At 73.1% G+C, this 56,798-nt stretch carries 49 protein-coding genes and 2 pseudogenes; 19 read left to right on the top strand and 32 right to left on the bottom strand.

Translation table 11 applies throughout. The features are described from left to right. The first annotated feature begins 86 nt into the window (after positions 1-86). Positions 87-1,214 (top strand): aminopeptidase P family protein, encoded by a 1,128-nt coding sequence (locus tag HCJ93_RS09275; protein WP_167992923.1) that lies wholly within the window; start codon positions 87-89, stop codon positions 1,212-1,214. Between the two features lie 61 nt (positions 1,215-1,275). Then, positions 1,276-2,250, top strand: coding sequence for an aminoglycoside phosphotransferase family protein (locus tag HCJ93_RS09270; protein ID WP_167992921.1), 975 nt, complete (start codon positions 1,276-1,278; stop codon positions 2,248-2,250). 64 nt (positions 2,251-2,314) lie between these two features. On the opposite strand, the gene HCJ93_RS09265 is transcribed toward HCJ93_RS09270, so the two are convergent. Then, complete coding sequence (locus HCJ93_RS09265) at positions 2,315-3,079, bottom strand: sugar isomerase domain-containing protein (RefSeq protein WP_167992920.1); 765 nt, start codon at positions 3,077-3,079, stop codon at positions 2,315-2,317. A gap of 91 nt (positions 3,080-3,170) precedes the next feature. Further along, positions 3,171-4,223 (bottom strand): N-acetylglucosamine kinase, encoded by a 1,053-nt coding sequence (locus tag HCJ93_RS09260; RefSeq protein WP_309141353.1) that lies wholly within the window; start codon positions 4,221-4,223, stop codon positions 3,171-3,173. A 149-nt stretch (positions 4,224-4,372) separates the two neighbouring features. On the opposite strand from HCJ93_RS09260, the gene HCJ93_RS09255 reads away from it, so the two are divergent. Both HCJ93_RS09255 and HCJ93_RS09250 read left to right on the top strand, forming a co-directional pair. Continuing rightward, complete coding sequence (locus HCJ93_RS09255; RefSeq protein WP_309141352.1) at positions 4,373-5,251, top strand: MurR/RpiR family transcriptional regulator; 879 nt, start codon at positions 4,373-4,375, stop codon at positions 5,249-5,251. A gap of 88 nt (positions 5,252-5,339) precedes the next feature. After that, positions 5,340-5,882: an MOSC domain-containing protein gene (locus HCJ93_RS09250; protein ID WP_206317155.1), complete on the top strand. Its 543-nt coding sequence runs from the start codon at positions 5,340-5,342 to the stop codon at positions 5,880-5,882. A gap of 82 nt (positions 5,883-5,964) precedes the next feature. On the opposite strand, the gene treZ is transcribed toward HCJ93_RS09250, so the two are convergent. Next, complete coding sequence (gene treZ / locus HCJ93_RS09245; protein WP_167992915.1) at positions 5,965-7,710, bottom strand: malto-oligosyltrehalose trehalohydrolase; 1,746 nt, start codon at positions 7,708-7,710, stop codon at positions 5,965-5,967. Between the two features lie 172 nt (positions 7,711-7,882). On the opposite strand from treZ, the gene HCJ93_RS09240 reads away from it, so the two are divergent. From HCJ93_RS09240 to HCJ93_RS09230, 3 genes are all read left to right on the top strand, one after another. Next, positions 7,883-8,434, top strand: a complete 552-nt coding sequence (locus HCJ93_RS09240; protein WP_167992913.1) for an FHA domain-containing protein — start codon at positions 7,883-7,885, stop codon at positions 8,432-8,434. A 168-nt stretch (positions 8,435-8,602) separates the two neighbouring features. Further along, on the top strand, positions 8,603-9,955 hold the full coding sequence (locus HCJ93_RS09235; RefSeq protein ID WP_167993119.1) for a M14 family zinc carboxypeptidase: 1,353 nt from the start codon (positions 8,603-8,605) through the stop codon (positions 9,953-9,955). After that, complete coding sequence (locus HCJ93_RS09230; RefSeq protein ID WP_240967516.1) at positions 9,952-10,386, top strand: SSI family serine proteinase inhibitor; 435 nt, start codon at positions 9,952-9,954, stop codon at positions 10,384-10,386. The genes HCJ93_RS09235 and HCJ93_RS09230 overlap by 4 nt, the downstream gene beginning before the upstream one ends. A 57-nt stretch (positions 10,387-10,443) precedes the next feature. On the opposite strand, the gene HCJ93_RS09225 is transcribed toward HCJ93_RS09230, so the two are convergent. The 3 genes from HCJ93_RS09225 to glgX all read right to left on the bottom strand — a co-directional run bounded on the left by HCJ93_RS09225 (position 10,444) and on the right by glgX (position 16,421). Next, positions 10,444-11,694, bottom strand: a complete 1,251-nt coding sequence (locus HCJ93_RS09225; RefSeq protein ID WP_167992910.1) for a M14 family zinc carboxypeptidase — start codon at positions 11,692-11,694, stop codon at positions 10,444-10,446. Between the two features lie 115 nt (positions 11,695-11,809). Beyond that, entirely contained in the window at positions 11,810-14,203 is a 2,394-nt protein-coding gene (gene treY / locus HCJ93_RS09220) for a malto-oligosyltrehalose synthase (protein WP_167992908.1), read from the bottom strand. A 64-nt stretch (positions 14,204-14,267) separates the two neighbouring features. Continuing rightward, the gene (gene glgX / locus HCJ93_RS09215) at positions 14,268-16,421 is read right to left on the bottom strand and encodes a glycogen debranching protein GlgX (RefSeq protein ID WP_167992906.1); all 2,154 of its coding nucleotides are present in this window, start codon (positions 16,419-16,421) and stop codon (positions 14,268-14,270) included. Between the two features lie 687 nt (positions 16,422-17,108). Between glgX and HCJ93_RS09210 the strand changes: the two genes are divergently transcribed. Then, positions 17,109-18,353 carry a DUF5919 domain-containing protein gene (locus HCJ93_RS09210; RefSeq protein ID WP_167993117.1) on the top strand — a complete coding sequence of 415 codons (1,245 nt, stop codon included), beginning with the start codon at positions 17,109-17,111 and terminating at the stop codon, positions 18,351-18,353. Between the two features lie 105 nt (positions 18,354-18,458). Further along, positions 18,459-19,181 carry a 3'-5' exonuclease gene (locus HCJ93_RS09205; protein ID WP_167992904.1) on the top strand — a complete coding sequence of 241 codons (723 nt, stop codon included), beginning with the start codon at positions 18,459-18,461 and terminating at the stop codon, positions 19,179-19,181. A 10-nt stretch (positions 19,182-19,191) separates the two neighbouring features. Here HCJ93_RS09205 and HCJ93_RS09200 read toward each other — a convergent pair whose 3' ends face one another. After that, positions 19,192-20,055 (bottom strand): phosphotransferase enzyme family protein, encoded by an 864-nt coding sequence (locus HCJ93_RS09200; RefSeq protein WP_167992902.1) that lies wholly within the window; start codon positions 20,053-20,055, stop codon positions 19,192-19,194. 196 nt (positions 20,056-20,251) lie between these two features. Here HCJ93_RS09200 and HCJ93_RS09195 point away from each other — a divergent pair, with 196 nt between their 5' ends. Beyond that, on the top strand, positions 20,252-21,445 hold the full coding sequence (locus HCJ93_RS09195; RefSeq protein ID WP_167992900.1) for a glycosyltransferase: 1,194 nt from the start codon (positions 20,252-20,254) through the stop codon (positions 21,443-21,445). Positions 21,446-21,567: 122 nt separating this feature from the next. Here the strand turns inward: HCJ93_RS09195 and HCJ93_RS09190 are convergent, their stop codons facing one another. Next, on the bottom strand, positions 21,568-23,814 hold the full coding sequence (locus tag HCJ93_RS09190; protein ID WP_167992898.1) for an MMPL family transporter: 2,247 nt from the start codon (positions 23,812-23,814) through the stop codon (positions 21,568-21,570). 377 nt (positions 23,815-24,191) lie between these two features. Here HCJ93_RS09190 and HCJ93_RS09185 point away from each other — a divergent pair, with 377 nt between their 5' ends. The 3 genes and pseudogenes from HCJ93_RS09185 to HCJ93_RS09175 all read left to right on the top strand — a co-directional run. Further along, positions 24,192-24,740 (top strand): DUF1697 domain-containing protein, encoded by a 549-nt coding sequence (locus tag HCJ93_RS09185; RefSeq protein WP_167992896.1) that lies wholly within the window; start codon positions 24,192-24,194, stop codon positions 24,738-24,740. A 109-nt stretch (positions 24,741-24,849) separates the two neighbouring features. Continuing rightward, a complete protein-coding gene (locus tag HCJ93_RS09180) occupies positions 24,850-25,176 on the top strand; it encodes a nuclear transport factor 2 family protein (protein WP_206317165.1) in 327 nt (108 codons plus the stop codon). A 107-nt stretch (positions 25,177-25,283) separates the two neighbouring features. Continuing rightward, positions 25,284-25,472, top strand: a pseudogene (locus HCJ93_RS09175) (mycothiol-dependent nitroreductase Rv2466c family protein); the annotation flags it as partial. A 36-nt stretch (positions 25,473-25,508) separates the two neighbouring features. Here HCJ93_RS09175 and HCJ93_RS09170 read toward each other — a convergent pair. The 18 genes from HCJ93_RS09170 to HCJ93_RS09090 form a co-directional block, all read right to left on the bottom strand. Then, positions 25,509-26,306: a hypothetical protein gene (locus HCJ93_RS09170; RefSeq protein WP_167992892.1), complete on the bottom strand. Its 798-nt coding sequence runs from the start codon at positions 26,304-26,306 to the stop codon at positions 25,509-25,511. Then, complete coding sequence (locus tag HCJ93_RS09165; protein ID WP_167992890.1) at positions 26,303-30,244, bottom strand: AAA family ATPase; 3,942 nt, start codon at positions 30,242-30,244, stop codon at positions 26,303-26,305. Before HCJ93_RS09165 ends, HCJ93_RS09170 begins: the two co-directional genes overlap by 4 nt. 141 nt (positions 30,245-30,385) lie before the next feature. Next, positions 30,386-31,126 carry a sirohydrochlorin chelatase gene (locus tag HCJ93_RS09160; RefSeq protein WP_167992888.1) on the bottom strand — a complete coding sequence of 247 codons (741 nt, stop codon included), beginning with the start codon at positions 31,124-31,126 and terminating at the stop codon, positions 30,386-30,388. After that, positions 31,126-32,040, bottom strand: a complete 915-nt coding sequence (locus tag HCJ93_RS09155) for an ABC transporter permease (protein WP_167992886.1) — start codon at positions 32,038-32,040, stop codon at positions 31,126-31,128. The genes HCJ93_RS09160 and HCJ93_RS09155 overlap by 1 nt, the downstream gene beginning before the upstream one ends. Further along, entirely contained in the window at positions 32,027-32,818 is a 792-nt protein-coding gene (locus HCJ93_RS09150) for an ABC transporter ATP-binding protein (RefSeq protein ID WP_167992885.1), read from the bottom strand. Before HCJ93_RS09150 ends, HCJ93_RS09155 begins: the two co-directional genes overlap by 14 nt. Before the next feature lie 5 nt (positions 32,819-32,823). Next, a complete protein-coding gene (locus tag HCJ93_RS09145) occupies positions 32,824-33,957 on the bottom strand; it encodes an ABC transporter substrate-binding protein (protein WP_167992876.1) in 1,134 nt (377 codons plus the stop codon). A 118-nt stretch (positions 33,958-34,075) separates the two neighbouring features. Next, complete coding sequence (locus HCJ93_RS09140; protein WP_167992869.1) at positions 34,076-34,204, bottom strand: hypothetical protein; 129 nt, start codon at positions 34,202-34,204, stop codon at positions 34,076-34,078. Continuing rightward, positions 34,192-35,526: a sulfate adenylyltransferase subunit 1 gene (locus HCJ93_RS09135; RefSeq protein WP_167992867.1), complete on the bottom strand. Its 1,335-nt coding sequence runs from the start codon at positions 35,524-35,526 to the stop codon at positions 34,192-34,194. Before HCJ93_RS09135 ends, HCJ93_RS09140 begins: the two co-directional genes overlap by 13 nt. 2 nt (positions 35,527-35,528) lie before the next feature. Next, a complete protein-coding gene (gene cysD, locus HCJ93_RS09130) occupies positions 35,529-36,467 on the bottom strand; it encodes a sulfate adenylyltransferase subunit CysD (RefSeq protein ID WP_167992865.1) in 939 nt (312 codons plus the stop codon). Further along, positions 36,464-37,000, bottom strand: coding sequence for an adenylyl-sulfate kinase (gene cysC / locus HCJ93_RS09125; RefSeq protein ID WP_373563571.1), 537 nt, complete (start codon positions 36,998-37,000; stop codon positions 36,464-36,466). The genes cysD and cysC overlap by 4 nt, the downstream gene beginning before the upstream one ends. Positions 37,001-37,033: 33 nt before the next feature. Beyond that, positions 37,034-37,744 carry a phosphoadenylyl-sulfate reductase gene (locus tag HCJ93_RS09120; RefSeq protein ID WP_167992856.1) on the bottom strand — a complete coding sequence of 237 codons (711 nt, stop codon included), beginning with the start codon at positions 37,742-37,744 and terminating at the stop codon, positions 37,034-37,036. After that, on the bottom strand, positions 37,741-37,929 hold the full coding sequence (locus tag HCJ93_RS09115; RefSeq protein WP_167992854.1) for a hypothetical protein: 189 nt from the start codon (positions 37,927-37,929) through the stop codon (positions 37,741-37,743). The genes HCJ93_RS09120 and HCJ93_RS09115 overlap by 4 nt, the downstream gene beginning before the upstream one ends. After that, positions 37,926-39,641, bottom strand: coding sequence for a nitrite/sulfite reductase (locus tag HCJ93_RS09110; protein WP_167992853.1), 1,716 nt, complete (start codon positions 39,639-39,641; stop codon positions 37,926-37,928). Before HCJ93_RS09110 ends, HCJ93_RS09115 begins: the two co-directional genes overlap by 4 nt. Before the next feature lie 129 nt (positions 39,642-39,770). Then, a complete protein-coding gene (locus HCJ93_RS30115) occupies positions 39,771-39,854 on the bottom strand; it encodes a putative leader peptide (protein ID WP_310887545.1) in 84 nt (27 codons plus the stop codon). 127 nt (positions 39,855-39,981) lie between these two features. Further along, positions 39,982-40,554, bottom strand: coding sequence for a GNAT family N-acetyltransferase (locus HCJ93_RS09105; protein WP_167992851.1), 573 nt, complete (start codon positions 40,552-40,554; stop codon positions 39,982-39,984). Positions 40,555-40,614: 60 nt separating this feature from the next. Then, positions 40,615-41,883 (bottom strand): hypothetical protein, encoded by a 1,269-nt coding sequence (locus HCJ93_RS09100; protein WP_167992848.1) that lies wholly within the window; start codon positions 41,881-41,883, stop codon positions 40,615-40,617. A 185-nt stretch (positions 41,884-42,068) separates the two neighbouring features. Further along, positions 42,069-43,343 (bottom strand): GAF domain-containing protein, encoded by a 1,275-nt coding sequence (locus tag HCJ93_RS09095; protein WP_167993115.1) that lies wholly within the window; start codon positions 43,341-43,343, stop codon positions 42,069-42,071. A 447-nt stretch (positions 43,344-43,790) separates the two neighbouring features. After that, complete coding sequence (locus tag HCJ93_RS09090; RefSeq protein ID WP_167992846.1) at positions 43,791-45,425, bottom strand: acyl-CoA dehydrogenase family protein; 1,635 nt, start codon at positions 45,423-45,425, stop codon at positions 43,791-43,793. Between the two features lie 82 nt (positions 45,426-45,507). Here HCJ93_RS09090 and HCJ93_RS09085 point away from each other — a divergent pair, with 82 nt between their 5' ends. Beyond that, positions 45,508-46,686 (top strand): YihY/virulence factor BrkB family protein, encoded by a 1,179-nt coding sequence (locus HCJ93_RS09085; protein ID WP_167992845.1) that lies wholly within the window; start codon positions 45,508-45,510, stop codon positions 46,684-46,686. A 51-nt stretch (positions 46,687-46,737) separates the two neighbouring features. Here the strand turns inward: HCJ93_RS09085 and HCJ93_RS09080 are convergent, their stop codons facing one another. Continuing rightward, a complete protein-coding gene (locus HCJ93_RS09080) occupies positions 46,738-47,586 on the bottom strand; it encodes an NmrA family NAD(P)-binding protein (protein ID WP_167992843.1) in 849 nt (282 codons plus the stop codon). A gap of 114 nt (positions 47,587-47,700) precedes the next feature. Between HCJ93_RS09080 and HCJ93_RS09075 the strand changes: the two genes are divergently transcribed. From HCJ93_RS09075 to HCJ93_RS09065, 3 genes are all read left to right on the top strand, one after another. Further along, on the top strand, positions 47,701-48,663 hold the full coding sequence (locus tag HCJ93_RS09075) for an AraC family transcriptional regulator (RefSeq protein WP_167992841.1): 963 nt from the start codon (positions 47,701-47,703) through the stop codon (positions 48,661-48,663). Positions 48,664-48,733: 70 nt separating this feature from the next. Beyond that, complete coding sequence (locus HCJ93_RS09070; protein ID WP_167993113.1) at positions 48,734-49,576, top strand: endonuclease/exonuclease/phosphatase family protein; 843 nt, start codon at positions 48,734-48,736, stop codon at positions 49,574-49,576. Between the two features lie 9 nt (positions 49,577-49,585). After that, on the top strand, positions 49,586-50,275 hold the full coding sequence (locus HCJ93_RS09065) for a helix-turn-helix transcriptional regulator (protein ID WP_167992840.1): 690 nt from the start codon (positions 49,586-49,588) through the stop codon (positions 50,273-50,275). Between the two features lie 24 nt (positions 50,276-50,299). Here HCJ93_RS09065 and HCJ93_RS09060 read toward each other — a convergent pair whose 3' ends face one another. From HCJ93_RS09060 to HCJ93_RS09045, 4 genes are all read right to left on the bottom strand, one after another. Continuing rightward, a complete protein-coding gene (locus tag HCJ93_RS09060; protein WP_167992838.1) occupies positions 50,300-50,695 on the bottom strand; it encodes a VOC family protein in 396 nt (131 codons plus the stop codon). Between the two features lie 265 nt (positions 50,696-50,960). Next, positions 50,961-52,379, bottom strand: a complete 1,419-nt coding sequence (locus HCJ93_RS09055) for an FAD-dependent oxidoreductase (protein WP_167992837.1) — start codon at positions 52,377-52,379, stop codon at positions 50,961-50,963. Continuing rightward, on the bottom strand, positions 52,372-53,562 hold the full coding sequence (locus HCJ93_RS09050; RefSeq protein WP_167992835.1) for an MAB_1171c family putative transporter: 1,191 nt from the start codon (positions 53,560-53,562) through the stop codon (positions 52,372-52,374). Before HCJ93_RS09050 ends, HCJ93_RS09055 begins: the two co-directional genes overlap by 8 nt. A gap of 71 nt (positions 53,563-53,633) precedes the next feature. Then, positions 53,634-54,239 (bottom strand): toxin-antitoxin system, toxin component, encoded by a 606-nt coding sequence (locus tag HCJ93_RS09045; protein ID WP_167992833.1) that lies wholly within the window; start codon positions 54,237-54,239, stop codon positions 53,634-53,636. 102 nt (positions 54,240-54,341) lie between these two features. On the opposite strand from HCJ93_RS09045, the gene HCJ93_RS09040 reads away from it, so the two are divergent. Continuing rightward, positions 54,342-54,548: a hypothetical protein gene (locus tag HCJ93_RS09040; RefSeq protein WP_167992832.1), complete on the top strand. Its 207-nt coding sequence runs from the start codon at positions 54,342-54,344 to the stop codon at positions 54,546-54,548. 74 nt (positions 54,549-54,622) lie between these two features. Further along, entirely contained in the window at positions 54,623-56,170 is a 1,548-nt protein-coding gene (locus tag HCJ93_RS09035; protein ID WP_167992830.1) for a carboxylesterase/lipase family protein, read from the top strand. A gap of 43 nt (positions 56,171-56,213) precedes the next feature. Here the strand turns inward: HCJ93_RS09035 and HCJ93_RS09030 are convergent. Beyond that, a pseudogene (locus HCJ93_RS09030) lies at positions 56,214-56,791 on the bottom strand (dihydrofolate reductase family protein). Positions 56,792-56,798: the final 7 nt, after the last annotated feature.

Here is a 56,798-nt window from a genome sequence, read left to right as displayed (position 1 = left end):
GGCCAACCCGTCGAACCGGGTCGCGTCGCCCCCGCCCGCCGGGCAGGATGCTGCCCGTAGCCCTCTGTCGCCCTGGGAGGCCCCGGATGACCGGCACCGCACCCGCGCCCTTCACCGCCGACGACTACACGGCCCGCATGGAGCGCGCCGCGCGGGCGGCCGCCGACGCGGGACTGGCCGGACTGCTCGTCACCCCGGGTCCCGACCTGGTGTGGCTCACCGGTTACGCCCCCACCGCCGAGACCGAGCGGCTGACCCTGCTGGTCCTGGCCCCCGGGCAGGACCCCGTCCTGGTCGTCCCCACCCTGGAGGCGCCGGACGCCGCCCGCGCACCCGCCGCACCGGCCCTGACCCTGCGCGACTGGACCGACGGCAAGGACCCCTACGCCGTCACCGCCGCCCTGCTCGACGCCCACGGCCGCTACGGCATCAGCGACAACGCCTGGGCCATGCATCTGCTGGGGCTGCAGTCCGCCCTGCCGGACACCTCCTACGCCTGTCTCACCCAGGCCCTGCCGATGCTGCGCGCCGTCAAGGACGCCGCCGAGCTCGAACTGCTGTCCGCGGCCGGTGCCGCCGCCGACGCGGCGTTCGAGGAGATCCGCGGTGTGCGCTTCTCGGGCCGCCGGGAGGCGGACGTCGCCGCCGACCTCGCCGCACTGCTGCGCCGGTTCGGGCACTCCCAGGTCGACTTCACGATCGTCGCCTCCGGCCCCAACGGTGCCAACCCGCACCACGAGATCGGCGACCGGGTCATCGAGCAGGGCGACATGGTCGTCCTGGACTTCGGCGGCCTGAAGGAGGGCTACGGCTCCGACACCTCCCGCACCGTGCACGTCGGCGAACCCACCGTGGAGGAACGCCGGGTGCACGACATCGTGCGCGAGGCGCAGGAGGCGGGCTTCCGAGCGGTGCGGCCCGGCGCCGCCTGCCAGGACGTCGACCGCGCCGCCCGCGCCGTGATCGCCGACGCCGGGTACGGCGAGTACTTCATCCACCGCACCGGACACGGCATCGGCGTCACCACCCACGAGCCGCCGTACATGATCGAAGGCGAGGAGCAGCCCCTCGTGCCCGGCATGTGCTTCTCCGTGGAACCCGGCATCTACCTGCCCGGCCGGTTCGGTGTCCGCATCGAGGACATCGTGACGGTGACCGAGGACGGCGGCCGTCGCCTGAACGACACCACCCACGAGATGGTCATAGTGGAGTAGGGCGATGACCACGACCCCGTCCGAGCACCTCCCGACTCCCGGAACGACAACGGCGCGATCGATGACCCAGGCACCGACACCCACCGCGGACACCGTCAGAGAGCTGGTCCGCACCCTGCTGCAGGACAGCCGGGCGGCCCGGACCCGCCGGGGCGGCCCCCGCGGCGCCGCCCTCCCCGAGGACCCCGAGGTGCGGCCCGCCGGCGGCGGCGCGGAGGCCACCACCTGGTGGGTCGGCAACCGTCATGTGCTGCGCCTCGCCCCCGACCGGGAGGCCGCCGTCCGGCTGCGCCGCGAGATGCGGCTGCGGGACCTGGTGCGCCCCCACGTCAAGATCGCGTTGCCGGTGAGCGTGGCGCACGGCGAGTGGGCCCCGCAGCTGGTCTGCACCCTGGACACCAGGGTGCCCGGCGGCTCCGGCGAGGAGCACGACGTCTCCGCCGTCGGCGAGACCGATCTGGCCGGACTCCTCTCCGGCCTGCGGGAGGTACCGCTGCGGCAGGCCGACGCCCTCGGCGTGCCGCGGATCGCACCGCGCTCCCTCGAGGTGCTGCGCCGCGCCGCCGTCCAGGCCGCCGGACGGCTCGACGAGGCCGACGAGTTCGACTCCGCCCGCCTCGACCAGCTCACCCCGCCCGCCGCCGCCCAGCTCGCCCCCCAGCCCGGCGGGGTGGTCCTCGTCCACCACGCTCTGGCCGACGACCATCTCGTGGTCAGCGCCGACGGCCGGGTGCGCGGTGTGCTCGGCTGGGGCGCGGCCGTGCTCGGCGACCCGGCCGAGGACATCGCGGGCCTCGCCCGCGCCGTGGGCGCCCCCGCCGCCGTACGCGCGGCCACGCTCGCCGGCTATGGCGCCCGCCCCTGCCTGCGCGGCCTCTGGCTGGCCCGCTGCGACGCCGTCCTGCACCTCGCCGGGGGCGTCACCGGCAGCGACCCCACCCCCCTGCCCCTGCTGCGCACCCGCCTGCACCGCGCCTGGGAGCCCATCCTCCTGGAACGCGTCACCGACCTCCGCAAGGAGGACGAGGCGCTCTAGGAGGCGCTCAGGTCGTCCCGGCTGCGGGCGGGTCCAGGTCCGTCAGCGGACCAGTCTCCGTCCGTCAGAAGCCACCCCGGTGGAGCCGGCCCTCGTAGCGGGCCTCCAGGGCGGCGTTGCGTTCGTAGCCGCCCGGCAGGTTGGCGGAGATGTAGACGGGGACGTCGTGTCCCTCGGCCATCAGCAGGGCCACGCTCTCGGCCACCACCATCTGCACCAGCGTGGTGGACACGATGGTGGACACGCCGCACAGGGCGCCTCCGTCCGGGAGCGGCAGCAGGGCGTCACCCGCGGGCGCGCCGTTGTCGAGGACCACGTCGGCCAGGTCGGCGAGCCGGCGCCCGCTGGCGTGCAGCGCGGGCACCGAGCGGGTGTGTTCCAGGGAGGTGAGGGCCACCAGCCAGTGGCCCTTGCCGGTCACCAACCCCGCCATGTCGACGACGGAGTTGTTGACCCCCGAGTTCGAGATGATCACGAACAGGTCCTGGGGGCGCGGGGTGCTCAGCTCGTAGAGGCGGGCGGCGAGCCCCGGCCTGCGCTCCAGCAGCGGGTCCGCGAGCACGGCGCGGTCCTCGCCGCCGCGGAGCACCAGGTCGGCCAGGCCGATACGGTTGGTGGGGATCAGACCGCCGGCGCGCCCGCAGATCTCCAGTGCGGTGGCCTGCGAGTGACCGGTGCCGAAGGCGTGGATCACCCCGTCCGCCGCCACGCAGTCCGCGAACAGCCGGGCCGCCGACGCCACCGCCGCCTTGTTCGCCTCGATCGCGGCGTCCAGCGAGGCACGCGCCCGGTCGGCGAAGACGCTCGCGCTGATCTGCGGGTCGGTCATGGGGTCACCCTCGCTGTTCGACGTGATCGGTTGACGGATGCCGTGATCGGTTGGCCAATTCATGAAATGGGGCAGAGCCTGAAACGATGAATCAGTGCTCGCGGTGCGTCAAGAGGGCGGCCAGTGCCACGGCCCCGGCACCGCCGTCCGGGACCGACTCGATCCGCAGGCCGGCCGGAGCCAGGCATGCGGCCAGCCGGCCCGCCAACGGGCCGCCCGGTGCGAGCAGGCCGCCGGTGGTGACCAGGAGTTCGCCGGGGCGGGGATCCAGCGCGGCCACCTTCCCGGCGAGTTCGCCGGCCGCGCGGTCGAGGAGGGAGCGGGCGGCCGGGTCCCCGGCGGCCGCCGCGTCGGTCACCAGGGGGCACAGTCCGGCCAGGGCCGCCGGAGGTCTGGAGTAGGTCCAGTCGGCGACGGCGTCCCGCAGCCGGATGAGCGCGAGGGGGGAGGGCCGGACGTCCAGGGGATGTCCCGGCGCCACCTGCGCCAGTACGCGCTGCACCAGCGGGCCTCGCGGGCCGCGCCCGTCCAGGGCCCGGACGGCGGCTCGCAGGGCCTCGCGGCCCAGCCAGAAGCCGCTGCCCTCGTCGCCGGTCAGCCAGCCGTGCCCGTCCACCAGGCGCACGGCGCGCCGCCCCGCCACCCGCGCCGCGGTCGAGCCGGTCCCGGCGATCAGGACCAGCCCGTCCGCGGGCGCCCCGGGGCCCGAGGCGAACGCGACCTCGCAGTCGCCGTACACCTCCACGGCGGCGGCCTCGATTCCCAGGACCGACAGCGCTTCGGCCAGGCAGGCGGTCGCGTTGTCCCGGCCGCGTCCCGGGCCGCCGCCCGCGAAGCCTCCCGCGACCGCCGTCACCCGGGAGCGCCGTCCCTCCGGCACGGCCGCGCCGATGGCCTCGCTCAGGTGCCGCACCAGGTCCGCCGGGCGCACGCCGAGCGCGTTCCCGGGACCGCCGGTGCCGGTGCCGATCACCCGGCCCGCCGGGTCGGCGCACTGCGCACGGGTGCGCGTTCCCCCGGCGTCGACACCGAGCAGCAGCGGCGCGGACCGGGCCGGCCGCCCGGTCCGTCCCGACCGTTCCGCTTCCTCGGGCCGCTCGGGCCGTTCCGGCTGCTCTGGTCGTTTGGCTGATTCAGCGGGCACACTGCATGGTGGTTGATAGAATCGCGGCCTGGCAAGAGGGCACAGCAAGGGCGCGCCGGCCGGCGTCACCCGCCGGCACCCGACCACCCCTGTCGAAGTCCACCGGGCCGTCCTGCCGCACCCCACCCGACGAATCGAGCGAGCCCGCCGTGATCACCGCGCTGATCCAGTCCGAACTGCCCCGGCTGACCGCCTCGCTGCGCAAGGTCGCCGAGCACGTCCTCGCCGACCCGGGGGCGCTCGCCCACACCTCGGCCGCCGACCTCGGCCGCCGCACCGGCACCTCCCAGGCCACCGTCACCCGCTTCTGCCAGGCCCTCGGCCTGGACTCCTACCAGGCGCTGCTGCTCGAACTCGCCAAGGAGCAGGGGCAGCTCACCCGGGAGCCCGCGGACCGGGACCGGCCCCTGGGGCCCGGCATCGGGCCCGACGACGACCTGGACCACGTCATCGAGGTCATCGCCCAGGCGGACCTGCGGGCGCTGCGCGCCACCGTCGAGCGCCTGGACCGCGAGGCGCTGGACCGGGCGGCGCACGCCCTGGCGAAGGCCCGCCGGATCGACTTCTACGGCGTGGGCGCCTCCGGAGTGCTGGCCCGGGAGGCGGAGGCCCGGCTCTTCGGCATCGGCTGCCCGGCCCGGGGCTGGACGGAGGTGCACGCCGCGGAGACCTCGGCGTCCCTGCTCACACCCGCCGACGTGGCCGTGGCGCTGTCCCACTCGGGCGGCACCCGTGAGGTGCTCGGCCCTCTGCGCCTGGCCGCCGAGCGCGGCGCGACGACCGTCGCCATCACCTCCGACCCCCGCTCGCCCGCCGCCCGGGCCGCGTCCATCCACCTCGTCTCCACCTCCGGCGAGACGAGCTTCCGGCACGGCGGATTCGGCGCCCGTCACTCCGTACTGCTGATCATCGACTGCCTCTACGCCCGCGTGGCCCAGCTCTCCTACGACCGCGCCACCGCCTCGATCGCCCTCACCGCCCACATCTCCGCCGGCCACGCCGCCCGCCGCTCGCGCCGCCGCACCTGAACCGGCCGGTCGCGAAGGGACCGCACCTGAACCGGCCGGTCGCGTAGGGTGATGGAAGATCCCGGACGCCGAGGAGGGGGCTCGTACCATGCGTGGGACAGTGACCGCGGTGAGCAGCAACGGGGAGTACTCGTTCACCAAGCCCACCCGGGAGAGCATCACCCTGCTCGCCGGACTCGGCGTGGAGGGCGATGTGCACGAGGGGACGACGGTCAAGCACCGCTCCCGCGTCGCGCAGGACCCCACCCGGCCGAACCTGCGTCAGGTCCACCTCATCCACGAGGAACTCTTCGAGGAAGTGGCCCGCGCCGGCTTCGAGGTGCGGCCCGGCGACCTCGGCGAGAACATCACCACCCGCGGCCTCGACCTGCTCGGCCTGCCGACCGGCACCCTGCTGCACATCGGCGCGGAGGCGGTCGTGGAGGTCACCGGGCTGCGCAACCCCTGTGTGCAGATCGACGCCTTCCAGGAGGGTCTGCTCAAGCAGGTCGTCGGCCGGGACGAGGACGGCAACCTGGTCCGCAAGGCCGGGATCATGAGCGTGGTGCGGCGCGGCGGAGTGGTCCGCCCCGGCGACACGATCACCGTGAAGCTCCCGGCCGAGCCGCACCGGCCCCTGGAACGGGTCTGACCCGGGCAGAGCCGGGTCCTGCCCGAGGCCGCGGCCCGGCTCGGTCCTGGAGCGTCACCACTGATGCGTCACTCCTGACGCGTCACTCCTGGAGCAGCACCACCGCCGACTCCCCGGGCAGGTGCAGCACACCGTCCGCACCCGGCGCCCCGACCGGCTCCCAGGCCGCGAGGATCCGGGCGCTCGGGGCGCCGAGCGGAATGGCGGCCGGGGTGGGGGAGAGGTTGACCGCGACGCGGATGTCGCCGCGGCGGAACGCCAGCCAGCGGTCCTCCTCGTCGTAGGCGACCTTGGTGTCCGCCAGGTCCGGGTCGGTCAGGTCGGGCTGCTCGTGGCGCAGCGCGATCAGCCGCCGGTACCACTCCAGCATCCGGGCGTGCGGCTCGCGTTCCGGTTCCGACCAGTCGAGGCAGGAACGCTCCCGGGTCGCCGGGTCCTGCGGGTCGGGCACGTCCTCCTCGGCCCAGCCGTGCGCCGCGAACTCCCGCCGTCTGCCGTCCCGTACCGCCTTGGCGAGCCCGGGATCGGTGTGGTCGGTGAAGAACTGCCAGGGCGTGCTCGCCGCCCACTCCTCACCCATGAACAGCATCGGCGTGAACGGCGCGGTCAGCACCAGCGCCGCCGCGCACGCCAGCAGACCGGGGGAGGCCAGCGCCGAGAGCCGCTCGCCCTGGGCGCGGTTGCCGACCTGGTCGTGGGTCTGGCTGTAGCCGAGCAGCCGGTGCCCGGCCACCCGCGTGCGGTCCAGCGGCCGGCCGTGACTGCGGCCGCGGAAGGTGGAGTACGTCCCGTCGTGGAAGAAGCCTCCGGTGAGCGTCTTGGCCAGGGCGGCCAGCGGGGCGCGGGCGAAGTCCGCGTAGTAGCCCTGCGACTCGCCGGTCACCGCGGCGTGCAGGGCGTGGTGGAAGTCGTCGTTCCACTGCGCCTGCATGCCGAACCCGCCCTCCTCGCGGGGCGTGATCACGCGCGGGTCGTTCAGATCCGACTCGGCGATCAGGAACAGCGGCCGGCCGGTGTCGGCCGCCAGCGCGTCCACCGCCTCCGACAGCTCCTGCAGGAAATGCCGGGCGCGGGTGTCCACCAGTGCGTGCACCGCGTCAAGGCGCAGCCCGTCGATCCGGTAGTCGCGCAGCCAGGCCAGCGCGCTCTGCACCAGATACGCCCGCACCTCGTCCGAACCGGGCGCGTCCAGGTTCACCGCCGATCCCCACGGCGTCTGATGCGTGTCCGTGAAGTACGGCCCGAACTGCGGCAGATGGTTGCCGGATGGACCCAGATGGTTGTGCACCACGTCCAGGACCACCCCGAGCCCCTTGGCGTGCGCCGCGTCGACGAACCGTTTCAGTCCCTCGGGACCGCCGTACGGCTCGTGCACCGCCCACAGCGACACCCCTTCGTACCCCCAGCCGTGCCGGCCGGGGAAGGGGCACACCGGCATCAGCTCGACATGGGTGACGCCCAGGCGGGCCAGATGGTCCAGCCGCCCGGCCGCCGCGTCGAACGTCCCCTCACGGGTGAAGGTGCCCACATGCAGCTCGTACAGCACCGCCCCCGGCAGCGGACGCCCGGACCACTCGGTGCGCCAGGCGTAGCGGTCGTGGTCCACCACCGCGCTCAGCCCGTCCGGCCCGTCCGGCTGCCTGCGCGACCTCGGATCGGGCAGCACCGGGCCGCCGTCCAGCGAGAAGCCGTACCGGGAGCCCTCCCGCGCCTCCGCCTGCACCCGCCACCACCCCTCGCGCTGCGGGTCGCGCTCCATCTCGCGCGTGACACCGTCGCACTCGAGCGTCACTCGGCCGGCCTGTGGTGCCCACACCTCGAACTGCACGGACGGTTCCCCTTCGTCTGCTCACCGTGACACAGCCCGTCCATCCTGCGGCATGAGAGATCAATCCGCTTGTGAATGTTCCCTTTTGCGGCGGGTCTCGCCGGGCACCTCCCCGCGCGCCCGTTTCCAGGTTTCCTGGACAGTCCGGCCGCCCTGACCGACAATCACCAGCGTGACGTCGTCCTTCGAGTTCCACACCTACCCCGCGCGGCTGTCCGACGCGGAGCGCGACAAGGCGCTGAAGGTGCTGCGGGACGGCGTCGCCATGGGCCGGCTCTCCCACGACACGTTCATCCGCCGCATGGAACTGGCGCTCGCCGCACGCCGGCCGGAGGAGCTCGCCGCGCTCACCGCCGACCTGCCCGCCGAGAACCGCCTGTCCCGGCTGATATTCGGCACCGTCGAAGCCGTCTCCGGGTTCACCGTGCGGCTGCGCAGGGCCTGGCAGGCCGAGCGGCTGCCCAAGCTGCTGCTGCCGCATCCGGCGAGCGGCCACCCGCTGCGCATCGGCCGCGACCCCGCCAACGGGCTGCGCCTCAACCACGAGACGGTCTCCCGGGTCCACGCCGAACTGCGCCACCAGGGCGGCATGTGGGTGCTGCGGGACCTCGGCTCCACCAACGGCACCACGGTCAACGGGCGCAGGGTCATCGGCGCGGCCGTCGTCCGCGAGGGCGACCAGGTCGGCTTCGGGCGGGTCACCTACCGGCTCGCGGCGAACTGAACGCCGTACGGCCGGCGACGGTCCGCCCTCCGCCTCCTGAGAGGATCCGCTCGGGATCCGCTCGCCCTTTGTCCTCCGCGGTGTTGACGCGGCGCGGGAGTTCGTGACTGACTGTACGTACGCCTGCACGCCGGGTGAAACGACGGCAGCACTTCCTGGAGGTGTGCCCTGCCGCCCCTCCTGCGCTATCCGACCGTCGACGAGCTGGGCGCGCGGGCCGCCGCCCTCGTCGCGCGCCATCCCCGCACCGCCCGCCTCCGCCGTGTCGGCGTCTCCCGCGCGGGCACTCCGCTGTGGCTGCTGAGCATCGGCCACGGCAGCCGGCAGATCCTCGTGGTCGCCGGACCGCACGCCAACGAACCCGTCGGCGGTGCCACCGTGCTGCGGCTGGCCGAACGCACCCTGGCCGACCCGAGGCTCACCGAGACCGCCGACGCCACCTGGAACCTGCTGCTCTGCCTCGACCCCGACGGGCTGCGCCGCAACGAGCGCTGGCTCACCGGCCCGTACGCCCTCGGCCACTACTTCCGCCACTTCTTCCGGCCCGGCTTCCTGGAGCAGCCCGAATGGCTGCCGGACGGGGCCGCCGCGGCGGCGCTGCCCGAGACCCGCACCCTGCTCGCCCTCCAGGACGACCTCCGGCCGGTGCTGCAGTGCTCCCTGCACGGCGTCGACGTCGGCGGCGGCTTCGTCGAGCTGACCCGCGACCTGCCCGGCCTCGGCGGGCGCGTCGCCGCCATCTCCGCGCGCCTCGGCATCCCCCGCGAACTCGGCGCCTACGACGCCCTGTACTGGCCGGGACTCGGCCCCGCCGTCTACCGCATCCCGTCCCCGCGCCCCGGCGATCTGGCCGCCGCCATCACCGAGGCGGCCGTGGAGTCGACCTGGTTCCATCCGCACCGCCACGGCACCGTCACGGCCGTCGTCGAGGCACCCATGTGGGGGGTGACGGCCGTCTCCGACGGCTCCCCGCACGCCGACGCGCCCGCCGTGCTGCGGGCCGTCAGCCGCACCCTGCGCGAGGACACCGTGCTGCTCGCCGGGCTGCTGGCCCGGATCCGCCCGCACCTGGCCGCCGTGCCCGAGACGGCCCGGCTGCTCGCCCCGGTCGGCGACTACCTCCTGGTCTGCCCCGGTCTCGCCGACGCCTGGGACCCGGACCACGGCGGCACCGCGGCCCGCCCGCTGCCGCCCATGACCACCGCGCGCCTCGCCGCCCTGCGCATCGCCGGCCAGCGCCTGGCGCTGCGCACGGCCGGGCTGCTGCATCAGCTCGTGACGGGCACCGGCCGCGACCCCGCCGGGGTGCTGCCGGAGCTGGACCGCCTCATCGACGCCCGCTGCGCCGACTACCGCGACATGTGGGCGCCCCGCTGGATCCCCGTCGCACGCCAGTCCGAGTACCAGGCGCGGGTCGTTCTCGCCGCATGCGAACTGGCCCTGCGTCACCCACGCGTACGCTCCCGTTCGGGTGAGCCGGGATGGGGTACGGGCAGCGCCGTGCCGATGCACCGGGAATGAGGTACTTCACGACGACGCTGCGCGCCGCCCTGCCGGCCCTGACCGTCCTGCTCGCCTGCACGGCCCCCGCACAGGCCGCCGACGCCCCGCCGGGCGGCGCCGGGACCGGCGGCACCGGCAGCAGCAGGCTCCAGCTCACGGTCACCCCGCAGCACTCCCGCACGGCCGTCCCGCACACCGCGCTCCTGCGCTGCGACCCGCCCGCCGGTCACGCCCGCGCCGCCGAGGCCTGCGCCGACCTCGCCGCGGCGGACGGCCGCATCGACCGCATCCCCGCGAAGGACACCTACTGCCCCATGGTCTACGCCCCGGTCACCGCCCGCGCCGTCGGCGAATGGCGAGGCCGCACCGTCGACTACGAGGAGACCTTCCCGAACCGCTGCACCCTGCAGGCCAGAACGGGGGCGGTCTTCGCCCTGGACGGGCAGTAGGGCATCCCGGCGCCCCCGGTGCCGGAGGCCGTCCCGCCCCCGTACGCCGGTCCTTCGTCACGCCGCCCGTTCGCGGGCGTGCAGGGCCGTGGCCACCACCGTGCGGGCCAGGTGTTCGACCTGGTGCTCCACGGGGACCCAGCGGGCGCGGAAGCGGGCCGCGAAGGCGGCGCTCCAGGCGGCGACCAGCCGGTCCAGGCGGGCCGCAGCGTTCCGGTCGGTGTCGCGGAGGGCACGGTGCAGCATCGCCGCGGCCCGCAACGGCACCCGGCGTGCGAAGGCGTCGACGCTGCCGATGTAGGCCCGGGTGCCGTCGGCGGGCGGACGGTGTGTCAGATCACCGGCCAGTCCCGGCACCAGGTCGAGGCCCCACAGGGCGGCGCGCGCCAGAGGGCCCACGGCCGCCTCGGGGCGGGGCCGCACGTCCTCGACCACCCGCAGCACCTCGCCGGCGTCCCGCAGCAGCCGTCGGGCGAGATGCCGCAGCGCCATGCCCGGCGCCGGATGGGGCGCCGCGTCGTCCACCACGCCACCCGCCCACATCGGGACCTCCACCACCGCGGTCATCCCGCCGTACCGGTGCGCGTGGTACCAGGTGCTGTGCCGGGCGTCGTCCGGCAGGCTCGGGTAGGCGGGTCCGGTGCCGAGCTCCGGCAGCACATGCACGCCGGGGCCCGAGGCGGGCCAGCCCGCCGCGTCGGAGGCGCTGGTCTCGACGGGGATGTGCAGCTCCGCCGCGGACTTGCCGAACGGCTCCGCGAGACCCGGCACGTCCCGGGTCAACTGCACCCAGCTGCCGCCCAGATCGGTGCCGTGCAGCGAGACCTGCAGGTAGGGCCGGAGCTCGTCGATGACGCCGGTGAGCGCCCGCGTCTCGGGCGGCAGGCGGTCCGGCGGAAGCAGGGAGGGCGCCCACTCCGGCTGCTCCGGGCCCGCGGGGCGGAAGAAGCCCAGGTGGTACTCGTAGAGGCTGCGCGGGGCGGGGCTGCGGTGCAGGCTCGCCCCGTCGGGGTCGGCGCACAGCAGGAAGTGCCAGGACATGCCGTCCCGCAGCTCCGGTTGCCGCAGCACCCGCCGGGCCAGCACCAGCAGGGTGCCCCCGCCGGCCGGCTCGTTGGCGTGCGCACCGGCGACCACCAGCACCGCCCGCCGGGCGTGCCCCAGGGACAGCAGATGCAGCGGCCGGCCCGCGCGGGAGACGCCCACCTGCCGCAGCACGCACAGTTCGGGCCGTTGACCGGCCAGAGTGCGGGCGGAGCCCACCAGTTCGGCCACCGTCGGATAGCGCAGCTCCCGCAGCGGACTCACCCCCGTCCCGACGACGCGACGCCGTTGTGCGCAGTACCCCACGGCCACGAGGCGCTGTCAAGGGCGCACCAGGAGTCACCCCGAACACCTCACCCGCCCCCGGAAGCGGGGGCACTCACTCCCCGGTGCGCTCGAGCAGCGCCACCGGCAGCGGGGCGAACAGGTCCTCCGCACGCACCTGCGACTCGAAGACGCGGCCGGTGCCGAGCACGTCCGTCCAGCGGCCCGGCGGCAGGGTGAGCCGGGTGTCCCGCCAGCCGCCCGCCCGATCCAGGCGCAGGGACAGCCGGGTCACCGCCGTGAGCGCCCGGCCCGAGCGGACGAACGCCACGCAGTGGGACGCGGCGGGCCCTTCGGCCGGCAGCGGCTGGTACGTCGCCGTCTCCCCGAACACCTCCGGGAGCCGGGCCCGCAGCCGCAGGGCCGCCCGGGTGACCGCCGCCTTGCTGCCGGGGCCGCCGTCGCCGTCCTCCCCGGTGCCGTCGAAGCGCACCGGCCGCCGGTTGTCCGGGTCCACCAGCGCCCGGTACTCGTGCTCCGTGCCCTGGTAGACGTCCGGCACGCCCGGCATCGTCAGATGCAGCAGCGCCGTGCCCAGCACATTGGCGCGGATGTGCGGTTCCAGCGCGGCCCGCAGCCGCGCCACCCGCTCACCCGGTCCGCCGCACGGGCCGGCCGCCACGAACCGGGCCACCGTCTCCTCGTAGGACGGGTCCTGCTCGGTCCAGCTGGTGTGCAGACCCGCCTCGCGCACATGCTTCGACAGGGCCCCCTGCACCCGCTCCTCCTCCGCCGGGCCCAGCCCGAACACCGTCTGCCAGGCCGCCCACGCCAGCTGCGCGTCCGGCACCCCCTCGCCCGTGCGGGTCACCTCCGTCAGCAGGTCGGCCCAGCGCTCCGGGCACTCGGTGAGGACGTGCAGGGCGGCCCGCACATCGGCGCTGCGCTTGGTGTCGTGCGTGGAGACCACCGTGCCGGTGGCCGGCCAGTCGCGCTGCAGCCGGGAGCAGTACTGGTGGAACCGCTCCGGCGGCACCGCCGGGCTGCCCGGCTCGCCGCCGACCTCGTTCGCCGAGAGCAGCGGCACGAAGCGGTAGAACGCCGTGTCCTCCACCGACTTGGCCCGCAGCGCCGAGGAGGTCTGCGCGAACCGGGCCCGGAACTCCTGGTGCTGCGGCCCGTCGCCGTACCGGCCGAGCACCAGGTCCCGTACCACGTCCACCGCCTCCGCCTCCTCCGGGACGGTGAAGGCCCGCCGGGCCTCGGCCGCGGCCTCCTCGGTCACCACGCGGGAGGCGTCCACGGAGGCGTAGGGCCGGTACACCTCGAGCCGGACCAGCAGCTCCACCAGCGCGGTGCGCAGCGCCCAGGGCGCGCGGTCGCGCAGGGCGGGCTCCGGGGAGGTCGCGCACAGCCGGCTCGCCACCCGGGTCAGCCGGTCGGTCTCCGCCGCCAGCTCGTGGTTGAGCACCTTGTACGCGGCCCGCCGCACCGTGGCGTCCCAGTCGCCGCCCCGGTCCGCCGGGGGCGCCGCGAACCTGCGGTACTGGCCCAGCAGGTCCCCGAACCCGGCCGGGTCCACGAACAGGCCGTCGATGTGCCGCAGGGCGTCGTAGCCGGTGGTGCCCGCGACCGGCCAGGAGGCGGGCAGCGCCTCCCCGTCGGCGAGGATCTTCTCCACCACCGTCCACCGGCCGCCCGTCGCCTCGTGCAGCCGCCGCAGATAGCCGTCCGGGTCGGCCAGCCCGTCCGGGTGGTCGATCCGCAGGCCGTCGAGGACCCCCTCGTGCAACAGCCGCAGAATCGTCGCGTGGGTGGCCTCGAAGACCTCCGGGTCCTCCACCCGCACCCCGATCAGCTCGGAGATGCTGAAGAACCGCCGGTAGTTCAGCTCCGTGCGGGCCAGCCGCCACCAGCCGAGCCGGTACCACTGGGCGTCCAGCAGCGCGGGCAGCTCAAGGCCGGCGGTGCCCTCCCGCAGCGGGAACTCGTGGTCGTAGTAGCGCAGCACCTCGCCGTCGGCCTTGATCCGGTCCAGCTCCGCGCCCAGCGGCCCGCCGAGCACCGGCAGCAGTACCCGGCCGTCCTGCGCCTCCCAGTCGATGTCGAACCACCGCGCGTACGGCGAGGACGGGCCCTTGCCGAGCACCTCCCACAGCGCCCGGTTGTGGCGGGGCGCCATCGCCATGTGGTTGGGCACGATGTCGGCGATCAGCCCGAGGCCGTGCTCCCGTGCGGTGGCGGCCAGCGCCCGCAGTCCCTCCTCGCCCCCCAGCTCCTCGCGCACCCGGGCGTGGTCCACCACGTCGTAGCCGTGCGCCGAGCCGGGCACGGCCTCCAGGACGGGCGACAGATGCAGATGCGACACGCCGAGCGAGGCCACGTACGGCACGGCGGCCGCCGCGGCCCCGAAGGGGAAGCCGGGCTGGAGCTGCAGCCGGTAGGTGGCCGTGGGCACCGGTGCTCCGGGGCGCACGAGAGTCCGATCGACAGTCCGCTCAGTGGTCATGCACAGCTACGTACCCGCCCTGCCGCGGTTTCCTGTCGGTTTCCCGTCATCACCCGCCACCGGACTACACCGGCCGCTGCAGCACCGTCAGGCTGCGGTCGGTCAGCGTCAGCCGGTCCCCGGCGTTCACCTTGGGGCCGGTGCCCGGCGGGACCCCGTCCGCGCGGGCGGTGTCGACCACCACCTGCCACTGCCGGCCGTGGTCGACGGGCACCACGAAGTCCAGCGGCTTGGGGGAGGCGTTGAACATCAGCAGGAAGGAGTCGTCCGTGATGCGCTCCCCGCGCGGACCCGGCTCGGAGATCGCGTTGCCGTTGAGGAACACCGTCAGCGCCGACGCCTGCGCCGACTCCCAGTCCCGCTGGGTCATCTCCGAGCCCTCGGGAGTGAACCAGGCGATGTCCGACAGCTCGTCGTGGGTGCCCTCCACCGGCCGGCCGTGGAAGAAGCGGCGCCTGCGGAACACCGGGTGGTCCTTGCGCAGCCACACCATCGCCCGGGTGAACCTCAGCATCTGCCGGCGCAGGTCCTCCGTGGCCCCGGCGTCCCCGTCGACGTCCTGGCCTCCGTCCTCCGGCCAGTCCACCCAGGCCAGCTCGTTGTCCTGGCAGTAGGCGTTGTTGTTGCCGTGCTGGGTGCGGGCCAGCTCGTCGCCGTGGCTGAGCATGGGCACGCCCTGGGAGAGCATCAGGGTGGCGATGAAGTTGCGCATCTGCCGGGCCCGCAGCCGCAGCACCTCCGGGTCGTCGGTCTCGCCCTCCACCCCGCAGTTCCAGGACCGGTTGTGGCTCTCGCCGTCCCGGTTGTCCTCGCCGTTGGCCTCGTTGTGCTTCTCGTTGTACGAGACCAGGTCGCGCAGCGTGAAGCCGTCGTGGCAGGTCACGAAGTTGATCGAGGCGAGCGGGCGGCGTCCGTCGTCCTGGTAGAGGTCGGAGGAGCCGGTCAGCCGGGAGGCGAACTCGGCGAGCGTGCGCGGTTCGCCCCGCCACAGGTCGCGCACGGTGTCCCGGTACTTGCCGTTCCACTCGGTCCACAGCGGCGGGAAGTTGCCCACCTGGTAGCCGCCCTCGCCGACGTCCCAGGGCTCGGCGATCAGCTTCACCTGGGAGACGACCGGGTCCTGCTGGACCAGGTCGAAGAACGACGACAGCCGGTCCACCTCGTGGAACTGCCGGGCCAGGGTGGCCGCCAGGTCGAAGCGGAACCCGTCGACATGCATCTCCGTCACCCAGTACCGCAGCGAATCCATGATCATCTGCAGTACGTGCGGCGACCGCATCAGCAGCGAGTTCCCGGTGCCGGTGGTGTCCATGTAGTACCGGCGGTCCTCCATCAGCCGGTAGTAGGAGGGGTTGTCGATCCCCTTGAAGGACAGCGTGGGGCCCAGGTGGTTGCCCTCGGCGGTGTGGTTGTAGACGACGTCCAGGATGACCTCGATCCCGGCCTCGTGCAGCGCCTTCACCGCCGACTTGAACTCCAGCACCTGCTGGCCGCGGTCGCCCCAGGAGGCGTAGGCGTTGTGCGGGGCGAAGAAGCCGATGGTGTTGTAGCCCCAGTAGTTGCTCAGGCCCATGTCGACCAGCCGGTGGTCGTTGACGAACTGATGCACGGGCATCAGCTCCAGCGCCGTCACCCCCAGCTCGGTCAGATGCTCGATCACCGCCGGGTGGGCCAGGCCCGCATAGGTGCCGCGCAGCTCCTCGGGGAGCTCGGGGTGCCGCATGGTGAGCCCTTTGACATGGGCCTCGTAGATCACCGTCTCGTGGTACTCCGTACGGGGCCGCCGATCGTCCCCCCAGTCGAAGTAGGGGTTGACCACCACCGAGGTCATGGTGTAAGGAGCGGAGTCCAGGTCGTTGCGCCGGTCGGGGTCGTCGAAGTGGTAGCCGTACACCTCCTCGCCCCACTGGACGGACCCGCTGATCGCACGCGCGTACGGGTCGAGCAGCAGCTTCGCGGAATTGCAGCGCAGCCCGCGCTCGGGTGCGTACGGACCGTGCACCCGGAAGCCGTAACGCTGCCCGGGCATGACGCCGGGAACGTACGCGTGCCGCACGAACGCGTCGCTCTCGCGCAGCTCGATCGCCGTCTCGGAGCCGTCGTCGTGCAGCAGACACAGCTCTACTCGGTCCGCGGCCTCCGTGAAGACCGCGAAATTCGTACCGGCGCCGTCGTATGTGGCACCGAGCGGATACGCCTCGCCAGGCCAGACCTGCATGGACACGACTCTTCCAGGTGTACGGCGCCGGTGGGGGCGCCTTCGCTCCGAGTCTCCCCGAGTCTCCCCGAAAGTGAGGAGACCACCTAGGCATATGCCCACCACCAGGGTGTGTGTGCCTGCTGGTGCCTCCGTACGGGGAATGAGGGCCCGGGACCGGCGAGACTGCAGGGACTGCGGGGACGTCCGGGGCTGACGTGACCCCGGTGACCGTGAGGCCGTCAAGCTCACTGACCCCACGGATCCCGCAGACCCCACTGACCCCAGTGATCCGGGTGCCCCTGGGCTGCCGTGCTGCGCGCGACGCCCGGGAGAGGCGTCCACCGTCCGGGTGAACGTCAGAATCCGGCCTCCGCCTCCCCGCTCGCCCGACCGCCGGCTTTCGGCCTGCGGGACCCGTCGCCCTCCGGCCACGGCCCCGCCGCCCGCCGGATCGCGCGCGCGAAGGTCCTGCATGCCGGCCACCCGCCGACTGCCCCCGCCCCGGCGGGTGTTGGGTCCTCGCGGCGCCCGCAGCCGCTATGAAACCGCTCACTTCCCCCGGTCCGGCGGCAGAGGAACAATCCTGTGAAAGAAGGAAGTTGGGAAACGAGCCTGTCCATCGGGCTGCACCGTGCGCCGCATGCGGAGTACTCTCCTTGATCGTCGGCATGGGGAGGACTCGGGGGAGTGGAAGGCGGTGCGCGGGTGGGCTCGGGAGGGCTGGAGCTGCCCCCTGGTGACGAGGGTCACGAGGGGAACTCCACGGAGGTCCCGCCCGGTGCGGTGTCCCTGGCACGGCCTATGGACGCGGGCGCGGGCTCGATAGGGCCGGAACTGGACTGGGACGCCGACGCCTGGCGCGAGGTGCGCACCCGCGCCCAGCGCGCGGGGCGGGCCTACATCTGGCTGAATCTTGTCGAGCAGCGGCTGCGCGCCGTGGTCGCGGCCGTGCTGCGGCCCGTCTACGAGCCCGTGCACGGCGACGACTGGGTGGTCGCCGCGGCCGGGCCCGCGGGCCAGGAGTGGGTGCAGCGCGCGGTGGCGGTGCGCGAGGTCAGCCGCCGCAAGGGCTATCTCCTCGACCCGGCCGACGACAATGTGCTGTCGTTCCTCACCCTGCCGCAGCTGCGGGAGCTGATGGTCCAGCACTGGCCCTGCTTCGAGCCGTACTTCGACGACCGCCGGGACGTCGAGCTGGCCCTCGACGAGCTGGAGGTCACCCGCAACGTCGTCTCCCGCAACCGCGCGCTCTCCGAGGCCGTCCTCAATCAGGCCGAACGGGCCTCCGCACGGCTGCTGGAGATGCTCGGCGCGGGCGGCGACGTCCCCTCCGCGCGCCGGCTGCCGGTGGACGCGGTGGAGGACCTGGTCGGCGACCGGTACGCCGACGTCGTGGCCGTGCACCCCGACCGGGTGCGCCTGCTGCGGCAGTTCCCGGCCGAGGACATCTTCGGCGGCGCCCGGCGGCTCGACGCCATCGGGATCGGGCTCAATCTCCTTGTGCAGAACTTCTCCGGGCGCCGGCTGGTGCGCCTGGCCGAGTCCGGCTGCCGGGTGCGGCTGCTGTTCCTCAACCCGGCGTCCAGCGCGGTCAAGCGCCGCGAGCGGGAACTCGGCATCAAGCGCGGGGAACTGGGCCGCGCGGTCGAGATGAACATCCTGCACATGCGCCGCGTCCGCTCCCGCCTGCGCGACCCGGGGGCCTTCGAGATCCACGTCTACGACGAGACGCCGCGCTGCACGGCGTACCTGGTGGACGCCGACGGCGCGGACGGCATCGCGGTGGTGCAGCACCATCTGCGCCGCGCCCGTGGCATGGAGGCGCCGGTCCTGGTGCTGCGCAACGGCAACAGGCTGGTCAAACCGGGCGAGGTGGAGGAAGGCGGTCTGTTCCCCACCTATCGCGAGGAGTTCGAGCAGATGTGGGTGGATTCGCGCCCTGTGTCGTGAGGTTCGCCGGCCGCCGCCGAGCGGAAGCCGATCCTCGGATTGTCAGTGGTGCATGCGAAGGTATGGGCCACTGGGGGAACGCACCACACAGAAGGGGGGCAGCCCATGGGCTGGCACCGGGAGCTGCTGATCGGCTTCGACCTGGAGACCACGGGCACGGACCCGCGCGAGGCGCGGATCGTCACCGGCGCCGTGATCGAGGTCCGGGGCGGGGAGCCGATGGGGCGCCGGGAATGGCTGGCCGATCCGGGCGTGCCGATCCCGGCGGAGGCGGTGGCGGTCCACGGCATCAGCAACGAGCGGGCGGCGGCGGACGGCAGACCCGCCGACCAGGTGGCCGACGCCATCGCCGACGTCCTCACCGGCTACTGGAGGACGGGCGTCCCGGTCGTCGCCTACAACGCCGCCTTCGACCTGAGCCTGCTCTCCGCCGAACTGCGCCGCCACAATCTGCGTTCCCTGCGCGAACGCCTGGGCGGCATCGACCCCGCGCCCGTCATCGATCCGTACACCATCGACCGCTTCGTCGACCGCTACCGCCGCGGCAAGCGCAATCTGGAGGCGGTCTGCGCCGAGTACGGCGTGGCCCTCGACTCCGCGCACGACGCGACGTCGGACGCCCTCGCCGCGGCCCGCCTCGCCTGCGCGATAGCCGTCCGGCACCCCAAGGTGGCCTCGCTCGGCCCGGCGGAGCTGCACCGCCGCCAGATCGAGTGGTACGCCGCCTGGGCCGCCGACTTCCAGGACTTCCTCCGCCGCAAGGGCGACGCCGCGGCGATCGTCGACAGCTCCTGGCCCCTGCGGGAGACGGCGGGTGAGCCGGTCTGACCGGCCTGCGTCAGAAGGGGTACCAGCGCACCGTCTCGTCCCCGGCTCGCAAGGACGCCACCCGGCGTTCGAACTCGGCCAGGGCCTTGGGGTTGGCCGGGGCGTGCTGGGCGACCCAGGCGCAGCTGGCCGTCTCGCGGGCGCCGCGCAGGACCGAGCAGCCCTCCCAGGTGCGTACGTCCCAGCCGTAGGTCTCCGTGAAGGAGGCGTATGCCTCGTCCGGCAGTCCGTAGCGGTCGTGGGAGAGGGCCATCACCACGAGGTCGTGCTCGCGCAGGTCGGCCGAGAAGGTCTCCAGGTCCACCAAGACGGGCCCGTCGGGGCCCACGTGCACATTGCGGGGGAGCGCGTCGCCGTGGACGGGGCCCGGCGGCAGATGGGGCGTCAGCGCCGCCACGGCCGAGGCGAAACCGTCCCTCCGCTCGCGCAGATACGCCGCGTCCGCGGGGTCGATGGCGTCGCCGGCGAGCCGCAGCCAGCGTTCCACGCCGCCCAGCAGATCGCGCCGCGGGAGGGCGAAGGGGGGCGCGGGCAGGGCGTGCACCAGGCGCAGGAGGGAGGCCAGGTCGCGCGGCTCGGCGGGGCGTACGGCTTCGGGCAGCCGGTGCCACACGGTCACCGGGTGGCCGTCGACCAGCAGCGCCTCCGGCTCCGCCGCCCGGACGGCCGGTACCCCGGCGTCCGCCAGCCAGAGCGCGACGGCCAGCTCCCGGCGCGCCCGGTCCAGCAGTTCGGCGTCCCGGCCCACCTTGACCACCAGGTCACCGGCGGCGAACACGGCGTTCTCGCCCAGGGCGATCAGCCGCGCGTCCCCGGCCGCGCCGGGCAGCACCCCGGCTCCGCCCAGCACCTCACGCGCCCGTGCCTCGTCCATCCGCCCGCCTCCGTGTAGGTCCTCTGCCCTGTGCGCCGCCGGTCACTGCGCTGCGCCGGCAGCCGCCCGGTCCGCCCGCCTCGACGATGTGCGGGCGGTCCGGTCATGTGTGGGGTCAGTCTCGCATTCGCGCTGGTGGGGACCTGCCCGGCCCGCAAAGTTGCACGAGACGTCTCGTCTCGTTTAGGGTCGTGGCATGACAGCCCCCGCGCACATCGCCATGTTCTCCATCGCCGCCCACGGCCACGTGAACCCGAGCCTCGAGGTGATCCGCGAGCTCGTGGCACGCGGCCACCGGGTCAGCTACGCGATCCCTCCGGCCCTCGCCGGCAAGGTCGCCGAGACCGGCGCCGAACCCAAGCTGTGGAACTCCACCCTGCCCGGTCCCGACGCCGACCCGGACGCCTGGGGAGACAGCCTTCTGGACAACGTCGAGCCCTTCCTGGACGACGCCGTCCAGGCCCTCCCGCAGATCGCCGAGGCGTACCGCGGGGACGAGCCGGACCTCGTCCTGTACGACATCGCCAGTTACGCCGGGCGGGTCCTGGCCCACCGCTGGAAGGTGCCCGCGATCTCCCTCTCGCCCTGCATGGTCGCCTGGGACGGCTACGAGCAGGAGGTCGCCGAGCCGATGTGGGAGGAGCCGAAGAAGACCGAGCGGGGCAAGGCGTACTACGCCCGCTTCAAGGCCTGGCTGGAGGAGAACGGGATCACCCTGCACCCCGACCCGTTCATGGGCCGCCCCGACCGCTCCCTCGTCCTGATCCCCAGGGCACTGCAGCCCAACGCCGACCGGGTCGACGAACGGGTGTACTCCTTCGTCGGCGCCTGCCAGGGCGACCGCGGCAACGAGGGGGACTGGCAGCGGCCCGCCGGGGCCGAGAAGGTCGTCCTGGTGTCGCTGGGGTCGGCCTTCACCAAGCAGCCCGCCTTCTACCGAGAGTGCGTCAAGGCGTTCGGTGACCTGCCCGGCTGGCATCTGGTGCTCCAGATCGGCCGGCATGTCGACCCGGCCGAGCTGGGCGACCTGCCCGGCAACGTCGAGGTGCACGGCTGGGTGCCGCAGCTGGCGGTCCTCAGGCAGGCCGATCTGTTCGTCACCCACGCAGGGGCGGGCGGCAGCCAGGAGGGACTGGTCACCGCGACACCGATGATCGCCGTACCGCAGGCCGCGGACCAGTTCGTCAACGCCGACATGCTCCAGGGGCTCGGGGTGGCCCGGAAGGTGCTCACCGAGGAGGCCACCGCCGGGACGCTGCGCTCGATCGCCCTCGCTCTGGTCGACGACCCGGAGGTCGCCGCCCGCCTCGCCGGTCTCCAGGCCCGGACGGAGAAGGAGGGCGGCACGCAACGGGCCGCCGACCTGATCGAGGCGGAGCTGCGCCGCTGACCGGCAGCACGGAAGGAGGAGGCCCGGCGGACCTCGGTCCGCCGGGCCTCCCTTGCGGAGTTCTCCTCGACCCGGGAATTCTCCCCTCGGACGGGCTGGACGGGCCGGACGGGCCGGACGGGTCACACCCGCACCGGCTCCCCCTCGTCGTCCTTGGCCGGCGGTCGCGCCGGCGCCTGCGGCGCCTCGTCGTGGGTCAGGTCGGGCATCCGGTGCAGCCACTTCGGCAGGTACCAGTTGCGCTCGCCGAGCAGCGCCATCACCGCCGGCAGCAGCACGCCCCGGATGACGGTGGCATCGATCAGCACCGCCGCCGCGAGGCCCACGCCCATCTGCTTCATGGACTGCATCGACAGCGTCCCGAAGATCGCGAACACGGCGACCATGATGACCGCGGCGCTGGTGACCACCCCGGCCGTGGTGACCACCCCGTGCCGGATGGCGTCCCGGGTGGCCAGGCCCCGCAGCCGGGCCTCACGGATCCGGGAGACCACGAACACGTGGTAGTCCATCGACAGGCCGAACAGGATCACGAACAGGAACAGCGGCAGCCAGGTGATGATCGCGCCGACGCCCTCCGCGCCCACCAGGGACGCGCCCCAGCCGTGCTGGAAGACCGCCACCAGGACGCCGTAGGCGGCGCCCACCGACAGCAGGTTCAGCCCGATGGAGGTGATCGCCACGGTCACCGACCGGAACGACATCAGCATCAGCACGAAGGCGAGGACCACCACGAAGGCGAACACCGGCATCACGGACCCGACCAGCTGGTCGTTGAAGTCCTTCGACCCGGCGACCTGCCCGGTGATCGGTGCCTCGACGCCGTCGACCGCGCCGAGGGTGGCGGGCCGCACCTCGTCGCGCAGTGTCCGCAGGCTCTCGCCCGCCTTGTCCAGGTCCGAGCCGCCCACCAGCGGCACGTACACGAGCGCGATGTTCTGCTGGTCGTGCACCTTGATCTCGACCGGGCCGCGTGTCGCGCCCGACTCGATCGCCTTCTCACGGAAGCCGGCCAGCGCCGACTTCACCTCCGGTGCGTTGATGTCGTCGGCGTGGACGACCACCTCGGCGGGCTCCGAGCCGCCCGGGAAGGCCTCGTTGACCCGGTTGTAGGTCTGCACGATCGGCAGCGAGTCGCCGAACTCCTGGTCCAGCGTGAGGTTCTGCGTCTTCATGCCGACCGCCGGCGCGGCCACCGCCAGCAGCGCACCCGTGGCCACCACGACCGCCAGCACCGGCCGGGCCAGCACCCGGTCGAGCACGGCACCCCAGAACCGGCTGTCCCCACCGCTGGAGGCCCGCTTGTGCAGGAACGGGATGCGCAGCTTCTCCACCCGCTCGCCCAGCAGCGACAGCAGCGCCGGCAGCACGGTCACCGAACCGACCATGGCCACCGCCACCACCATCAGCGAGGCCAGCCCCATGCCCTCGAACTCGGCGATGCCGGTGAACAGCATGCCCGCCATCGCCACACAGAAGGTCACACCGGAGACGACGACCGCACGGCCGCTGGTCGCCGCGGCGATGCGCAGCGCCGCCTGCGCGTCCCGGCCGGCCGCCCGCTCCTCGCGCTCGCGGCGCAGATAGAACAGGCAGTAGTCGACGCCCACGGCCATACCGACCAGCACCATCACCGAGTTGGCGGTGTCGCTCATCGGCTGCAGATGGCTGACCAGGCCCATCAGGCCCATGGTGGCGATGATCGCCGTGATGGCGAGCGCCACCGGCAGCAGCGCCGCCACCACCGCGCCGAAGGCGATCAGCAGGATGCCCAGCGCCACCGGCACCGCCGAGAACTCCGCCCGCTGCAGGTCGGCGCCGAACGCGTCGTCGAAGGTCTTCATCATCGAGGCGCCGCCGATCTCCTCGATCCGCAGCGACTCGTGGTCCTTCTGGACCCGCTCGACGGCGTCCAGCACCGGCTCCACCCGCTCGCCCGCGGTGTCCGCCGCACCGCGCATGTCGAACTGGACCAGCGCGCTGCGCCCGTCCTCGGAGATGGTGCCGGACTCGTACGGCGTGGTGACGTCCGAGACCTCGCCGGTCTCCTCCACCGCCGCCACGACGGCGGCCACCGCGGACCTGAACTCCGGGTCCGTGGCCTTCACACCGTCGCTCTTGGCCTGGATCAGTACGGTCTCACCGGCCGGCTCCTCGATGCCGGCGTCCTCGATGATGCGGGCCGCGGTGTGTGTCTCGCCGCTCAGCTGGTCGCCGTCCTTGACATCGACCCGGCCGGCCGCCGATCCGAGTCCCACCGCCAGCACGACGAACAGCACCCAGATCCCGACAGCCGCCCAGCGATGCCGGGCGCTCCAGCCGCCGGCCCGGGCGGCGAGGCCACGGACCCGTCCTTCTCCGTTGCTCATCTCGGGCTCGCTCCTTCGTGTGCGGTGCGGCAGCGACCCCCTGCCGCCACCCTCGCTTGCGAAGGTATGGGCCCGATCCGGCCGTCTCGTCCTGCTCCCCGGTGAAGCTGCGGCCCCGCGCCTCCTCCGTTCGCCCGTCGGCTTCTCCCCACTCGGGAGGACATCGGCCCCTTACATCTATTGAGGTCTCTCGGGGACGTTGTTCAGGGTTTGTCATTTCGAAGGTTTGTTGAATAAGTCACAGGTGCGTGGAGAGGCGCGTGGCGCGGTTGCTCGCGCCGCGTCGTTCCGCCAGAGTTTCGCGCACGTCCGCTCATTCGCGGACCGGCCGTCGTGCCCGCCCCCACGGGGCACGGCGGCCGACCTAGGCTTCAGCCATGGCGACGACATACGCGGCCCTGCTCCGCGGGGTCAATGTGGGCGGCAGCAGAAAACTCCCGATGGCCGAGCTGCGCACCCTGATGGAAGGCCTGGGGTACACCGGGGTCCGCACCTATCTGCAGAGCGGCCAGGCCGTGTTCACCGCCTCGCACGGCGACGAGGACTCGCTGGCCGCCGACCTCGCCGCGGCGATCGAGCGGCAGTACGGCTTCACCGTGGACGTGATCGTGCGCGACCACGCGTATCTGGCGGCGGTCCTCCGCGACTGCCCGTTCCCGGCCGCCGAACTGGAGGCCAAGCAGCTGCACGCCACCTACCTCTCCGAGCCCGTCGACCCCGGCCGCTTCGCCGAGCTCGACCAGCAGGCCTTCCTGCCGGAGGAGTTCCGTACCGGCGACCGCGTGATCTACCTGTACACCCCCGGTGGCCTGGGCCGCTCCAAGCTCGCCGAGGCCCTGTCCCGCCCGCGCTTCACCAAGGGACTGACCGCCACCACCCGCAACTGGAACACCGTGACCAAGCTCGTGGAGATGACCGGTGACTGAGGAGACACAGAACGCGGCGCACACGGGGAGCGCGGCGAGCACGGGGGACACCAGGGGCACGGAGAGAGCCGCCGGCGGCAGCGGCCCGGACGCCGCGGTCGAGGGCGAACTGCTGCTGCTCGACCCCGCGGTGCGCCGTGACCCCGAGCGCGCGGCGGCCCTGCTGCACCCCGACTTCCACGAGTTCGGCGCCTCCGGCCGCGTCTGGGACCGCGCCACCGTGCTCGCCCTTCTCGCCGGGGAGCCGGAACAGGCCGACCCCGTCAAGGTGTCCGGCATGCGGGCGGTCCAACTCGCCCCGGACGTCGTCCACCTCACCTACGACACCGACGCCGACGGCCGCCGCGCCCACCGCAGCTCCCTGTGGCGCCGCACCGGCACCGGCTGGCGCCTCTACTTCCACCAGGGGACCCTCTTCGGTACCGAGACGTCCTGAGCGGGCGGCACGGCCCCTGAGACGGCCGCACGCGGCCGGAGTGACCGACGCTCGGCGGAAACGTGCTCGCGCCGGGGCCGGAACCGGCCGAGATCCGGCACATGACGGACTCGGGCGGCTACGTCGGCACGCCCACCCCGCACATCGACGGCACCGTCTGGTTCGGCCCGGTCCTCCGGGCCGTCCCGCGCGGCGAGGAGGCGGCCCGTCTCTTCGACAGCGTCCGCACCCTGGCCACCCACCCCGACATCTTCGAACTCAAGCGCACCCGCACCGGCAGGCTGTCCTTCGGCTGAGCCGGCCGCGGCCGCCGGCGGGGGAACCGGCGGGCGTCAGCGCGTCAGCAGGGCACCGATCACCGACGGGTGCTTCAGATAGTCGAGGACGCCGTGCGGCCACAGCGGCGCGATGCTGATGTCGGGCAGCTCCTCGACCCCGGTGAAGACACGCCCCAGTTCCCCCTTGGGGATGGCCACGAAGTCGCCCCGGTCGGCGACGTTCACCCACCGCCGCACGTTCGGCGGCCGGACGCCGCGGCCGTCCCGGGGGCCCGGAACGAGCCGGTGGAAGATCGCGTGGGGGAGGGCCAGCGGGGAGCCCAGCGTGAGCAGCAGCCGCACGTCCAGTTCGTCCGCCAGCTCGTGCAGCGTCTCGTAACCGACCACGCTGCCCAGCGAGTGCGCCACCACGACCTCCGGCCGGTGCCGCAGCAGCGCCTCCCGCACCCGCTGCCGCACGGGTTCGCGTCCGCCGGTGAAGTATCGCGTCACCTCCGGGAAGAACAGCCGCACGGTCCGTTCGACCACGGCCGGCCGCTGCCCGGTGCGCTGCGCGACCTGGCCGCAGATCCAGCGCAGCCAGCCCGTCGCCCGCCCCTGGACACCGGCCGTGTCCACACCCCAGGCCAGCGCCCACTGCTCCACCAGGGCGAGTTCGGCGTCCTCGAGCGTGTCGCTCTGCCGCTCACTGCGCAGCAGGTCCGCGTAGTACGCCGTCTCCAGGTCCAGTCCGGGGACGCGGGGGCCGAGTGCGGCCAGCCAGTCGTCACGCAGCCGCTTGCCGCCCAGGGCCGGTGTGGTGTCGGCGGCCTTGTAGTTGCGGACGCCGTGAATGCCGAGTACGCGGGTCATCGGGGCGGGGCCTCCCGGTCGGTGAGGGCGCAACTGTAGGTCGCCATCGCTCCGTTCACGACGACGTACACCCGGTCGTTGCCGGCGAAGCCCACGGAGCCGTCGAGGTCGGGCTCGCCGGGGAGCGGAATGCGTCGATGCGGGCGCAGGGTTGTGGCATCCCAGAGCGTCAGGAACCAACCACCGCCGCGTTGTTCCGTCACCAGCGCCGCGAAGAGCTTTCCGTCCGGGGAGAAGACGGGCGGCTCGGCCGGCCGCCCCGCCAGGTCCAGTACCGCGGGCTCCGAAAGCTCCAGCGACCCGGTCCGGTACACGTACAGCCGACGGTAGGCCCATGCCAGCAGGATGTCGCCGCCAGGGGCGAGAACCAGGCGCAGTGTGGGCTCGTCGTGCGGCCGGCTCGCCACTGGCCTGCCGGTGGCGGGGTCGAGGAGCCGCAGCACCTGGCGGTCCTGGTCGAAGGCGGCGAGGAAGCGGCCGTCCGGGGCGGCGACGACACGGTCGGGCGAGAAGCGTGCCAGGCCGGCTGCGTGTGCCGGGTCGGCGGAGGACGGCCACACCCGCAGGTGCCCGTCGTTGTGCCCGCTGACCAGTACGCCGGTCACCGGATGCACGGCCACCGCCGACGCCCTGGAACCACCGAGCGGGAAGCTGTTCACGATACGGGCCGACCGCAGCTCGATGAGTTGCAGCGACCTTCTGCTGCTGACCGCCAGGACGGACCCGCCGAAGCTGAACGCCAGAGCATTCACGGGGTCGTCCGGAGGCATCTCCGGTCCCCGCGCCAGGTCCTCCACGGACCCCAGCGAGAGGCCGGACACCGAGTGCGTCACCAGTCGGCCGTCGGGCGCGAAGGCGGTGGGTGGCGCGAATCGCTCCCTCGGCAGAGGAGTCCAGTGGTCGCCCTCCGGTTCCCACAGGCCGACCACTCCGGAGACGCACACCGCCAGCCGGCGGCCGTCGGGGCTGAAGGACAGGCTCTGCACGCGCTGCACATCCTCGGCGCCGGTGCTGGGGCCGCGGCGTGCCACCTCCACCGGACCGCCGTCCCCCTTGACGTCCCAGACGGAGACGCCGAGTTCCTGACTGCCCACGGCCAGCCAGCGGCTGTCGGGAGAGAAGACCAGCGTGGTCGGTGTGCCCGTCCACACCGACCACGGCGGGCCGGCGGGCGCCCGACGGCGTACGTCCCAGAGCTGGATGTTCTGAGCGGAGGCAGCCCTGGCCAGAGCGAGCAGACCACCGTCCGGCGAGAAGGCGACGATGCTCGTCCCGGGACGCTGCTTGCTGCCGAGTGCGGGAACGACGGGCTGCCAGGTCTCCGTCTCCAGCAGCTGCACTCCCTCGGCGGTGGCGACGGCGAGCAGATCACCGGCCGGAGAGAACGCGATGTCGTGCACCGCGTTGCCCGAGACCTCGATGAACCGGCTGCGTGCGGCGGCCTGCCCGCCCCGCGACCACAGCAGCGCATCCCCTCCGGCACCTGCCTGTACGGCGGTGTCCCGGGCGATCCGCACAAAGCGCTGCCGCAGCTCCGGCATCCCCAGCCGGTCCGCGTCGAAGGCCAGGACGGAGGCACGGTCGGACGGGGAGCGCAGCCGGGCGTGCGTGGCCCAGGAGGCGCTCAGCAGCCGCAGATGGTCGTCGGCGGGCGAGGCACTCACGAAGTCGAGCGCGCGGTGGTCGCCCTTCAGGCCGAAACGGACCACGAAGTACGGATCGCCGAGCAGGCGCTCGGCCCAGTCCGCCGCCTCGGCCCGGGCGACGTGTGCCAGGGCGTGGCGCAGGACGTACGGCTCGGTCTCGGCGCTTTCCCAGGTGTCGGTGTCGGTGTCCGTGGCGGCATCCGCCGTGAAGGGGCGGACGAGTTCCTCCAGCAGCCTGCGTTCGAGCTGCACGCTCTCGGCCTCGGAGAGCGGATCCTCGCTCACCGGATGCCGGCGCAGGTAGTCACCGAGCCCCTGATGGAACAGGCGGTACAGCGTGTCGCCGCTGTCCGGGTCGGTGCCGTACCGCAGGAAGGGAGCGGCCTCCTGCAGAGTCGCCCGGAGCCACTCGTCGTCGACGCCGCCGGCCTCGAGGGCCGCGAGACAGCGCCGCAGGGTCGTGCGTGGCATGCCGTCACCGTGGGACCGGGCCAGTACGGACAGGACGGGACGCAGGTACGGGTAGTCGCGCCGCCGGACCTTGAGGATCGACTCCAGCAGTGCGGGCAGGTCCGCCGAGGCGGACTTCGCGTAGGCGTCCGCACTCACCTCGTCCCGCGGCGGATAACGCAGCGTCAGCAGATAGTGCACGTACAGGCCGGCGAGGAGGAACGGGCCCCAGGGGCCCTGCGACGACGGCCCGCCCGCGATGTGCCGCGCGCCCTTCTTGGCGAGGAGGGGCACGAACTCGGCGGACTCACCGTTCGCGTAGGGCTCGCGAACCGACAACAGACGCTCGATGTAGTGCCGTACGTCCTCTTCGACCGTCCGGCTCTCGGCCGCGTCCAGGTCGATCTCGTCCGCGGCGATGTCCGCCGCGCCCTCGAGGGCCGGCAGCGCGGTCACCACCTCGCGTCGGCCGCCGAGGACGATCCGGCACGGGGCCGAGCGTCCCAGCAACTGGGCCACCAGACGCAGCACGGCCTCGGGCTCGGTGCTCTCGTCCACGGCGTCGAGCACGATCACGCAGGGCGTGGCCAGCCCTGCCAGAGCGTGATGCAGACGGCTTGCCGACAGCATCTGGTCGAAGGCCGGATCAGCCGCTTGCTGGGACACCGCCCCCGTGCCCAGACCGGCCCGCTCCGCGATCGCGTCGATCACCTGCCGCACCGTGCGCTGCCGCGCATGGACGGCCACCAGGCCGGGCACCTCCGGCAGGTCCCGTCCGGCCGGTTCCCACAACTCGCGGAACCGGTGCCGCAGTCGCGGATCACCGGCGCAGACGATGACGCCGAGCAGCGCGGACTTCCCGGCGCCCGCGGCTCCCGTCACCGTCAGCAGAGGTGCGTCGCCGTCGAGCCACCGCAGGTACTGCCCGAGTTCCGCCGCCCGGCCGGAGAAGAAGCCGGTGCTCGTGTCCGTGGACACCAGCCCCCGGCCCGACGCCCGGTCGACGAAGTAGCGCGTGTCGTCCAGGTGCCGGGGCCCGCCGGATCCCGTCCCCGGGCCTTCGCCCGGCACATATCCCAGCGACCGGTGGTGCAGGTGGACCTGCTCGGCCGTGAGCGAGGCCAGCCGGGGGTTGGGCAGGAACGGCCAGTCGGCGTCGCCCTGTTCGATGCTGAAGCCCATCGAGAAGCGGCGCGGCGGCTGCTCGGAGCGGATCACCCGGATCAGTTCGCGGACGAAGCGGCTGAACGGGACGGACTCCTCGTCCAGGGCGAGGTCCCGGTCGGCCAGCCGGTGCAGTGCCGCGGCGATCCAGCGGCTGAACTGCCCTCGTTCCGTCGGCGTGTCGCTGACCGACGCTCCGAGGGCCCAGACACCTCGGTCGGTGTCCAGCTCGGTGAACGGCTGGCGTCCGGTGGCGGTGCCGGCCGAGCAGGTGTCGACGAGGAAGACCACGCGGTGCCGCATGCCGCCGCGTTCGATCTCCCGCTGGGCCTTCTCGATCCACCGGTCGACGTCCACCTCGCGGTTGTCGCGGGCGACGAAGGAGAGACGGCGGGTGCGGTCGATGAGGCCGTGCCCGATCAGATGCACCACGAGGACGTCGAAGGAACCGGTGCCCTCGACGAGCCGTTCGCGCAGCAGCGACTCGATCTCGCTCTCGGTGGCGTCCAGCGAACGTTCCACCGTGGCGTGCAGGCGGCGGAACGCCCGCGCGACCTCGTCCATCCGGTCCTGGACGAACCCGAGCTCCTCCAGCTCGCCGCCCTCGTCGAAGCTGCCGACCCCGATCGACAGCAGCGCCACCGCGGGCGCACCCCGGTGCTGGGCTGATCGGTCCAACAGCTCTCCTGCGCACGTCAGTCGGCACAGCACCGGAGCCCCGCACCCCGGTGTGGTCCTCCCGACGCTACCCGATCAACCGCTCACGGACAGCTCGACGGACAGCCTGCGCGGGGGCATGCGGAAGACGTGCCGCGCCTCTCACGCCCCGACGGCCGTCAGCACCGGCACCCGGCCCTCGTCATAACGGGCCAGCAGCAGGCGGGCCACCTCCGGGGCCGGGCCCAGGACACCGGCGAGGAGATCGGCCTCGGCGGCGCCCCGGGCGATGCGGTCCGGGAGGAAGCCGGGGGCGAGCACGTAGGGGGCGACGGCGACACGCTCGCAGCCCAGGTCGCGCAGCTCGCGCACCGCGTCCTCGGTGCGGGGAAGGGATGCGGAGGCGAACGCAGGCCGCACGGCGCACCAACCGGTGTGCCGCCACTCCCGCGCGATGTCTGCGATCACTGCGATCGCCTCCGGGTCGGTGGACCCCGCCGAGGCCAGTACGACCCCGGTCGAGGACTTGTCGGCGGGGCTCAGGCCCGCCTCGTAGAGCCGGCGCTCCAGCGCCGCGAGCAGCAGCGGGGAGGGGCCGAGGACGTCCGCCTGGCGGATGCGCAGCCGGGCGGGGGCCTCGGCCAGGACGGCCGGGATGTCGGCCTTCGCGTGGAAGGCGCGGGTCAGCAGCAGCGGGAGGGCGACCACGTCACGGACGCCCTCCGCCGCCAGGGACTCCAGCACCCCCGGCACCGAGGGCACGTTGAAGTCCAGGAAGCCGGTCTCCACGCGCAGCCCGGGGCGCAGCTCGCGGACCCGGCGCACCAGGGCGTGCACGGTCGCGGCATGCCGCGGGTCGCGGCTGCCGTGGGCGACGACGAGGAGGACCGGCTGCATCGCCATCAGCTCTTCACCAACAGGCCGCGGCTGCGCAGCACCCACCGCTCCAGCGGGCTGAAGATCAGCAGGTCGATGGCGATGCCGACGGTGAGGATGAGCAGGATGGCCTCGAACACCATGGCCATGTCGCTGGCGTTGCGGCCGTTCTCCAGCAGCTGGCCGAGGCCGATGCCCAGGTCGGGGAAGGAGGCGATGATCTCCGCGGCCATCAGGGAGCGCCAGGAGAACGCCCAGCCCTGCTTCAGGCCGCCCACATAGCCGGGCAGGGCGGCCGGCAGCACGATGTGCCAGGTGCCCTTGAGACCGGTGGCGCCCAGGGTGCGGCCCGCGCGCAGGAACAGCGGCGGCACCTGGTCGACGCCGGAGACCAGGCCGTTGGCGATGGAGGGGACGGCGCCGAGCAGGATGACGGCGTACATCATCTGGTTGTTCAGGCCGAGCCAGATCACGGCGGGGGGCACCCAGGCGACCGACGGCAGGGACTGAAGGCCGGTCAGGATCGGGCCGATGGCCGCCCGCACCACCTTCACCCGGGCCACCAGCAGGCCGAGCGGGGTGCCGATGAGCAGCGCGAAGCAGAAGCCGAGCAGGCCGCGCGAGACGCTGGTCCAGATGTAGCCGAGCAGTTCGCCCTGGAGCCACGCCTGGCGCAGCACCTCCCACACGGCGCCGGGCGAGGGCAGCTTGGTCGGGTCGTCGACGACCTTGAAGGAGATCAGCGCCTGCCACACCGCCAGGACGAGGGCGATGGCGACCACGGGCGGCAGGATCTTCTCGGTGAAGGTCTGCCGCAGCGGCTTGCGCCGGGTCTGCACGGTCTCCAGGGCGTCCAGGCCCGCCTCCAGGCCGGCGAGGTCCGAGGCCTCGCCGGGGCTCCTGGCGTCCTTGACGTCCTGGGTGGTCTCAGTGCTGGCCATGGCGGCGGATCTCCCCCCGGAGCTCTTCGGTGATCTCGACGGACAGCTCCGCGACCGCGGTGTCCTCGATGCGGCGCGGATGCGGAATGTCCACCCGCCACTCGCGGGCGATCCGGCCCGGCCGGGACGACAGCAGCACCACGCGCTGGGCGAGCCGCACGGCCTCGCGCACGTTGTGCGTCACGAACAGCACCGACAGCCGGGTCTCGCGCCAGATGCGGGTCAGCTCGTCGTGCAGCACGTCGCGGGTGATGGCGTCCAGCGCCGCGAACGGCTCGTCCATCAGCAGCAGCTTGCTCTCCTGGGCGAGCGCGCGGGCCAGGGCGACCCGCTGGCGCATACCGCCGGACAGCTCGTGCACCCGCTTGCGGTGCGCGCCCTTCAGCCGCACCAGCTCCAGCAACTCCTCGGCGCGTTCGCGCCGCTCGGACTTCGGCACGCCGCGCAGCTTCAGGGCGAGTTCGATGTTCTTGCCCGCGGTCAGCCAGGGAAAGAGGGCGTGCTCCTGGAACATCAGGGCGGGGCGGCCGTCGGTGGTGATGGTGCCGGCGCTGGGCCGGTCCAGGCCCGCGACCAGGTTGAGCAGCGTGGACTTGCCGCAGCCGGAGGCACCCAGCAGGGTCACGAACTCGCCCGGTGCGACATCGAGGCTGATGTCGTCCAGCACGAGCTGGCGGCCGGCCGGTCCGTCGAACGACTTGGAGATGTGCTCGATGCGCGCGGCGTGCGAGACCTCGGTCCGCTGACCGTCGTCGGCCTTGGCGAGCGTGGTGGCCATGGTCGTCACCTCCTGGGACTCTTCGGGGATGCGGGCTGTCCGGCACCGAGGCCGGCGTCGTCGAAGGGGGGTTCGCCCTCAGCCTCGAGGAGCTTGTTGAGGAGCGTGAGGTCGTAGATGCCGGTGAGGTCCGGCTGCTCGAGCAGGCCGGCCTCGACGGCGTGGTCGGCCTGCCGGCCGAGGGTTCGGGCCAGCGGGTCGTCGGTGAACCGGATCGACTCCCACGCCGGGTCCAGCACCTCGTCCGGCAGGGCCTTGCCGGCGTCGGCGGCCAGCTGCTCGTTGGCGGCGGCCTTGGCCTGCTCCGGGTGGGCGTTGATCCAGCGGTTGGTCTCCAGGGAGGCCCGCAGCACCGCCTCGACGGCCTTCGGGTGCTCCTTCAGGAATTCCTGCCGGACCACGATGTTGGTGATGACGAACTCCTCGTCCGGCCACAGCGAGGCCTCGTCGAGGAGCACCTTGCCGCCCTCGGCGACCAGTTTGGACGCGGTGGGCTCCGGCACCCAGGCGCCGTCGACGGACCCGGACCGGAAGGCGTCGGGGGTGACCTTGTTGTCGCTGCGCACGACGGTGACGTCGCCCCTGCCGCTGAGCGGGTCCACGTCCCAGCCCTGCTCGGACGCCCAGTGCAGGAACGCCACGTCCTGGGTGTTGCCGAGCTGCGGGGTGGCGATCCGCTTGCCCCTGACGTCCTTCGGCGACGTCACCTTTCCGGGGTCGACGACGAGCTTCACCCCGCCCGACGCCGAGCCGCCGATGATGCGCAGGTTGGTGCCCTGCGACTTGACGTAGCCGTTGATCGCGGGGGAGGGGCCGATCCAGCCGATGTCGATGGAGCCCGAGTTGAGCGCCTCGATCTGCGAGGGGCCCGCGTTGAACACCGCGTAGCGTGCCTCGGTCGCGCCGAGCGCCTTCTGGAAGAAGCCCTTGTTCTTGCCGACCAGGGCGGTGCCGTGGGTGAGGTTGCCGAAGTGGCCGATCCGCACCGCGTCGAGACCGTCGGTCTTCCGGGCGCCGGCGGCGATCGCGGTGCTGCCGTGGTCCTTCGCCTGGGACCCGTAGCCGCAGGCGGCCAGGGCGAACAGCGGCAGCACGGCCAGCACCGCGAGGACGCGGCGCAGGGCGGTCGTGGCAGGCACCAGGGGTTTCCTCTCGCCAGGCCCGGCGGTCACGTACCGGCGTCGGTACGCGGCCGGGAGTCGGCAGGTTTTCGTCTACGGCGGTGGGGTGTGCGCGGGCCGGGACGGTCCGCGCGGCTCATCGCGCACATCGGGCCACCCCGCCCTGGCCGCTGCCCAGCGCACCACTGCCGACACGCCCGCCCTCCTTGGCGAACGTGGCGAAGTAGTCGCGGCAGCCGGCCGGATGCATGCTCAGAAGTCCCACCCGTCGTCCTCGGCGTCGTCCTTGACGGGCTCCGGGGCGGCGAAGGACTCGCCGACCATGCCGGCGGTGAGCGTGGTGCCGTCGCCGGGGTCGATCAGGATGAACGAACCGGTGCGCCGGGAGTCGGAGTAGGAGTCGGCGGGCAGCGGCTCGGCGGTGCGGATCTTCACCCGGCCGATGTCGTTGGCGACCAGTCTGCCCGGGTGCGGGTGCAGCGAGAGGTCGTCCAGGGTCAGCCGGGACGGGATGTCCTTGACGATCGCCTTGACCGTGCGCGTGCCGTGCTTGATCAGCACCCGGTGGCCGACGGTCAGCGGCTCGTCGGCGACATGGCACACCGTCGCCTCCAGATCCTGCGTGGTCGCCGGGGCGTCCTTGGCAGGGACGATCAGGTCGCCGCGGGAGATGTCGATGTCGTCGGCGAGCAGCAGCGTCACCGACTGCGGCGTCCAGGCGATGTCGACGGGCTTGCCCAGCAGGTCGATCCCGGTGATCGTGGTCGACCGCCCGGACGGCAGCACCGTCACCTCGTCGCCCACCCGGAAGGTGCCGGCGGCGATCTGCCCGGCGTAGCCGCGGTAGTCGGGCAGCTCCGCGCTGCGCGGGCGGATGACGTACTGCACGGGCAGCCGGGCGTGGCAGTGCGCCAGGTCGTGGCTGACCGGCACGGTCTCCAGGTGCTCCAGGACGGTGGGACCGCCGTACCAGTCCATGTGCGCGGAAGGTTCCACGACATTGTCGCCGACCAGCGCGGAGATCGGGATGGCGGTGACCTCGGGCACGCCCAGTTCGGTGGCGTAGGCGGTGAACTCCTTCGCGATCTGCGCGAACACCGGCTCCCGGTAGCCGACCAGGTCCATCTTGTTGACCGCCAGGACGACGTGCGGCACGCGCAGCAGCGCGGCGATGGCGGCGTGCCGGCGGGTCTGCTCGACGACGCCGTTGCGGGCGTCGACCAGGATCACCGTCAGCTCGGCGGTGGAGGCGCCGGTGACCATGTTCCGGGTGTACTGCACATGGCCGGGGGTGTCGGCGAGGATGAACCGCCGCCGGGGGGTGGCGAAGTAGCGGTAGGCCACGTCGATGGTGATGCCCTGCTCCCGCTCGGCGCGCAGCCCGTCGGTGAGCAGGGCCAGGTCCGGTCCCTCCTGGCCGCGGCTGAGCGAGGCGCGCTCCACGGCCTCCAGCTGGTCGGCCAGAACCGACTTGGAGTCGTGCAGCAGCCGCCCGACCAGCGTGGACTTGCCGTCGTCGACGGAACCGGCGGTGGCGAACCGCAGCAGAGTGGTGGCCGAGAGAGCCTCGGTCGTGGTGGTGCTCATGTCTAGAAGTACCCCTCGCGCTTGCGGTCCTCCATCGCGGCCTCGGACAGCTTGTCGTCGGCGCGGGTGGCGCCGCGCTCGGTCAGCCGGGAGGCGGCGATCTCGGTGATCACCTTCTCGATCGTGTCGGCGTCGGAGTCCACCGCGCCGGTGCAGGACATGTCGCCCACGGTCCGGTAGCGCACCAGCCGCTTCTCGACGACCTCGCCCTCCTTCGGGCCGCCCCACTCGCCCGCCGTCAGCCACATCCCGTTGCGCCGGAACACCTCACGTTCATGGGCGAAGTAGATGGCCGGCAGCTCGATGCGCTCGCGGGCGATGTACTGCCACACATCCAGCTCGGTCCAGTTCGACAGCGGGAAGACCCGCACATGCTCGCCGGGGGCGTGCCGGCCGTTGTACAGATTCCACAGCTCCGGACGCTGCCGGCGCGGATCCCACTGCGAGAACTCGTCCCGCAGGCTGAACACCCGCTCCTTGGCGCGGGCCTTCTCCTCGTCCCGGCGCCCCCCGCCGAACACGGCGTCGAACCTCTCGCTCTGGATCTTCTCCGTCAGCGGCAGCGTCTGCAGCGGGTTGCGTGTGCCGTCCGGGCGCTCCTTGAGCACCCCCCGGTCGATGTAGTCCTGCACCGAGGCCACGTGCAGCCGCAGACCGTGCCGGGCCACCGTGCGGTCCCGGTAGTCGATGACCTCGGGGAAGTTGTGCCCGGTGTCCACGTGCAGCAGCGCGAACGGCACCGGCGCCGGGGCGAACGCCTTCAACGCCAGATGCAGCATGACGATGGAGTCCTTGCCGCCGGAGAACAGGATCACCGGGTTCTCGAACTCCCCCGCCACCTCACGGAAGATGTGCACCGCCTCGGACTCCAGCGCGTCCAGGTGGGAGAGCGCGTACGGGCTCTCGGTGTCCTCGGTGACGGTCGTGACGCTCGTCGTCATGCCAGTCCCTTCTCGCTCAGCAGCGCGAAAACCGACGCCGCGGACTCCTGCACCGTCTGGTGCTGCGACTCGATGCGCAGGTCGGGTGCCTCGGGCTCCTCGTAGGGGTCGTCCACCCCGGTCAGGCCGGTGAGTTCCCCGGCGGCCTGCTTGGCGTACAGGCCCTTGACGTCGCGGACGGAGCACACCTCGACCGGGGTCGCCACATGCACCTCCACGTACGGGGTCCCGTTCGCCTCGTGACGCTTGCGCACCGCGTCCCGGCTGTCCGCGTACGGCGCGATCACCGGCACCAGCGCCACGACGCCGTTGCGGGCGAGCAGTTCGGCGACGAACCCGATGCGCTGCACATTGGTGTGCCGGTCCTCACGGCTGAAGCCGAGGCCCGCGGAGAGGAACTCGCGGATCTCGTCGCCGTCGAGCACCTCGACGCGGCGGCCCTGTTCGCGCAGCCGGCCGGCCAGCTCGTACGCGATGGTGGTCTTGCCGGCGCTCGGCAGACCCGTGAGCCAGACGGTGGCTCCGGTCGTCACGTGGTTCTCCTGAAGCTCGGTGGTCGTCATGGCTCAGCCGTGCAGTCCGCACTCGGTCTTGGCGCGGCCCGCCCAGCGGCCTGCGCGCGGGTCCTCGCCCTCGAGCACCCGGCGGGTGCAGGGCGCGCAGCCGACGGAGGCGTAGCCGTCCATCAGCAGCGGGTTGGTCAGTACGCCGTGCTCGGCGACGTAGGCGTCCACGTCGTCCTGGGTCCAGCGGGCGATGGGGGAGATCTTGACCTTCTGCCGCTTGGCGTCCCAGCCGACGACCGGGGTGTTCGCCCGGGTGGGGGACTCGTCGCGGCGCAGGCCGGTCGCCCACGCCTGGTAGCCCTTCAGGCCCTCCTCCAGCGGCTGCACCTTGCGCAGCTTGCAGCACAGGTCGGGGTCCCGGTCGTGCAGCCCGGGGCCGTACTCGGCGTCCTGCTCGGCGACGGTCTGCCGGGGCGTCAGGGTGATGACGTTGACATCCATGACGGCCGCGACCGCGTCCCGGGTGCCGATGGTCTCCGGGAAGTGGTAGCCGGTGTCGAGGAACACCACGTCGACGCCGGGCAGGGCGCGCGAGGCGAGGTGGGCGACCACCGCGTCCTCCATCGAGGAGGTCACGCAGAAGCGCTTGCCGAACGTCCCGGCGGCCCACTGCAGGATCTCCAGCGCGGAGGCGTCCTCGAGGTCCCGGCCCGCCTGCTCGGCGAGCGCCTTCAACTCCTCGGCGCTGCGCTCTTCCTGAACGGCCGTCATATCCGCTCCCCTCCCGTGTCGGATCGCCCGAGACCCCGGCTCAGCAGCCCGAGGAACTTCAGCCGGAAGGCCCGGTTGCAGGCCCCGCACTCCCAGGCGCCGTGCCCGCCGTCGGCGGCCTCGCTGGGCCGCAGGTCCTCGTCGCCGCAGTACGGGCAGTAGAAGGGCGCCGCGCGCTCGCTCATGACAGGGCCTCCTCGGAGGCGCGGCTCACCCAGGCGGCGAACCGCTCGCCGTCCTCGCGCTCCGCCTGGAAGCGCTTGAGCACCCGTTCGATGTAGTCCGGCAGCTCGGCCGCGGTGACCTTCAGTCCGCGCACCTTGCGGCCGAAGCCCGGCTGCAGGCCGAGCGCGCCGCCGAGGTGCACCTGGTAGCCCTCGACCTGCTCGCCCTGGTCGTTCAGGACCAGCTGGCCCTTGAGACCGATGTCCGCCACCTGGATACGGGCGCAGGCGTTGGGGCAGCCGTTGAGGTTGATGGTGAGCGGCTCGTCGAAGTCCGGCAGGCGGCGCTCCAGTTCGTCGACGAGTGAGGCGCCGCGCGCCTTGGTCTCGACGATGGCGAGCTTGCAGAACTCGATGCCGGTGCAGGCCATGGTGCCGCGCCGGAACGGGGAGGGCCTGGCGCTGAGGTCGAGCGCCTCCAGGGAGTCGAGCAGCGAGTCGACCCGGTCCTCCGCCACGTCCAGGATGATCATTTTCTGCTCGACCGTGGTGCGCACCCGGCCCGAGCCGTGCGCCTCCGCCAGGTCGGCGATCTTGGTGAGGGTGGTGCCGTCCACCCGGCCGACGCGCGGGGCGAAGCCGACGTAGTAGCGGCCGTCCTTCTGCCGGTGCACACCGATGTGGTCGCGCCAGCGGGACACCGGCTCCTCGGGCGCCGGACCGTCGATGAGCTTGCGCCCCAGGTACTCGTCCTCCAGCACCTGGCGGAACTTCTCGGCGCCCCAGTCGGCGACCAGGAACTTCAGCCGGGCCCGGTTGCGCAGCCGGCGGTAACCGTAGTCGCGGAAGATCGACAGCACGCCCTCGTAGACGTCGGGGACGTCCTCCAGCGGCACCCAGGCGCCCAGCCGCACGCCCAGCTTGGGGTTGGTGGACAGGCCGCCGCCGACCCACAGGTCGAAGCCGGGGCCGTGCTCGGGGTGCCGGACGCCGACGAAGGCGACGTCGTTGATCTCGTGCACCACGTCCAGCGACGGCGAGCCGGAGATCGCGGTCTTGAACTTCCTGGGGAGGTTCGAATAGGCCTTGTTGCCCAGGACCCGGCGCTTCATCTCCTCCAGCGCCGGAGTGCCGTCGATGATCTCGTCCTCGGCGATGCCGGCGACCGGCGAGCCGATCATCACGCGCGGGGTGTCGCCGCAGGCGGTGACGGTGGACAGGCCGACGCTCTCCAGCCGGTCCCAGATCTCGGGCACGTCCTCGATACGGATCCAGTGGTACTGGACGTTCTGCCGGTCGGTGATGTCGGCGGTGCCGCGCGCGAACTCCTGGGAGATCTCCCCGATGACGCGCAGCTGCTGGGTGGTGAGCGCGCCGCCGTCGATGCGCACCCGCATCATGAAGTAGCGGTCGTCCAGCTCCTCCGGCTCCAGGATCGCGGTCTTGCCGCCGTCGATTCCGGGCTTGCGCTGGGTGTACAGGCCCCACCAGCGCATCCGGCCGCGCAGATCGCTGGGGTCGATGGAGTCGAATCCGCGCTTGGAGTAGATCGTCTCAATGCGTGTCCGCACATTGAGACCGTCGTCGTCCTTCTTCACCTGCTCGTTGCCGTTGAGCGGGGTGAAGTGCCCCGCGGCCCACTGGCCCTCACCGCGGTGACGGCTCGCCTTGCGGCGGGGAGTCGCGGTGGCAGGCTTCTGCGCGGCGGCAGGCTTCTGCGGGGTGGCGGCCATGGCTGATACGTCCTTCGGGACAGGCGGGAAAAGCGGCTCTGACCAGCGCTGATCGGGCGCGCGGACAGATTCGCGCGTCATTGCGCGGGGGAAAGCGGGAGAGAATGCCGGGAGATGCTGGAGGTGGTCTCAGCGCGCCGGACAGATGGCGCTGGACATGCGGCCGAGGTCGACGTGCCGCCGACTCACCAAGGCGATCCCAGTTCCAGGCATGGCGGAAGCGTGTCACGGCGATCTGGACACAGTCCACCTTCGTCCAACATGCGGACACCCTTGTCCCGTAGAACGAGACAAGGGTGTCCTTGGTCACATGCCGCGCAGGCGGTCTTGCCGGAGCAGGTCAGGCGGGGTATGCACCCGGCCACGGACCCGGAGTGGGGACCTCCGGTTCTTCCTCGGTCCTGGTGTCGAAGAGGCGGAAGCCCCGGCGCAGGTAGTTGTCCATCGCGTACTCGCCGTCCTTGCTGCAGGTGTGCAGCCACACCCGCCGCGTCGGTTTCAGACCGGGCCACCGATCGGCCAGGTCCCAGGCGCGCGCGGTCCCGTAGGACAGCAGGTGCCCGCCGATGCGTCGGCCGCGGAAGGCGGGGATCAGCCCGAAATAGACGATCTCCACATTGCCGTCGTCCTGCGCCTCGAGCTCCACATAACCCGCCGGCGTGCCCCGGTCGTAGGCCACCCAGGTCTCCACGCCCGGCCGGTCCAGCTGCTCCTGCCACTGCCGGTACGTCCAGCCCAGCCGGTCCGTCCAGCGGATGTCGCCGCCCACCGAGGCGTACAGGAACCGGCTGAACTCCGGCGAGGGCACCTCGGAGCGCACGATCCGCACCTCACCGTCCGGCTCGGCGGCCGGCACGAGATCGGTGGGCGCGGTCTGCTCCAGGGACCAGGTGGTCACAACGATGCTCGTCATGCCGAAAGGGAACCATCCGGCACACACCCGTGTCGAACGCCTGATCCCACCGGGTCCCGGTCAGGTGCGGTCCAGCGAGGCCAGCGGGAAGGCGAACAGCGTCCGGCCGGACCGGGCCCAGACCTCGCCGGTCGACTGCCACAGCGCCAGCGGCGCCGGCGGACCGCTCCAGCAGCGGAGCGTCTCGTCCCGCCCGCACCGGGTGGGCTCCGCCCCCTCGGTGTCCTGCCGCCACAGCGTGCCCCGCTCGTCCGTCTCTCCGCCGGCCTCGCTCAGATACCAGTCCGAACGGTAGGACAGCACGCCGTGCACATCGTCCAGGCGGGTCTCATAGGCCTTCGCCGCCCTGGTGCGCAGCACCGAGTCCGTGGCGAGCAGGCCCGTCCGCTCCGGGTCGCCGCTGAAGTCGTAGCGCCACAGCCGGGTCGGACCCCCGCCGCCCCGCTCGTACGTCACCAGGCTGTCCGGTGCGGTGCTGCGGTCCAGGGAGATGCCACCCGGCCGCGGCGCGCCGGCACCGGGCTCCGCCCGGTAGGAGGCCACGGCGGGCAGGACCCACCGCGCTCCGGCCGCGGACCAGCCGCCCGGCACCCGGCCCACCCGCGGGCCGTCCACCGTGGCCCGCTGGATCCGGCCCATGTCGTACACGTACAGCACACGGTCGTCGCCGGGCCCGGCCGTCACCAGCAGCTTGTCCTGGTACCAGACCATCCCGGACACCGGAGAGCCCAGCGGGCGGAAGTCACGCCCGCCCTCGGCCGGCACGGCGAGCAGCGCCCAGGTATAGCTGAGGTCGTCGGCGTCGACCACGGCGACCCGGGCGAGGCTGCTGCCGTCCGGCGCGCCGGCGTTCTCGGCCCAGCCGGAGAGGATCACCCGGTGCTCGCCCCAGTAGCCGTCGTCGTCCGCGTCACCGGAGGTGGTGATCCCGCCGGGCCGCAGCCCCGTGGTGTCCGCGACGCCGAAGCAGTACGCGCGGGTGGCGTCCGGCTCCACCGGCAGCGCCCCGCGGTCCTGCTCCGGGCAGTCCCGCCCTTCGCGCAGCGCCCCGTCGCTGTCCTCCAGCACGGTGGTGACGCCGACGGGGCGGCCCATCTCCTCGGAGAGCCGGTCCAGCCACTGCTGCGGCACGGGTTCCTCGGTGAGCCGAAGCGGTTCGGTGTCCGCGGGCCTGGTGAGCGGTTTCAGGGCACCCGGGTCCCTGACATCGGTGGCCTGCGAGGCGCTGATCATGGTGGCGGCCGCGGTGAGCGCGAGGGCGGTCCCGGCCAGTACGGCACGCAGCGCTCTGCCGCGCCGGCGTCGGCGATGTCGGCCCCGATGCTTCATGACGTCCTCCCGAGGCGAGCCAACTGCATCCGCCGGTCTGCGGGTTGACCGGGGACCAGGTGGGGTGGCGGCCCGTAGGGGATGCTACGGCAGCGGGACGCCGAAGGGGACGAAGACCCTGGAAATATGCACAACGGCAACCGACGGCCCGCCCGTCCCGCGCGGCTGCCGGGAATACGCCGAGGTCAGGAAGCCGTCGTGGTCTTCCGGCCCCTGCCCAGGGCCGGCGATGTGGAGTGGGGCAGGAGATCACGGGGGTCGTCGGGCAGGAGGACGTCCACGTCGGCGTGGTCGGCGAAGCGGTACGGGCGGTGCTGGAGGAAGCCGCCCAGGTAGCGCCGTACCCGGGACATCTCCGCACGGACCGTCACCGTGCGGGCCCGGTCGCCGAAGACGTCCTCGGCGAGGCCGGCCGCGCTGCGGCCCGTGCGGTGCACCGCCAGCAGGTACAGCAGCTCCGCGTGGCGCGGGCTCAGCTCCCGCTTCCAGGACCCGGCACCGCCGGACACCTCCACCGTCCAGCGGCGCGGCGCCCGCAGGTCGAGGACGATCCGGGCCTGCCCCTCCGGCCCCGGCTCGTCCGCCGCCCGCACCAGCCAGCCGCCCGCCAGCGGTTCCAGCGAGCAGTGCCCCAGCGCCGGCAGCCAGTGCGTCCCCGCCGAAGGGGACTTGGGCAGCGAGACCCGCTCGGTGTACGGCATCCCGGTCACCGCGGCCGTCCACCCGTGCCGGTCCACCACCAGCGCCCGCCCCTCGATCCGGGCCAGCACCGGAGCCGCCACGGCCCGCAGCCGCTCCAGCGACTGCAGGTGCATCTCCCGCAGCCTCGCCTCGGCGAGCTTGGCGACCGAACCGACCCAGGACACCGTCGCCGGGTGCATGGTCTCCAGCGGGCCGCTGACGTCCACCACGCCGAGCAGCCGCCCGTCACGCGGGTCGGTGATGGGCGCCCCGGCGCAGGTCCAGCTGGCGTGCGAGCGGACGAAGTGCTCCGAGGCGAACACCTGCACCGGACGCCGGGCCACCGCGGGCGTGCCCACGCCGTTGGTGCCGACCACGTCCTCCCGCCAGTCCGCGCCCAGTTCGAAGCCGAGCCCGTCGGCCTTGCGCAGCACCGGCGCGCTGCCCTCCCGCCACAGCACCCGGCCCTCCTCGTCGGCCACCACCATGATGTGGTGGGCGACGTCCGCGACCGGCAGCAGGCCCTCGCGCAGCACCGGCAGCACATGCCGCAGCACCGACCGCTCCCGGCGCCGCTGCACCTCCTCGCGCGGCAGCAGACCCGACCGGAAGTCGTGCTCCGGATCGACCCCGCTGCGCAGCATCCGCTCCCAGGACTGCTCGATCACCGGGCGGGGCGGCACCGGGACCGGCTGCCCGGACAGCTTGGCGGAGCGGACCTCGTCCAGCACCCGCGCGGCGCGCGGCGCGTCGACCGCGGCCAGCCGCGTCACGTCCATCGGCGAGAGCGCCACGGGTCCTCCCCCTGGGATCCGTCACCTGCGATCCGTCACCTGCGATCCGTCCACAGTGCGGTGCGTCCATACTGCCGTGCGCCCGGGGCGGGAGGGCACAGCACGGACACAGTCAGCAGCAAGTTGCAACCCCTTGCAACCCTGGCGGCACGGCCCGCGGTGTTTGAAACTTGAGCGACGCCGTCCCCGAGCGGCGTTCACGGCTCGTCAAGGGGCCAGTACGGCAGGGGTGGTGCCGTGTCGGCGCAGCATCACCCCTGCCGTTCCCCCTGCGCCGTCCTCTCCGCCGGGCGCCGCCCGGCGAGCGCGGGCGCACGGTGGCGCGCCACGGCTCGACGCCCGGCTCCCCGCGCCCCCGTCCGGTCGCCCACGACCCGGCTGACCGGCCGTTCAGTCAACCGGGCCGGCCGATCTGTCCACCGGGCCGGTCGTTCAGTCCACCGGGCGGGCCCGGTCCACCACCGAGGCCAGATCCAGCGTGTGCGGCAGCGTCCCGAAGGCCAGGCCCGCGTCGCTGCCCAGCCGGGAGGCGCAGAACGCGTCCGCCACCTCCGGCGGAGCGAAGCGCACCAGCAGCGACCCCTGCAGCACCAGCGCCAGGCGTTCCGTCAGCCGGCGCGCCCGCGCCTGAGCACCCTGCAGATCGGCGAGGTCCGTCAGCAGCTCCCGGATCGCCGCGTCCAGACGGTGGTCCGCGCCACGGGCCTTTCCGACCTCCCGCAGATACGCGTCCAGGCAGGCCGGCTCACGGGTCAGGGCCCGCAGCACGTCGAGCGCCTGCACATTGCCCGCCCCCTCCCAGACCGAGTTCAGCGGCGACTCGCGGACCAGGCGCGGCAGGCCCGACTCCTCCACATAACCGTTGCCGCCCAGGCACTCCGCGGCCTCCACCACCAGCGGAGCGCACCGCTTGGTCACCCAGTACTTCGCCGCCGGCACCGCGATCCGCAGCAACGCCCGCTCCTGCTCCCCGCCGTCGTCGTACGCGGCGGCCAGGCGCAGCGCCAGCGTGGTCGCCGCCTCCGACTCCACGGCCAGGTCGGCCAGCACATTGCGCATCAGCGGCTTGTCGGCCAGCTTCCCCCCGAACGCCTCCCGGTGGGTGCAGTGGTGGACGGCCTGCGCCACGGCCTGCCGCATCAGGCCCGCCGAGCCGAGGACGCAGTCCAGGCGGGTCGCCGCGACCATCCCGATGATGGTGCGCACCCCGCGGCCCTCCTCGCCGACCCGGCGCGCCCAGGTGCCGTCGAACTCCACCTCGGCGGAGGCGTTGGACCGGTTGCCCAGCTTGTCCTTCAGCCGCTGGATGAGGAACACGTTGCGCGAGCCGTCCTCGAGCACCCTCGGCACCAGGAAGCAGGTGAGCCCGTCCGGCGCCTGCGCCAGCACCAGGAAGCCGTCCGACATCGGCGCCGAGCAGAACCACTTGTGCCCGGTCAGCTCGTAGGCGCCGTCCTCGGCGAGCCGCCGCGCCGCCGTGGTGTTGGCGCGCACGTCGCTGCCGCCCTGCTTCTCCGTCATGCCCATCCCGAACAGCACCCCGGCCTTCCGGTGCGCCGGGCGCAGACCGCGGTCGTAGACCCGGGACGCCAGCCGCGGCTCCCACTCGGCGGCCAGCGCGGGATCCGTGCGCAGCGCGGGCACGGCCGCGTGGGTCATCGACAGCGGGCAGCCGTTGCCCGCCTCGGCCTGCGTCCACACCACGAACGCCGCCGCCCGCCGCACATGCCCGCCCGGCCGGTCCCAGGCCGCGGTCAGTCCGGCCCCGACCCCCTTGCCGAGCAGCCGGTGCCAGGCCGGGTGGAAGTCGACCTCGTCGATCCGGTGCCCGTACCGGTCGTGGGTGCGCAGCCGCGGCGGGAAGCTGTTCGCCTGCGCCGCCCATTCCTGTACCTGCGCGGAGCCCGTGGTGCGGCCCAGCGCCGACAGCTCGGCCAGCCCCTCCTGCATCACCTCCGGGTCCAGATGCCGCTCCACGGCCTCCACCAGTGCGCGGTCGGCGGTGAAGACGTCGTACTGGACGAGCGGCGGAGCCTGATTGGTCACGGTGTGGGTGGTGCGCGCCATGTCTGCGAACCTACCCGGCCCGCGCCCACCTCACGGTGACCTGCGGATGAGGGTGACGCGGCGCGACGGATACCTTTGGTCCGTGCAGCAGGCAAGTGAACACCCCGACACCCCCTCCGGCCGCCTCCACCGTGCCCGGGCCCTCTACCGGAACGTCTCCAAGCGCCGGACCGCCTGGCTGCTGCTCAAGGACACCGTCAACTCCTGCATCGAGTACCGCATCCTCGGCCTCGCCGCCGAGGCCGCCTTCTTCACCCTGCTGTCGGTGCCCCCGCTGCTGCTCAGCGTGATCGGACTGCTCGGCTACGTCGACGCCTGGACCGGCGCCGAGACCATCCAGAGCCTGCAGCGCAATCTGCTCGACGCCTCCCGGACCGTGCTGTCCGACCGGGGCGTCACCCAGATCGCCGAGCCGATCCTGCGTGACGTGATAGAGGGCGGCCGGCCCGACATCATCTCGGTCGGTTTCCTGTTCGCCCTGTGGTCCGGCTCCCGCGCGGTGAACGTCTTCATCGACACCATCACCGTCATGTACGGCCTCGACGGGGTGCGCGGCATCGTCAAGACCCGCCTGCTGGCGTTCCTGCTGTTCATCGTGGCGCTGCTGATCGGCTCGGTCGCGCTGCCGCTGATGGTCGCCGGCCCGGACGCGGTGGTCCGCATCCTGCCCTGGTCCGCCACCGTGGTGCAGGTCCTCTACTGGCCGGTCGTGATCCTGCTGTCCATCGCCTTCCTCACCACGCTGTACCACGTGTCCGTGCCGGTGCGCTCACCGTGGATCGAGGACGTGCCGGGCGCGCTGGTGGCCCTCGCCATGTGGGTGTTCGGCAGCTTCCTGCTGCGTCTGTACCTCACCAACACCGTCGAGGGCCCCACCATCTACGGCTCCCTCGCGGCGCCGGTCGCCGTGCTGCTCTGGATCGGTGTGTCCGCGTTCGCGGTGCTGGTCGGGGCCGCGGTCAACGCCGCCATCGACCGCGTCTGGCCGGCCGCCGCCACGGCCGCCGCCCGTGAGGCCAACGAGCGGATGCGCCAGGCCCAGGTCGCCGAGTACGTGGCCCGCACCGCCGCGCTCGGCGAGTCCGGCCCCGACATGCCCTCCGAGTTCCCCGAGCGCTGGTCCCGCTTCCTCCCGCCGGACGACGTCACCTCCCGTCTGCGCGGCCACTCCGCCAAGAACATCCACGCCAGGAACGGGGAGCGGCGGGCGGGGGAGAAGCGGGAGACGGAGAAGAAGCACCGGGAGCAGGGGGAGGAGTGAACCTCCCGAGGCGCGGAGCCTCCAGCGGCGGCCCCGCCGCCCCGGACCGCCTCAGGCCGGCTTCCACGTACCCGCGGACGCCTCCTCCTGGACGAACGCCGTGAAGTCGCGCGGCTCCCGGCCCAGGATCTCGCGCACACCGTTCTCCACGTGAGCGTTGCGGCCGTCGAGGAGGCCGGCGAAGACCTCGGTGAGGAAGGCCGCCTCCTCGGGCGGTACGCCGAAGCCGCGCAGCGCCTCGCCGTAGTCCTCGGCGGGCACCGACCGGTACGTCAGCCGCCGCCCGGTCGCCGCCGCGATCTCCCCGACCGCCTCGCCGAAGGTCAGCAGCCGCGGACCCGTCACGGTCAGCACCCGGCCCGCGTACCGTTCCGCATCCGCCAGCGCGGCCACCACCACATCCGCGACGTCCCGCAGATCCACGAACGGCTCCGGCACCTCGCCCGCCGGGAACACCAGCTCCCCGCGCTCCCGCAGCTCCGCCACCAGCGGCCCCTCGCTGAAGTTCTGCGCGAACCACGCCGAGCGCACCACGGTCCAGTCGGCGCCGGACGCCCGCAGCGCCTCCTCGGTGGGCAGCGCCTGGTCCTCGCCGCGTGCCGACAGCAGCACCAGCCGCCGCGCCCCGAGCCCCACGGCCCGGCGCGCCAGCTCGCCCACCGTCTCGGCCGTGCCCGGCGCGCCGACGTCGGCCGGGTGCACCAGATACGCCGCGTCCGCGCCGCGCAGGGTGTCCGCCCAGGTCGCCGGGTCGGCCCAGTCGAAGCCGGTGGCGCGGGACGCCGCCCGCACCCCGAGCCCCGCCGCCGCGGCCGCCCGCGCCACCCGGCTTCCGGTACGCCCCGAGGCGCCGGTGACGACCACCGTCGGGCCGGCCGTCCCGCGCACGTTCCCTGTCATCCCGTTCCGCGCATTCCGCGATTCCTGTGTCATGCCATCGAGTCAACCGCCGCCGGGCACCCCCGCCCATGGCCGAACGGCTCATTCCCATACGCCCGCGTCTACGCTGACCCCATGGACGCACTCACCGGCCTGCTGGAAGGTCCGCGCGCCCGGGGCGCGTTCATGATCCGGGCCTGCTTCGACCCGCCCTGGGCGGTGCGCATCGAGGACGAGGCCCCGCTGTCGGTGATGCTGCTGGTCCGGGGCGAGGCCTGGCTCGTCCCGGACCGGGGCGAGCCCCTGCACCTGCACGCCGGGGACCTCGCGATCGCCCGCGGCCCCGACCCGTACACCTGCGCCGACGCCCCCGGCACCCCGCCGCAGGCGCTGATCCTCCCCGGCGAGGAGTGCCGCTACCCCGACGGGCGCCCGCTGAACGGGGTGATGGACCTCGGTGTCCGCACCTGGGGCGACCGGCCGGACGGGGCGACGGTGATGCTGATCGGCACCTACCAGATGCGCGGCGAGATCGGCGGCCGTCTGCTGGACGCCCTGCCGCCGCTGCTGTCGCTCACCGCCGACGCCTGGGACTGCCCCCTCACCCCGTACCTCATGCGGGAGATCGTCCGCGACGAACCCGGCCAGGAGGTCGTCCTGGACCGGCTCCTCGACCTGCTGGTGATCGACGCGCTGCGCACCTGGTTCGCCCGCCCCGACGCCGAGGCGCCCGCCTGGTACCGGGCCCAGGCAGACCCGGTCGTGGGCCCCGTGCTGCGGCTGCTGCACGACGACCCCGCCCACCCCTGGACCGTCGCCGCCCTCGCCGCGAAGGCGGGCGTCTCCCGCGCCGCCCTGGCCCGCCGTTTCACCGAGCTGGTCGGCGAACCGCCGATGACGTACCTGACCGCCTGGCGTCTCGCCCTGGCCGCGGACCGCCTCCGCGACACCGACGCCACCCTCGCCTCGATCGCCCACCAGGTCGGCTACGGCACCGCCTTCGCCCTGTCCACGGCGTTCAAACGGGTCTACGGAGTCAGCCCCCAGGAATGGCGGACCGGAGCCGCACGGGAAGGAGACACGCGTGTCGGACGGTAGGGCGCCGGAGTCCGGCGGGCAGACGCCGGTGCCGGGCAGCAAGGCGCGGGTGCCCGGCACAGAAGCACGGGTGTCCGGCAGGGAGGCACGCCTGCTCACCCTCGTGCTGCTCGCGGTCTGTGTCCTGCTCGTCGGCCCCAGCGCGCCCGGCGGCGCCGGCTCCCCGCCGCCCGAGCCCGTCCGGGACATCGTGCCGAACCGGGTCATGACCTGGAACATCTGCAACCCCTGCGAGGAGAGCAACGTCCACCGCGCCGCCGAGATCGCCCGGTTCGCGCCGCAGGTGATCGGCCTGCAGGAGGCGTGCGTACGGGACGTCGAGCAGATACGGGAGCACTTGCGCAGCCTGCACGGGCTCGTCTACCACGTCGCGTACGGCCCGGTGCTGCGCGACTGGAGCCGCTGCGGCGGAGCACCCTGGCGCCCCGGAGCCTACGGCCAGGCGCTGCTGTCCGCGGCGCCGATGACGGACGTCGTCAACACCGAGTACTCCGACGGCGGTTCGGAGGACCGCGGCCATCTGGCGGTCACCACCACCGTGGACGGACGGTCCGTCCGCGTGATCAACACCCACCTCGCGCAACGGCGCCAGCAGCCGGTCCGCGCCGCGCAGATCCGTGAACTCGCCGCCGTCGTCTCCCGCCTCGACCGCGCCATCGTCCTCGGCGACTTCAACTCCGTGCCCGACGCCCCCGAGCTGGCCCCCCTCTGGGAACTCGCCGAGGACGCCGACCCCGCCTGCCGCCCCTCCGGCACCGACACGGGCACCAGCACGTGCGAGACCACGACCGACTGGCTCACCCGCTTCGACTACGTCTTCCTGCGCGGCGGCATCACCGCCCTCGGGCACGGCGTCCACCAGACCCGCTACTCCGACCACGACCTGGTGCACGCCGACCTGGACACGGCATAACCTGATCGCGTGTACGCGGAGCGGACCTCTCGGCTGCCCGGCGCCGTGGTGTGGACCAACACCCCGGCCGGCGACGGCACCGGCCGGGTACTCCCCGACGGCTGCATGGACCTGCTCTGGAACGAGGGCCGCCTGCTGATCGCGGGCCCCGACACCCGGGCCCACCTCACCGGGGAACCGTCCACCACCTGGTCCGGCATCCGCTTCTACCCCGGTACCGCCCCCGCCCTGCTGCGCGTCCCGGCCCATGAACTGCGCGACCGGCGCATCGACCTCACCGAGCTGCGCCCCGCCGCGGAGGTCCGCCGCCTCACCGCCCGCGTCGGCGCCGCCGCAACCCCGGAGGCCGGCCTCGAGGACATCGCCCTGCGCTGGGCCGCCGAGTCCGGCCCTCCCGACCCACTCCTCCGTCACATCGTCGCCGCGCTGCACGCCGGCCGCCCGGTCTCCGCCGTGGCCGACGAAGCCGGCATCGGGGCCCGCCAGTTGCATCGCCGTTCCCTCGCCGCCTTCGGCTACGGCCCCAAGACCCTGGCCCGCATCCTGCGCCTCAACCGCGCCCTGGACCTCGCCCGTACCGGCACCCCCTACGCCGAAGCCGCCACCCGCACCGGCTACGCCGACCAGCCCCACCTCGCCCGCGAGGTCCGCTCACTGACGGGGCTGTCGCTGGGGGAGCTGCTGTCGCGGCCGGACTGAACCGGGGCCCGGGGCCGCCATCGCTCAGCCGGGCAGCGGGGCGAAGAGGTCGACGGCGTTGCCGTCCGGGTCGAGGACGACGGCGTAACGCTGGCCCCAGACGGCGTCGAAGGGCGCGAGTTCGCCGGTGTGGCCCTCGGAGGTCAGCTCCTTGTACAGGGCGTCCACCTCCTCGGGGCTGTCGCAGCGCAGGGCGAGGGAGGCCCGTGCGCTGCCCGTCGGCGGCTTCCAGCCGGAGTGGAAGGAGCGGACCACCTCCTCGGTGTCCAGCAGCAGACGCAGCCCGCCCGGAAGCCCGGCCTCGGCGTGGCCCTGTTGCTCGGCCCCCTCGGGGAAGGCGAAGCCGAGCCGGCGGTAGAAGGCGATCGAGGCGGCCATGTCGGAGACCACCAGTCCCATGGCATCGAATCGTGCAGTCATGGGTGCACCGTAGGCAGGCCCCTGCGTCCCGGTCTTGAAAGAATCGGACAGCCACGATGCGGCGAACACCTGTGCGACAGGGCGGCCCGCCGGGAACGAGGAGGTGACGGCCCTCCTGCCACCCGCCCGGGACAACGCGGACCAGCCCGGCCCGCCCACCATCGGCCGGACGGGGCGACCTCCCCTCCACCGGCGACGGCGCACCACGCAACGACGCGAACGCGGGGGGGGGGGGAGAGGGAGAGAGAGTCCTGGCGGCACTCGGCTACCCGGGGCCTTGCCGGTCCCGGTCCTTCAGCACGCTGCGTTCCGGCGGGCCGAGCGGTGGCCCCTGGAGGGGCGGGCGGAGGGGGCCGGCGAGGGCGGTCAGGAGGACCGAGGGGCGCAGCAGGGAGGTGGCGGGGGCTTGCAGGGCCAGGACGTCGGTGAGAGCGGTGGCGGCGTGGAAGGAGCCTGTTGCGGTGCGGGAGAGACGGCTGACGTAGCGGCGCAGGACGTGGTCGACGACGGTGGGGCGGGCGCCCACCGTGGTGGAGAAGTGGATGTCCTGACCCACGGACAGGGCCCATGCCGTGTCGATGCGGCGGGCGATCGCGCGCTGGGCGCGAGCGTGGACGTCCCGGCGCCGGCCGTCGGCTGACAGGGTGTGCTGCAGGGCCAGGGCGCTCTGCGCGGCCACGGACATGCCATGGCCGTAGAGGGGATTGCAGGCCGCGGCCGCGTCGCCGAGGACGACGAGGCCTCGGGGCCAGGGCTTGAGACGTTCGTAGCGGTAGCGCCGGTTGGCGGTGCTGTGGGTGACGCTCACCCCGGTCAGCGGTTCCGCGCGTTCGATGAGGCGGGCCACGATGGGGTGGCGCAGGGTACCGGCGAACCGTTCGAAGTCCTCCGGGTCGGCGGTGGGCCGGCCTCCCGGGGCGCCCATCACGCTGACGTGCCAGCGGTTGCCTTCGACCGGCAGGATGCCTCCCGCATTGCCGGGGCGCGGGCCGGTCGGGTCGGCCTGCACGCCGATCACCGGCCAGTCCCGGAGGTCGAGCGGGGCACGGTAGAGGCGGCTGGCGTAGGCGAGTCCGGAGTCGATGCGTTCCTCGGCAAGGCCGGTGACGCCCAGGGCGGCGAGCCACTGCGGTGTACGCGAGGCCCGGCCGGAGGCGTCGACGACCAGGTCGGCGAACTCCTCGTACTCCTCGCCGTCCTGATGCCGGATACGGACACCGGTGATCTGGTCGGGACCGCCCAGCAGCCCGGTGACCTGGCTGCGGGAGCGGACCCCGACCCGGGCGTCGGCGAGAATCTGCGCACGGACGACGAAGTCGATCAGGTCCCGGGTGGCCGTGATCAGGTAGTGGGTGGAGCGTCGCCATCGCCGGTACCAGCCCTCCGGCGCGTGGACGAGCATGCGGGTGGTCTCGGGTATGCGATGCGCACCCGCGGTGACCAGCCGCTCGACGGTCCCCGGGAGCAGCGCCTCGACGGCCTCGGCGCCGCCCGTCTGCAGGAAGTGGATGTGCCGTGCCTGCGGGACGCCGGCGCGGGGCTCGGGCCCGTCCGGCAGCTCGTGGGCCTCGATGATCTCGACGCGGTCGACGTGATCCCTGACGGCCGCCGCGGCGAGCATGCCGGCGATGCTGCCCCCGATGACCAGGGCTCGGGAGGGGCGGGAGCGCACGAGGTCACTCATGGTTCGCTGCTTTCTGCAGTGGCGTGTACTGATCGCGTATGCGGTGGACGAGGGGGGATGTGACGGCTCGGGACAGGGCGAACAGGTCCAGCGCCTGCCCCGCGTCTCGGCCCGGAGCATCGGGTGGTCGCGGGGGCGAGGCGTGCCGGCGTTCGCGCGCGACGAGGAGCATGGCGGCCTCGGCCACCCGTGCCGCCTCGCCGTCGCTGCGGCCCGCGCGCAGGGCCGCCTCGTGGGCGGCTTCACGGACTTGGGGGTCACAGTGCGGAGTGAGCGCGAGGATCGCGTCGTACAGAGCGGTCTTGCGGCCGGTGAGGAGTACCGCCGGGGGATTGCGCCACCAGGGCAGCGGAACCCGCACGGCCCCGGGAGTGGGTACGTCCCCGAGCGCCCGCCACAGCGGGCCGAGTTGCCGAAACTGCCGTACCGCACGGGCCGTTTCCGCCACGCGCGGGCCGGCCAGGGGGAGAGCGAAGCCCAGCGCGCCGAGGACGGCGGAGGGGGCGGAGAGCAGGACGGACACCTCGTCCACCAGGAAGTCCAGATCGTGCCCCGTCCAGCGGGCGGCCACCGCGCACAGCCGCAGGACGACGAAGCAGACGATGAGCAGGTAGGCGACGGACAGAATGGTGAGTCCCGCCCGGAGCGAGCCCCGCACCTTCGCCGACCACCGCCAGCACATGACGCTCGCCGCCGCCATGGCCGCGCCCTGAGCGCACAGGTAGAGGACGATCATCTCCCGTATGCAGGGCGTCCTGGCGTAGTGGACGTCGAAGAGAGTGCGCTGCTCCACCGGTGCGTCCCCGGCCAGGAAGAGCAGGACGACGGCCAGGCTGGCCGCTCCGTAGAGAGCCAGGCAGAGGCGGGTGAGCCGCCGCGTCTGTCCGGCGGGTGCGGGGCGCCAGTTGATGATCAGCACGAGGCTGGCTCCGGAGAAGACGGTGGTCACCACATAGACCACGGGGGCCGCGACGTTCGGTATGCCGCTGTGCCGGTTGAGCGCGGCGATGGAGTGCGGGGCGGCGAGGATCATCAGGAGACCGGCGGAGAGGAGCAGCAGACAGGCCGCCCGCAGGAGTGTGTCGCGGGGGCGGCGCCTCAAGGCGGGGAGCTTGAGCGCGCACACCAGCAGGAGCAGGGCGCCGTAGAGGTAGAAGCCGACGCTGCTGGGGGCGGATGTCACTGGTCTGCCCTCATGGTTGTGGCTGTCGCCGGTCCGGCCGTCGTCGCGTCGGGGCCCGGTGACGGGGATGTTCAGCGGAAGCGGTGCGCCATCGACGCCTGGAGATTGCCGACCAGTTCGTGCGGAGTGCACAGGGCGCCGGCGGTGTCGGCCGCGGTGCGCACGTCGGTGGCGAAGCGGAACCCGAAGTGCTCGGCTTCCAGTTCGTCCGCCCTCTGGCGCTTGTCGGCGCGTGCGGCGAAGTGGAGCGGCGCGTCGGTGGGCACGGAATCCGGCCCCGGGCCGGTGCTCACGGAGCTGGTGCACACGGAGGACAGCACGGCAAGAAATCGGGTCAGTTCCGCCCTCGCATCGCCCCGGGAAGCGGCGGAAAAGTGATCGTAGGTGGTGCAATGCCCCTGGAACATGTGCCAGGTCTCGTGGCCGATGATGACGAGCTGATGCTCCGGGTTGGTGTTCTGCTCGAAGACGATCAGGTCGTGGTCGGTCCGGTCGAGCCAGACCCCACTGGCCGTGGCGGGCGGAAAGGCCGCCTCGCGGAGCCGGACGGGACGGCCGCGCGCCCGGCTGATGGCCGATTCCACCGCGGGGATGAGCCGGTCGTCCCGGGACGGCGGCGGTAACAGGGATATGAGGCGGGCGCTGAGCCTTTTCATGGCTCTGTGCTGCGTGCTCATTGCTTCTCTTCCTCGTCGTCCGGTTCCACGAGCCCGACGAAACCTAATGCACTTGACGGCCCGTCTCATCGTTGAGCGATCCGGCGCGGCCGTTTTTCGGTCATGACGGAGATGGACGAGGAAATGGCCGGGAAGCGCATGGTGGGCCGGCCGCGCCCCGGCCGGCAGACGGCCGATTCCCGTACGTCGTTCAACGACTGCGTGGTGCAGCGGTCAGGGAAGTCCCCGCGCGACTCCCGCCGGCCGCTGCTGTGCGCATCCTCGGTTTCCGGCGTGAAGCCGCGCGTCCCCGCGCAGGAATACTCATGAGCGATGTGGTGCTCTTGTGTTACTGGTGGGTTGCACCGGGCCGCCGAGCACGGTGCGGCGAAGGGCGGTGGCAGATGACAGCAGACCGTGAGAACCCCGTTGTCAGGACGCCCCACGGCGCCGTACGCGGCCGGTGGGAGCAGGGCGTCGCCGTGTTCCGGGGCATCCCTTACGCGGCACCTCCCTTCGGCCCCCGCCGCTTCCGGCCGCCCGAGCCTCCGGAGCCCTGGGACGGTGTGCGCGACGCCGGCGCCTTCGGCCCCACCGCCCCGAAACCGCCGTACTCCGATGCCTTCGCCCGGTACCTCGCCGACCCGGAGATCCCCGGCGACGACTGCCTCAACCTCAACGTCTGGACCCCCGACCCCTCACCCGGCGCCCGCCTCCCCGTCCTCGTCTGGCTGCACGGCGGCGCCCTGACCCGCGGCTCCTCCGCCGTCCCCGTCTACGAAGGCAGCACCTTCGCCCGCGACGGCGTGGTCTGCGTGTCGGCCAACTACCGCCTCGGCGTCGAGGGCTACGGCCTCTTCCCGGACGCCCCCGCCAACGCGGGCCTGCGCGACCAGCTCGCCGCCCTGCGCTGGGTGCACGAGGCGATCACCGCCTTCGGCGGCGACCCGGACCGCGTCACCCTGGCCGGACAGTCCGCCGGCGCCATCAGCACCGGTGCGCTCGTCGCCGCGCCGCAGGCTCAGGGTCTGGTCCGCCGCGCCGTGCTGCAGAGCGGCCCCCCCGAGGCGTCGCCGCGGGACAAGGTCCGCCGCATGGTGCGCCGCATCGCCGGCCGGCTGAAGGTCCCGGCCACCGCCGAGGCCTTCGCCACCGTCGACCGGGACCAGCTGCTGCGCGTCCAGGCCGAGGTGGGCCGGCTCAGCAGCCCCGTCCTCGGCGGCCCGGCCTTCGACATCGTCGTGGACGGCGACCTGGTGCCCCGCGACCCCCTCGAGGCCCTCACGGACGGCGCCGCGCCCGGCGTCGACCTGCTGCTGGGCTGGACCAGCGACGAGTACCGGCTGTGGCTGGTCCCCGGCGGCCTCGTCGACCGGGTGAACCGCCTCGGCGCGGTCGCCGTCGCCGGCGCCATGGCCCGCTGCCGCTGCGGCAGCGAAATTCCCCGCGGCTACCGCGCGCTCCGCCCGGACGCCAGCACCGCCGAGATCGTCGGCCAGATGGTCACCGACCACCTGCTGCGCCTCCCGCTGCACCGCCTGGCCGACGGCCGCACCGAGCCCAGCTACGTCTACGAGTTCGCCTGGCCGTCCAACCTGCCCGAGCTCGGCGCCTGCCACGCCCTGGAGCTGGGCTTCGTCTTCGACAGCGGGGACGTGCCGGAGGCCCGGAAGCTGGCGGGCGAGGGGGCGCCACGCGCACTGGCCGGGGAGATGCACGGCGCCTGGGTGCGGTTCGTGACCGACGGTGACCCCGGCTGGGAGCGGTGGGACGCCCGCCACCCCGTACGGCTCTTCGGCGACGGCCCCACCCGCACCGTCCTCGGGCCCCGCGACGCCGAGCTCCGGCTCTGGTCGACCGCCGAGCGGAGCGAGGAGCCGGGCCCCGAGCTGCGGTCGGTGATCAGCCGGCTGCGGCGCAGCGGCGCGCTCCGCCGCCACCCCACGGCGTGATCACCCCGCGGGCACCAGCCGTGATCACACCCCTCGTTCCCGGTCACTCACCCGGGCCCGGCGGGGCGTCCAGCACGGTGGGGGCGTACTCGAGCAGCTGGAGCCGCCCGTCGAACAGGCGGTGATCGACCAGATCGAGCTTGACGTCGGGGTACTCGTCGAAGATCCGGTTCTGCCCGGTGGCCCCGGTGATCACCGGGAACAGCACCACCCGGAAGCGGTCCACCAGGCCCGCCCGCAGCAGCGAACGGCACAGGCTCACGCTGCCCAGGGTGCGCAGCTCCCGCTCGCTGGTCTTCTTCAGCTCCCGCACGGCCTCGGCCGCGTCCCCCTTACCAGCTCGGTGTTCGGCCAGCTCAGCGGTTCCTCGAGGGTGGAGGAGAACACCACCTTCGGCATCTCCGCCAGCTTCGCCAGCCCCGGTTCGTCCGGCATCTGCTCGGCGAAGCCCGACATCAGCCGGTACGTCGTCGCCCCCATCAAAGTGGTGTGCGCCAGCTCGGAGGGGTCCTCCAAGGAGGCGAGGAACTCGGGCCCCTCCATGCCCCAGAAGCCGGGCCAGCCCTCGGCGCCGCCGTAGCCGTCGAGGGAGATGATGAAGTCCACCATCAGTGTCGCCATCGTGCTT

Origin of the sequence: Streptomyces composti, assembly GCF_012034205.1 — a bacterium.
GTDB classification, from domain to species: domain Bacteria; phylum Actinomycetota; class Actinomycetes; order Streptomycetales; family Streptomycetaceae; genus Streptomyces; species Streptomyces composti.
The sequence above is the reverse complement of the archived record's forward strand: the minus strand, read 5'-3'. Positions and strand labels throughout refer to the sequence as shown.

Bases quoted from the DNA above. Each gene is read 5' to 3' on its own strand.
- HCJ93_RS09190 (WP_167992898.1), bottom strand. From the start codon at position 23,814: ATGAGCAACGGAGAAGGACGGGTCCGTGGCCTCGCCGCCCGGGCCGGC.
- HCJ93_RS09060 (WP_167992838.1), bottom strand. From the start codon at position 50,695: ATGACTGCACGATTCGATGCCATGGGACTGGTGGTCTCCGACATGGCC.
- HCJ93_RS30115 (WP_310887545.1), bottom strand. From the start codon at position 39,854: ATGCCTGGAACTGGGATCGCCTTGGTGAGTCGGCGGCACGTCGACCTC.
- HCJ93_RS09250 (WP_206317155.1), top strand. From the start codon at position 5,340: ATGCGTGGGACAGTGACCGCGGTGAGCAGCAACGGGGAGTACTCGTTC.
- HCJ93_RS09185 (WP_167992896.1), top strand. From the start codon at position 24,192: ATGGCGACGACATACGCGGCCCTGCTCCGCGGGGTCAATGTGGGCGGC.
- HCJ93_RS09270 (WP_167992921.1), top strand. From the start codon at position 1,276: ATGACCCAGGCACCGACACCCACCGCGGACACCGTCAGAGAGCTGGTC.
- HCJ93_RS09115 (WP_167992854.1), bottom strand. From the start codon at position 37,929: ATGAGCGAGCGCGCGGCGCCCTTCTACTGCCCGTACTGCGGCGACGAG.
- HCJ93_RS09160 (WP_167992888.1), bottom strand. From the start codon at position 31,126: ATGGCGATGCAGCCGGTCCTCCTCGTCGTCGCCCACGGCAGCCGCGAC.
- HCJ93_RS09040 (WP_167992832.1), top strand. From the start codon at position 54,342: ATGACGGAGATGGACGAGGAAATGGCCGGGAAGCGCATGGTGGGCCGG.
- HCJ93_RS09265 (WP_167992920.1), bottom strand. From the start codon at position 3,079: ATGACCGACCCGCAGATCAGCGCGAGCGTCTTCGCCGACCGGGCGCGT.
- HCJ93_RS09035 (WP_167992830.1), top strand. From the start codon at position 54,623: ATGACAGCAGACCGTGAGAACCCCGTTGTCAGGACGCCCCACGGCGCC.
- HCJ93_RS09170 (WP_167992892.1), bottom strand. From the start codon at position 26,306: ATGACCCGCGTACTCGGCATTCACGGCGTCCGCAACTACAAGGCCGCC.
- HCJ93_RS09080 (WP_167992843.1), bottom strand. From the start codon at position 47,586: ATGACAGGGAACGTGCGCGGGACGGCCGGCCCGACGGTGGTCGTCACC.
- HCJ93_RS09200 (WP_167992902.1), bottom strand. From the start codon at position 20,055: ATGGACGAGGCACGGGCGCGTGAGGTGCTGGGCGGAGCCGGGGTGCTG.
- HCJ93_RS09095 (WP_167993115.1), bottom strand. From the start codon at position 43,343: ATGGACGTGACGCGGCTGGCCGCGGTCGACGCGCCGCGCGCCGCGCGG.
- HCJ93_RS09155 (WP_167992886.1), bottom strand. From the start codon at position 32,040: ATGGCCAGCACTGAGACCACCCAGGACGTCAAGGACGCCAGGAGCCCC.
- treY (WP_167992908.1), bottom strand. From the start codon at position 14,203: ATGACCACTGAGCGGACTGTCGATCGGACTCTCGTGCGCCCCGGAGCA.
- HCJ93_RS09105 (WP_167992851.1), bottom strand. From the start codon at position 40,554: ATGACGAGCATCGTTGTGACCACCTGGTCCCTGGAGCAGACCGCGCCC.
- cysD (WP_167992865.1), bottom strand. From the start codon at position 36,467: ATGACGACGAGCGTCACGACCGTCACCGAGGACACCGAGAGCCCGTAC.
- HCJ93_RS09150 (WP_167992885.1), bottom strand. From the start codon at position 32,818: ATGGCCACCACGCTCGCCAAGGCCGACGACGGTCAGCGGACCGAGGTC.
- HCJ93_RS09055 (WP_167992837.1), bottom strand. From the start codon at position 52,379: ATGAGTGACCTCGTGCGCTCCCGCCCCTCCCGAGCCCTGGTCATCGGG.
- HCJ93_RS09135 (WP_167992867.1), bottom strand. From the start codon at position 35,526: ATGAGCACCACCACGACCGAGGCTCTCTCGGCCACCACTCTGCTGCGG.
- HCJ93_RS09090 (WP_167992846.1), bottom strand. From the start codon at position 45,425: ATGGCGCGCACCACCCACACCGTGACCAATCAGGCTCCGCCGCTCGTC.
- HCJ93_RS09230 (WP_240967516.1), top strand. From the start codon at position 9,952: ATGAGGTACTTCACGACGACGCTGCGCGCCGCCCTGCCGGCCCTGACC.
- glgX (WP_167992906.1), bottom strand. From the start codon at position 16,421: ATGCAGGTCTGGCCTGGCGAGGCGTATCCGCTCGGTGCCACATACGAC.
- HCJ93_RS09075 (WP_167992841.1), top strand. From the start codon at position 47,701: ATGGACGCACTCACCGGCCTGCTGGAAGGTCCGCGCGCCCGGGGCGCG.
- HCJ93_RS09205 (WP_167992904.1), top strand. From the start codon at position 18,459: ATGGGCTGGCACCGGGAGCTGCTGATCGGCTTCGACCTGGAGACCACG.
- HCJ93_RS09275 (WP_167992923.1), top strand. From the start codon at position 87: ATGACCGGCACCGCACCCGCGCCCTTCACCGCCGACGACTACACGGCC.
- HCJ93_RS09100 (WP_167992848.1), bottom strand. From the start codon at position 41,883: ATGAAGCATCGGGGCCGACATCGCCGACGCCGGCGCGGCAGAGCGCTG.
- HCJ93_RS09120 (WP_167992856.1), bottom strand. From the start codon at position 37,744: ATGACGGCCGTTCAGGAAGAGCGCAGCGCCGAGGAGTTGAAGGCGCTC.
- HCJ93_RS09045 (WP_167992833.1), bottom strand. From the start codon at position 54,239: ATGAGCACGCAGCACAGAGCCATGAAAAGGCTCAGCGCCCGCCTCATA.
- HCJ93_RS09195 (WP_167992900.1), top strand. From the start codon at position 20,252: ATGACAGCCCCCGCGCACATCGCCATGTTCTCCATCGCCGCCCACGGC.
- HCJ93_RS09110 (WP_167992853.1), bottom strand. From the start codon at position 39,641: ATGGCCGCCACCCCGCAGAAGCCTGCCGCCGCGCAGAAGCCTGCCACC.